The sequence below is a fragment of the Novosphingobium sp. genome (assembly GCF_039595395.1).
Lineage (GTDB): Bacteria > Pseudomonadota > Alphaproteobacteria > Sphingomonadales > Sphingomonadaceae > Novosphingobium.
The window spans coordinates 505,734-563,404 of sequence record NZ_JBCNLP010000001.1 but is presented as its reverse complement, the minus strand read 5'-3'; the positions used below and the strand labels follow the sequence as shown (position 1 = coordinate 563,404).

The window sequence follows — 57,671 nt, the reverse complement described above, 5'->3', positions numbered from 1 at the left end:
CTGGCGATAGGTGGCGGTGGATTCATCCCACTTGGCCCGCGCCGTGGCGATGCCCGCCTTGATCCGCCCGCCGGTGAACAGCGGCAGGCTGATCGAGGGGCCCAGCGCCCAGAACAGATTCGGCGCCGACCCCAAACCCGACAGCACCGTCGAATTGGTGCCGCCCCCGCCCATCAGGCTGATCTGCGGGAAGGCCGCCGCGCGGGCCTGACCGATGCCCTCATTGGCCGCGAACATGCGACGCTCGGCAGCGGCAATGTCGGGGCGGCGCTGCAGCAGGGTGGAGGGCAGGCCAACGTCGGCGCTCAGCGCGCTGAGCGGGGTGATGTTGGCGGCCAGCGTCAGCTCCGATGCGGTGGAGCCGACCAGCGTGGCGATGGCATGCTCGACCTTGGCGCGGGCGGCCTGCACATCGGCAAGCTGGGCCTGAGCATCCGCAAGCTGGGCGCCCGACTGGCCGGTCTCGATGCCGGTGGCGATGCCGCCCTTGAAGCGGTGCTGGGTGACGTCATCGGCCTGCTGATAAGCGGCCACGGTGTGAGTCAGCAGATCGGCCTCGCGGTCCAGCCCACGCAGGGTGATGTAATAGGCGGCCAGATCAGCCTGAAGGCTCAGGCGGACGGCGGCGACATCATCCTCGCTGGCCAGCGCATTGGCCCGGCCCGCCGCGACCTGCGCGCGCACCCGGCCCCACAGATCCAGCTCATAGCTGGCCGTGCCGCCCAGCGTGTTGTTGCCATAGATGTTTTCCTGACCGGTGGTGTTGCGCAGCGGACGGTCCTGCGACTGGCGATTGTAGGTCAGGTTGCTGTTGGCATTGAGCTGCGGAAACAGGTCCGCACGGGCCCCGCGCAGCGCAGCGGACGCCTGATCGCGCCGGGCGAGAGCGGCGGCCAGCGTCGGGCTGTCCTTTTCGATGCGGCCTTCCAGCTCGTTGAGCACGGGATCGCCGAAACCTTCCCACCAGTGACCGGCCTGCGCCGTGGTGGAGGGCGTCGCCATGCTCCATGGCCCGCCCTCGCGGAAGGCGGGGGGATTGGGGGCGACGGGCGGGTGATAGGCAGGCACCTGCGAACAGGCGCCCAGCGACGTGGCCGCCAGCAGGGCCAGCCCGGTCAGCAGGCGCTTAGCCATGGCTGCCCCCGATCTCCACCTTCTGGCCATCGGCGATGGAATCGGCCGGATCGTTGATGATCTTCATGTCGGGCGACAGGCCCGAGGTGATCTGCACCGTGGCGCCCATGTCGCGGCCCACCGTCACCGGGATCAGGCGGACATGACCGTCAGGCGTCACCGTACCCACGCGGGTTCCGCCGCCACGCAGCACCAGCGCGCTGGAGGGCACGGTCACCAGACCCACCGGCACCGGCAGGTTGAAGCTGACCTGAGCGTAACCGCCGGTCTTGAGCAGATGCTGCGGATTGTCGATTTCAAGCTGCACCTGAAGCGCGCCGCTCTGCTGGCTGATGGCATTGGCCTGCGCCAGCACGGTGGCATGCATCACCTGCCCCGGCGCTTCGGGCACGGTCAGGCCGGCGGTGAGGCCCGCATGGATCTGCGCCGAATATTGCTGAGGCACATTCACATAGATGCGCATGCGGTGTTCGTCGGCCACGGCGAACATCGGCTGCGGGTTGGTGGTGCCGGGGCCCACCAGATCGCCGATGTCCGACTGACGCAGCGTGACCACGCCCGCGAAAGGCGCCCGCACCGTGGCATAGGACTTCATCGCCAGCAGGCGGCCCAGATTGGCCTGAGCCTCGGCCACGGTGGCCGTGGCGGTGGCGGCACCCGCGTTCTTTTCGTCGGCCTCCTGATGCGAGACCGAGTTGGAGGTCAGCAGATCGTTCCAGCGCGCGGCGGTCGACTTGGCCAGCGAGGCCTGCGCCTTGGTGCGCTGCAGGGTGGCGCGGGCCTGAATGATCTGCTGGTCGAGTTCGGGCGTGTCGATATAGCCGAGCGGTGTGCCCGAACCGACCATCGCGCCGATATCCTTGTCCCACGACCGCACATAGCCGGAGACGCGGGGGAAGATGCGCGCCGAGGTCCAAGCCTGCATCGTGCCGGGCAGCACGAGCTGGGTGGAGCTGCCCGCCTTGCCCGGCGCGACCAGATGGACCGTGGGCACCGATTGCGCATCGGCGAAGCTCTGGGCACTGACATCGGCGTGATTGCGGCTGACCAGCCCCCAGGCCACCACCAGCACGGCCACGCCGCCTGCGATCAGCCCGATCTTGGCCAGACCCCGAGGCGGGGCCACATGGCCGGAGAGCAGGGCATCGGATTCATTGTGTTCAGACATGTGCGGGCTCCGCGGCTTCATGGGCGGCAAGGGAGGTGGAGGTGTCGGCAGGCTGCGAGGAACCGGCCTTCATGTGACGATGCACGATGGCTGAACACCACGGGGACGAAGAACAGCGTGGCGAGGGTGGCGAAGACCAGGCCGCCGATCACGGCGCGGCCCAGCGGCGCGTTCTGCTCGCCGCCGTCGCCCAGGCCGAGCGCCATCGGCGCCATGCCGATGATCATCGCCAGCGCCGTCATCAGCACCGGGCGGAAGCGCGTGAAGCCGGCCTCCAGCGCGGCCGTCCAGCGCGTCGCCGGTGCTCGGCCAGGCGTTCGCGCGCGAAGCTGACCACCAGGATCGAGTTGGCGGTGGCCACGCCCATGCACAGGATCGCGCCGGTCAGCGCCGGCACCGACAATGGGGTGCCCGTGGCGAACAGCATCCAGACGATGCCGGCCAGCGCGGCCGGCAGCGCCGAGACGATCACCGCCGGGATCGGCCCAGGACTGGAAGTTCACCACGATCAGCAGGTAGATCAGCACGATCGCACCCGCCAGGCCCAGGAGCAGGCCGGCGAAGGCGCGCGTTCATGGTCTGCACCTGGCCGCGCAGCGCCACGGTCGAGCCCTTGGGCAGGTCCTTCTGCGGTGGCCTTCAGGATCTGGTCGATGTCGGCGGCCACGGCGCCCAGGTCGCGGCCCTGCGTGGTGGCGTAGATGTCGATCGCGGGGCGGATCGAATAGTGGGTGATCAGCGCCGAGGTCAGGCCGCGATGGATGTTGCTGACGTTGTTCAGCGTCTGGAAGGTGCCGACACCGGTGACGGACACATTGTGCAGCGCCGAGATCGAGTCATTGGCATATTGCGGCGTCTGCACCACGATCGGGTAGGACACGCCGTTCTTGGGGTTGAGCCAGAAGGTCGGGGCCACCTGGGAGCTACCCGCAAGGTTCACCGACCAGCGAGTTGGTCACGTCCTGCTCGGTGATGCCGAGCTGGTTGGCCTGGGTGCGGTCGACCTCGACCTTGAACTCGGGATAGTTGCTGGGCTGCTGGAGGCGCGCGTCGGCGATGCCGCCGATATGCTTCATGCGCGCGGCGACCTCATTGGCATAGGTTTCGTTGGCCACATTGTCCTTGCCCGAAACCACCACGTCGATCGGGGCGGGGGCGCCGAAGTTCAGGATCTGGCTGACGATGTCGGCCGGCAGGAAGGCGAAGCTGGTGCCGGGGAAGGCGCGCGGCAGCACCTCGCGCAGCTTGCGCACGTAGCCGGCGGTGGGCGCGTGGTCCTCCTTCAGCGAGATCAGGATGTCGCCGTCCTGCGAGCCGATCGGCCGCCGTTGTTCGAATAGGTCAGGTTGATGCCCGACACGGTCATGCCGATGTTGTCGACCACCGAGGCGGTCTGCTCTGCGGGCACGGTGTGGCGGATGCGCTGCTCGATATGGTCGAACAGGGCGGCGGTCTCCTCCACGCGCGTGCCGACCGGCGCGCGGACGTGCATGCGAGATCTGGCCCGAATCCACCGTGGGGAAGAAGTTGCGGCCCAGGAACGGCACCAGCGCGAAGCTGACCAGAACCACGCTCATGAAGCCGATCACGAAGGGCTTGCGGCGCGCCAGCGCCAGGGTCAGCAGGATGCCGATATAGACCCGGCGAACGCTCTCGAAACGCTTTTCAAAGCCATGCTGGAAGCGGCGGAACGGGTTGCGCGTCTCGGGCTCACCGGCGGTGGCGTCATGGGCGGCCATGTGCTCGGTGGTGTGCGGCCCGGCATGGGCGCGCAGCAGCCAGTTGCCCATGGTCGGCACCAGCGTGCGGCTGAGCACGAAGCTGGCGATCATCGCGAAGATCACCGCCTTGGCCATCGGCACGAACAGGAAGCGCGCCACGCCGTCGAGGAAGAACATCGGCACGAACACGATGCAGATGCACAGCAGCGAGACGAAGGCCGGCAGCACGATCTGCCGGGCGCCGTCCATGATCGCGTCCTGCACCTGTCCTTGCCGTGCTCGAGGTGCCAGTTGATGTTCTCGATGGTCACCGTGGCGTCGTCGACCAGGATGCCGACCGCCAGCGCCAGGCCGCCCAGCGTCATGATGTTGAGGGTCTCGCCCGTCGGCGAGCAGGCCGCAGACGGCCGCCAGAATGGCCAGCGGGATCGAGGCGGCGATGATCAGGGTCGAGCGCCAGGAGCCCAGGAACAGCAGGATCATCAGCGAGGTGAGCGCCGCGGCGATCACGCCCTCGCGCGCCACGCCCGAGATCGCGGCGCCCTTCACGAAGAGCGACTGGTCGGACAGCAGGTCGATGTTCACGCCATCGGGCAGCGAGGGCTTGAGCTGCGTCAGCATCGCCTTGGTGCCGTCGACGATGTCGAGGGTGGAGGCCGAGCCGTTCTTCAGCATGGTCATCAGCACCGAGCGCTGGCCGTCCACGCGCACTTTGTTCTGCTGCGGGGGCGAGCCGTCGCGCACGTGGGCCACGTCGCGCATCGTCACGGTCGCGCCATCCACCGTCTTGATCGGCAGGTCGTTCAGCGCGTCGATGGCTTCGGGCGCATTGTTCAGATTGACGTTGTACTCATAGGTACCGATGCGCGCCGTGCCGGCCGGGATGATCTGGTTCTGCGAGGCCAGCGCCGCGCCCACATCGGCGGGCGAGAGATGGCGGGCCTGCAGCGCCTGCGGGTCGAGGTCGATCTGGATCTGACGCACACGGCCACCATAGGGCGACGGCAAGGCCGCACCCTGCACCGTCGCCAGCGAGGAGCGGATGGTGTTCTGGCCAAGATCGAACAGCTGCTGCTCCGACAGAACGCCCGAAGACAGCGCGATCTGCAGGATCGGCACGGTCGAGGCGTTGTAGTTCAGGATCAGCGGCGGGGTGGTGCCCGCCGGCATCTGCTTCAGCACCGTCTGCGAGGTCGAGGTGACCTGCGCGGTGGCGGTGCGGATGTCGACGCCCGGCTGGAAGAAGATCTTCACCACGCCGATGCCGTTGTACGAGGAGCTTTCCATATGCTCGATGTCATTGACCGTGGCGGTCAACTGACGCTCGTAATTGTAGATGATACGGCCCGACATGTCCTTGGGGGACAGGCCATTGTAGGTCCACACGGCGGCGATCACCGGCACCTTGATGTCGGGGAAGATGTCGGTCGGGGTCTTGATCCAGGCGATGGATCCGAACAGCACGATCAGGATGGCCATCACCACGAAGGTCAGCGGCCTGAGCAATGCGATCTTGACGAGTTGCAGCATGAAAGGCGCTCTCTCGTTGAAACAGCAAGGGCGACGCGCCGGGCCCGGAGATTGGGGGGGACAGACCCGACGCGCCTAGGGGATGCTGGTGCTCTGCGCCCTTGTGCAGGTGCGAACAACTTAATTAAATTTAAGCTGGGGTGCCGCTGGTGGGCGGTGGTTCGAAGGGGTGGGAAAGCAAGGAATTAAGGGAAAAGCAGGGGGGCGTTACGCCCCCTGCACCCCCATTACGTCTCCCGACGCTGGCGGTGTGTTGGGGGAGAGGTTGCGCCCCGGCGCAAGCGGGAGTGCCGCAGGCAGGAAATGTTGCGCATTGTCGCGGGAAGCCTGCCTGCGGCGCTCTGGATTGTGCAGGTGGAGCGTTCGCGCGCCTCATTTCGGCGCCACTGCCTTCTCGTCGGAAGACGTTATGGGAGCGCGAGGGCCCGGAGCATTTCTCTTGAGAAATGCGACCAACTAAGACTCCATCCTCGCTTTTCTCCTTTTATCCTTTAACGCAACCGCCGCGCCACAATCCGCGCCACCAGCCCCGGCCCCGCATCATCGAGCGAAAACTCGAAACCGTGAAGCTGGACGATCGCCACAACCAGACTCAACCCCAACCCGGAGCCGGGCGCCATCGCCGCTCCTGCCCCCCGCTCGAACCGGCGCTGCACGCGCTCGCGCTCGCCTTCGGGGATACCGGCACCCGAGTCGCGCACTTCGATCGCCACCGCATCGGGCAAGGCCCGCAGCGCCATGGTGACAGTGGAGTTCTCCGGCGCGAATTTGATGGCATTCTCGACCAGATTGCTGATCGCCTCGAACAGCAGCCTTTCATCGGCGCGGATCACCAGACCGCCGGTGGCGGCCACCGACAATGTGATCCCCCGCTCCTCGGCCAGCGGATCGTAAAGCTCGGCCACACCGGACAGCACATCGAGCGGATCGAGGCTGGTGAAAGCGGCGTGGCGGCGCGAGGCCTCGATCTCGGAAATGCGCAGCAGGGCGCGGAAGCGGGCCAGAGTCATGTCCAGCTCCCCCATGGCGCCATAGATCGAGCCGCGCAGTTCGGCGTCATCGGCGATGGTGGCATGCTGGGCCAGCCGGTCGAGCCGGGCGCGCAGATGCGTAAGCGGCGTGCGCATATCATGGGCGATGGCGTCGGTGGCGCCTTTCACCTGCCCCATCAGCCGCTCGATCTCCTCGACCATGCCGTTGATGATGGTGCCGATCACATCGATCTCGTCGCGGCGCGAGGTTTCGGGCAGGCGGTGGCGCAAATCGCCCTGGGCGATGGCCGCGGCCATCACCTGCATGTCGCGCACCCGCCGCATCGGCCCGATGCTGAGCGAGACACCCACCACCAGCGCGGCCAGAATCGTGGCCAGACCGGACAGGCCCATGATGAGCAAAACCCGCTCATGCAGGTCGCGCAACGGGGAGATGTCGCGCGCCACCACCACCACATCGCCCGAAGGCAGACGCGCGGCCAGCAGGCGCAGCGGCAGGCCGGGAGGACCGCCATCGCCGCGTTCGAAAGGCTTGCCCAGCGGAAAGGGCGCGGCGACCTGCACATTGCCGACCACCCGTTGCCCATGGGCATCATACAGCGCTATGAATTCCAGACCGCTGGCCCAGGCATCGATGGCGCGGCGGGTCATCACCGCCTCGCGCCCGCGCGGGGTGTGCAGGATGCCGTCCATGCGGGTGGTGAGGAACTGGTCGGTGCGCCAGAACAGCTGCTGGGCGGTCAGCACATAGGTCAGGCCGAGCAGGCCGATCACCGCCACCACAAAGACCGCGCAAAGCCCCGCCGTCAGACGGAAGGCCGTGGTGTGGCGCAGATCGGCCAGGCGCAGGCCGAGCAGGGTTTCGGTCAGGGGCGGCATGCGGTTTTTCGGCAAGGCCTATTCGACCTCAAGGCGATAACCCTCGCCCTTGATGGTCTGGATCGGCGAAGGAAAACCGGGCCGCTCCAGCTTCTTGCGCAGTTTGGCGATATGCACATTGATGAGATTGTCGCTCGCCTCGAAAAACCGGCCCCAAACCTGCTCGAAAATCACCTGACGCGCAACCGGGCGACCGGCATGGCGGGCCAGGAATTCCAGCAGGCGGAACTCGGTCTGGAGCAGCGAGACCGGCTCGCCGCCGACCCAGACCTGGCGCTTGACCAGATCGATCTCGACCTGCCCGGCGCGCAGGAAACCATCCTCGGGATATTCGCGGTTGCGGCGCAGCAAAACCTCGACCCGCATGGTCAGTTCGCTGACGGCAAAGGGCTTGGCGAGATAATCGTCACCGCCCGCGCGCAGGCCCGCGACGCGCTCATCGACATCGCCCAAAGCGGAGAGCATCAACACCGGCGTCTGCAGGCGACGCGCGCGCAAACGGGCGACCAGCCCCAGACCATCGAGGCCGGGCAGCATGCGATCGAGTGTGATGGCGTCGAAACGTTCGGCTTCCAGCCGGGCCAGCGCCACGCGGCCATCGTCCACGCAAGACACGTCATGCCCCTGCCCCGTCAGGGCAGAGGCGATAATCTCCGCAGTTTCAGCATCGTCCTCGACGACCAAGATGCGGGCCATGCCGCTCTCCTAAAATTCTGGGTGCAGGCCCCTTGCCGGAGGTGGCCGTCCCGTCTCACACGCATCGGGGGGGTGAATGCGTGGGCGGAACGGCCGTTCCGGCTATCCTCTCCGCCTGCCGCTTTCGCGCATCGGCGCGCGGCGCTCAAGTGAATAGAATTTCACCTGAGACGAATGGTGAGCGGACACGCGCCACCAGCGGCTGCCCCGGCCTTCACGGTCGCCGTGCGATCATCCTGATTTAATGCTTGATGATGAAGGGAATTTTTACCGTTCCGCGCACCTGAACAGCCTCGCCATTGCGCATGATCGGGGCCCAGCGCCATTTGCGCACAGCCTCCAGCGCGGCCTTGTCCAGGCGGGCGAAACCGCTGCTGCTCGCCACGGAAATCTCCGCGACGCGGCCATCGGTGCCCAGCAACAGGCTGAGCGCCACCGTGCCCTCTTCCTTGGCCCGGCGCGATTCCATCGGATAGGAGGGCGGGGTGAAGGAGAGCATCTTGGCCGACAGATCGCCGCCCTCGGCCGGAGCCGCAGGCTTGGCCGGCGCGGCGGGCGGAGCCGGGGGCGCGGGCGGCGCCTGCACCGCCACCGGCGCGGGAGCGGGCGGCGCGGGCGAGAGCGCCACCGGCGTCGGCACGGGCTGCTGCTCCACCACGGGCTGAGGCGCCGGAACAGGGGTGGTGGGCAGTTCGACCTTCTCGACCTCGGGCTTGGGCTGCTGCTTGGGCGGCGCGGGCGGATCGAGCTTCAGGTCCAGCGCCATGACGCGATGGTGGCGGTGATGGTGCTCATGCACATTCATCCACACCAGCGTCGAGAACAGCAGGCCGACCGCAGCGAGGGCCACCACGGCGGCCGAAGCCTGACGCTTCGCCCCGCCCTGCCCATAGGTGGAGGCGTAGGCATAGACCGGGGGGGCATAGACCGGCTCGGGCGCCGCCGCCGGGACCAGTCGCGGCCCCGCCAGCGCGCTGTTCCGCTTGGGAAGCGCGAAATCCTCCGGCGCGAAACGCGCGAGTGCGGAATTGTCTGTCAGCATGACTGCCCCTGACGTGATGACGTGCCCGAACGGATGATGCGGACGCGCTGCGTGCCACCCGGACTCGTGCCCAAACCGGGTTATTGAGAGTCAGTATCAAGATCAATCGCGCGCGTAAAGGCCAAAACCGCGCTGGGGCGGCATGCGAAAAGCCGGTCCCTGTTTTTTCGCAGGCTGCTCTAATCCGCCAGCATCCGTGCCAGCGCGGGGCTGATCGCCTCGCACCAGCTTTCGCCGTCCCGCGTGATCCAGCGCACCGCCAGATCGCGGCCTGTTGCCAGCGCCATGCCCGCCTCGACATCCAGCACGCTGAAAGCGCTGGCCCAGCCATCGGCGATCATCGCGCTGTCATGCAGCACGCTGCAGGCGACCACGCCCGAGCGCGCGGGGCGGCCCAATCGGGGATCGAGATTGTGAGGCCCGCGCACATAGCTGCCCGAGGTCGCCACGGCCAAACCGTGCAGCGCCACCCGCAGCCCCGGTAACCCGGCGCCCGGCGGCGCCTCCAGATCGACCCACCATGGCTGGCCATCGGGCCGCAGCCCGCGCCCGACCAGTTCGCCCCCCACCTCAACCAGCAGATGCACCACGCCCAGCCGCGCCAGATCGCCCGCCAGCGCATCCGCCGCATAGCCCTTGGCAATGCCGGACAGATCGAGCGACAGCCCGCCCGGCTGACGCAACCGTCCTGTCGCGGGCTCAAAGGCCAGCAGGCGCCAGTCGGAGGGGGTTTGCGCTTGTGCGATCTGCTTGTCGTCGGGCGCCTGCGCCACGGGTCCGGGCGGTCCAAAACCCCAGAGATCGACCAGCCGGCCCACGGCGGGGCTGAAAGCGCCATCACTGGCCTCGGCGATCGTCAGGGCAGCCTGCATCACCCGCGCGAAATCATGCGGCAGCGCCTGCCAGAGTCCCGCCCGCGCCCGGTTGAAGCGGCACAGGTCGCTGGCGGGCTCCCAATGGCTCATCTGCGCCACCAGCGCCTCAAGCCGCGCCGCGATGACGCCCCCGATATGCTCTGCGGTCAGGCCATCGGGCAGCACGGCATGCAGATGCCATGTCGTGCCCATCGTGGGCCCCGACAGGCGGGTGACCGGCAGGCCGGCAACGCAGGAGCGCACCGCCTGCGGATCGATGCGATCCGGCAGGGCAATGCGGGGAAAGACCTCCTGCGTGGCAGCCAGACCTGCCGGTCGGTCCATCAAGGCGCCATCACCTCGACCGTGCCGGTGTAGCTCAGGCGGCGCTCGGTGGCGCGGGGCGTGGCGGGGTGGTTGTCGGTGGTGCTGGTGGTGAACCAGAACAGGCCGGGCTGAGGCCACTTGATCGTCGCCACGCCATCCTTGTCGGTCACGGCTTCAAAACCGCCCTCGGCATCGCGATAGCGCTTGCCGCCGGGGATCACCGTCAGCTTGAGGCCCACGGCGGGCTTGCCGTCGAGCAGGAAGCGGAATTTGGCGGGCTGGTCCTGCACCAGATCGTCAGGATGAGTGATCGGCGCAAATTCCAGACCCTTGCCGGTGGGCTTGAAGAAGGTCTCGGTCGGCTTGCCGCGCGTGACGAACACCTCGTTGCGGCTGACGGCCTCGGTCAGCTTGAGGTCGGTGGCGTCGGCGGGAATGGCCGAGAGTTCGACCGTCTCGATGTTGGGGCGCCCGCCCTCACCACCGGGGCCGCCGGGACCACGCCCTTCACCTGCCGGACGCGGCGCACCGCCTGGCATTGCGCCGGGGGGCGGACCGCCACGGCCACGACCGACACGCTTCTCGACGCCATTGACCTTGAAGCTGCCCATCACATTGGTGCTCTCGGTGCCGATGCGCCAGGTGCCTTCCTGCGTGAGATGCACGTCGAAGGTCGAGCGGTAACGCGCCGTCACCCCATGCTCGACCGTGCCTGCCGAGCCATCGGGCGCGGTGACCTTGATCTGGGCAAGCTGCATCGGGAAATGGTCGGCGAAGAACAGATCGTTGGAAATGGCCGCATCGAAGCTGGCCCAGGGATCCTCACCCGAGAAATTGGTGGCGGCGGGCACGATCCAGGCGCGATGCGCCGAAGCAGCGGTGGGCAGAGCCAATGTGGCGGCGGTCGCCAGCAGGGCCAAATTCAGGAAGCGCATGCGTGTATCCCCCTTTTGAAATGAGTGTCGGATGATGGGCAGGATCAAGGCAGCGTGACGCTGACCGCGCCCAGCTCGCCATGGCCCTCGGCCTTGCCGCCCTGCTTGGGCAGGGTCACCGGCACGCTGACCAGTTCACGCCCGCCCGTCTCACGCGCGGCCTCGACCTTGAGCGTATAGGCGCCGGGCTTCAAATCGCCGGGCAACGGAATCGCGTAATGGCCCGGCGCGCGGGTCGCGCCGCTGATCGCGGCGGGCGGCGTCGTCGCATTGCGGCCCGCCACGCGCCACCAGCCGCGCAGATCGCTCAGCCATTTGGTGCCCGGCTCGCCGCGGTGCTTGGCATCGTACCAGACGGCCACGGTGCGCGGTTCGCCGCCACCGGTCGGCTCCAGCCAGATGGCCACGTAAGGACGATGGTATTCGGCCACCGTGAGATGCGGAATGTCGATGTTGACCGTCCCGGCCATGGCCGAGGCCGGAAGGCCGGCCAGCACCGTGCCAGCAAGAGAAAGCGAGCGATGACGCATGTGAAACCCCTTCACGGAACCAGAAAATGGATGAGCAGGATCGGAATCAGCAGCCCCAGCCCGACGATCGGCCAGGTGGCGGGGCGATTTTTGCTATGGAGTTGCAACAGCAACAAGCCCGTCAGTGTAAAAATCACGCAGGCGATGGCGAACAGATCGATGAACCATCCCCAGCCACCCCCGGCGTTGCGGCCCTTGTGCAGGTCGTTCGCCAGCGAGATCCAGCCGCGATCGGTCATTTCCGAGGCGATGGCGCCATTGCTGGGGTCCACCGTCACCCAGCCGTCGCCACCGGGACGCGGCATGTTGACGGTGATCGTGTCGCTGGCCCATTCCGCCGGGCGACCTGCCACATCGACGCCGGTCTGCTGTTTGACCTGAGCGGCCACATCGGCAGGCAGCGGCGCATCGGCCTTGGCGGGGGCGGAGAGTTCCTTCAGCATGGCCACGGGCAGCTTTCCGCTGCGGGCCACCACCTTGGGCTCGGCATGGATGGCGCCCGCATGGTTGAGCGTGATGCCGGTGATGGCGAAAAACAGCATGCCGATCAGCGACAGCGCCGCGCTGATCCAGTGCCAGCTATGCAACTGTTTCAGCCAGAACTGCTTGGCCTTCCGGCGTTTCGCCTGATGTTCCTTCTCGGCAGGGCTGAGCGCCTGCCGGTGTGTCGCGACCCTTTTCATCCCCGCCCCTGTTGCGTTCCCCATTACTGGCCCCATTGCCGGGCTAGCGCGCGCAAGGGTTCCTCCTCGCGCGCGGCCAGCCACTCGGCCATCTGATCCCGGAACCGTGCATGCCCCCCGGCATGGGCGGTCTCCAGCCATGTCAGCGCTTCCTCCATTTGCCCGGCTTCGATCAGCATACGGGCATGGTTGAAAGCACCGCGAAAATCGCCGCCCTCCGCCGCGCGGGCGAAGTGATAAGCCGCCAGCAAGTCGTTCTGCGGCGTCGCCCAGCCATCCTCATGAAAGATGCCCACCATATTGGTCGATTTGGCATGGCCCTGCGCCGAGGCCTGACGGAACAGCTCGAAAGCCTGCGCCTTGTCCTCCGCCACGCCGCGCCCAAGGCTGAGCATGGTGGCCAGATTGTAGAGCCCCCAGTCCAGCCCCTGATCGGCTGCCGCGCGGAACCACGCCACCGCCTGCGCCGGGTCTTCGGCCACGCCCAGGCCCTGGTCGAAGCAACGGCCGACCATGTTCATCGCCATGGACAGCCCGGCCTGCGCCGCCTGATGGAACCAGTGCAGCGCGGCGCGCGGGTCTGCCGCCACGCCGCGCCCGTCGAGCAGAAACTGGCCATAATAAAGCTGCGCCAGCGCCATGCCGCCACGCGCGGCCTGCTCCAGCGCCTGAGCCGCGCCTTCGGGCGGGCCGGTGAGCAGCGCGCGCCATTCCTCGGTACTCCAGTTGGGGAGCGCCCCGGCTTCGGGCTGGCTATCCGCGGGCGTGACAGTCACGCGATCAGGGCTTCACGCCAAGCGTGGCGAGCAGGTTGGCCGAAACGGAGAAGATGGTGGTCGGCACAAGATTCCCTGTCGCAATGGACACTCACTGGACCGGCGCTATTGCAAATGAGTTGCAGATGGTCAACGGCGCTGTTTGTCGCATTTCGTAACGTCGCGGATGCACAACACCGCCCCCGAACCGAAGTTCGAGGGCGGTGCGGAATGGCCGGGATGAAGAAAACCGGGCCCTAGCTGCGCTTGACGAAATCATCCGCCGCGCCGCGCGGCAGGCGCAGCATGTCCACCACGCCCATCAACGTCACCAGCGCCACCAGCAGAAAGGCGAAGCGATACTCCGCCCCCGGCGCCTGCCAGCCCAGATGCTGCGCCAGCCCATGGCCGACCCGCACACCCAGCGCGCCCAGGGTGATACCGGCCGCCATGGTGAGCTGGCTCAGCGTGTTGGACAGGCCATTGGCATGGCTCATCTGCGGGCGCGGCACATCGGCGAAGGTCATGCTGTTGATCGAGGTGAACTGCATCGAACGCGCGCAGCCCCCCGCCGCCAGCAGCGCCACCGCGACAGGCACCGCCGTATGCGGCTGGAGCAGCGAGCAGGCGCCGATCAGCAAGGCGCTCAACACGCCATTGACGATCAGCACATTGCGCATGCCGAAGCGGCGCAGGATCGGCGTCGTCACCGTCTTGATACCCAGATTGCCCGCGAAGACCGCCAGCACCAGCAGACCGGAATGAAAGGCGTCATAGCCAAAGCCGATCTGGAACATCAGCGGCAGCAGGAAAGGCACCGCGCCGATCGACATGCGCATCAGCGCCCCGCCCCGCTGCGAGGCGCGGAAGGTCTGGATCGACCACGGCTCCAGACCCAGCATCGGCGAGGCCGCGCGGCGGAAATGGCCCAGCGTCGCCACGCCAAGCCCCAGCCCCAGCACGATCAGCCCCGCGCCCGCGATATCGGGCTGCACCGTCATCCGGTCGAAGCCCAGCAGCAGCGCGAAGGTCGCCGCGCCGCACAGCGCGAAGCCGGGCCAGTCGAAAGGGCGAGCTTCCTCGCCCTTATCGTCTGGCACCAGCGCAAGGCAGGCGACCAGCGCCAGCACCCCGATCGGCAGATTGAGCCAGAAAATCCACTGCCAGCCCAAATGGGTCGTGATCAGCCCGCCCAGCGGCGGCCCCAGCACCGGCGCGATCAGCGCGGGCCAGACCAGCGAGGCCATCGCCTCCATCAGCTTGTCGCGCGGGGTGTGATGCATCACCACCAGCCGCCCGACCGGCACCATCATCGCTCCGGCCACACCCTGAAGGATGCGCAGGGCGACAAAGCTGTGAACCCCCTGAGCGCTGCCGCACAGCAGCGAGGCCAGGGTAAACAGCACGATCGCCGCCGCCAGAATCGCCCGCGCCCCGAAGCGGTCCGCCACCCAGCCACTGGCCGGGATGAAGACGCCGACCGCCAGCATATAGGCGCTGACCCCCAGCTCCAGCGCCATGGGCGCCTCGCCAAAGCTGCGTGCAATCGAAGGGAGCGCGGTGACGATGATCGACCCGTCGAGGATCTCCATGAACATCGCGCCGGTGACCAGCAGCATCACCCAGCGCAGCCGCGTGGGCGTCATGGCCTGATGGAGGCCCCCGCCACCTGTTGCCTCAACCGAAGTTTTCATGCGCGCCCGGCTCACCCTTCAACCAGTAACCGGCCGCCCGCATCCATGCGGCGGGGTGGCCACGCTCCTCCAGCACATGCGCGCGCAGGGCCTTGGCCACGCCCGCTTCGGCCGCGATCCACACATAGCCCTCACCCTGCGGCCATGCCAAGCCGCGCAAGGCGGTCAGCAGGCGGGTTTCATCATCGCCCTCACCGGGGTCGCGGGTCAGCCATTGCGCGGTCCAGGCGGTCTGCGTGTCGATGGCCTGAGCCTCGGCCTGACTGTCGACCAACACGATGCTGGTGACCGGCACGCCCGCGCGCAAGCCTTCCAGACGGCGCCCGATCGAGGGCAAACCCGTTTCGTCGGCGATCAGCAGATACCAGTCGAAATCGTCAGGCACGACCTGAGAACCGCGCGGCCCGCCAATGTCGAGCTGCGTGCCGACCTGCGCCGTCTTCGCCCAATTGGCCGCCGGGCCATGGTCGTGCAGGGCGAAGTCGATGGTCAGGCTCTGCGTGGAATTGTCGAAGGCGCGGGGGGTGAAGTCGCGCATCAGCTTTTCGCCATTCTCCGCGTCGAAGAACAGCTTGATATGGTCATCCACACCCGCGCTGTTGAAATCGGACAGGTCCGGCGCGGTGAAGACAAAACGGCGCATCCTTGGCGACAGGTCGGTGATGCTTGTGACGGTGATCGTGCGGCGGCGCACTTCATGGCGCAGGCGCTCGATCTGATGGCGAGGGGGCTGGGTGGACATGGAACGAACTCCAGTGACTGAGCGGGCATCGGCACCCGCATATGTGTTGATCTCGATGGGCTCAGGCGGAGATGGGCGCGTTGCGAGTGAAAATCAAGATATATCTTGTAGCAGTTTTTAGAAAAGTAAGATGCGAGGGCCATCGCCCTCGCGCTCCCTTTAATGGCTGCGTTGCGTGCCAGGTTCAGCCTTGCGCCCAGTTTGCCGCGCCGCAGGCTTTCGAAACGAGAGCGAGGCTCCACCGTTCCATGTTCTCACTGCCTGCGGCGCCGTGCGTCACACAGGTGGAGAGGCAGGGCGCACCATTTCGGCGCCACCACCCTATCGTCGGAAGACGTCATGGGAGCGCGAGGGGGTAACCCCCTCGCACTTATTCTTTTTAAAACTTACCCAAGTGCCCCATTGAAAGCGATCTCCGCCACCGGCAGCCGGGGGCTGGGCGCCTCACGCGCGGCCAGCGCCTCGGGCAGGGTCGAGGGGTCCCCGCGACGACCGATGGCCACGGCGACCTCGACCTTATAGCGCTCCCCGGCCCCGGTGATCTCTCCGGCGCGGGCGGCATCGAAGCCGGCCATGGCGTGAGTCGCGAGCCCAAGACGAGTCGCCTGCAGCGCAAGGTAACCCCATGCCGCGCCCGCATCGAAGCTGTTCGTGCCAGCGGGCTTGTACTCGGTGGAGCCGGGCGCAGCGATCAGCGTGTCGGAGAGGATGAACACCAGCGCGGCGGCGTTGGAGGCCCAGGTGGCGTTGAAGGGCAGCAGGGCCGAGACGTAATCGTCCCAATGCGCGTCGCCCTTCACCGCCCAGCCAAAGCGCCAGGGCTGATAGTTGTAGGCCGAAGGGGCCCAGCGCGCGGCCTCGAACAGGGGCTTCAGGTCGGCCTCGGTCAGGGTCGAGCCGTCGAAGGCGCGGGGTGACCAGCGGGCCAGGAAATATTCGTCGATGGGATGGTCGGCAATACGGGGAGCGGTCATCGATAGCCTTTCTCGTGAAGGATTACGGTGGTGTCTGCGCAGGGAAGCTAGCCCATCGCCGAGGCAAGCGCGACGGGGCCGCCAAAAAAGAATTGCTTTCAGACCCACTATCTCTACTGATTTGATGGAGTATATGGGATCGTCATAGATCAGCCGCCTTCACAACAGGGTTTACCATAAGATGCCGGTCAATCTGCCCACCAATCTGCTCCGCAGTTTCGTCGCCATCGTCGATGCCGGTTCGATGCTCAGCGCATCGCACAAGGTCTTTGTGACGCAATCGGCGCTCAGCCTGCAGATCAAGCGGCTGGAGGAACTGCTGCGGCAGAACCTGTTCCTGCGCGAGGGGCGACGCCTGTCGCTGACCCCGGCGGGCGAGCTGATGCTGGATTACGCCCGCAAGGTGCTGGTGCTGCATGACGAGGCGGTGGCGACGATCAGCGCGGGCCATTTCGCCAGCCCGACGCGCATCGGCGTGGCGCAGGATTTCGCCGAGACGCTGCTGACCGGGCTGCTCTCGCAATTTGCCGACCATCATCCGGGCACGCAGATCTATTCGCGCGTGGCCGACACGCAGGATCTGCTGGTGCAGTTGGAGCGCGGCCAGATCGACATCGTGCTGGGCTTTGCCCAGGCCGCCGACGAGCGCGCAATCGCGCATACGGCCATGGCCTGGTACGGCAATGCCGATCTGCTGGAGCAGCCGGTGCTGCCGCTGGCGGTGCTGGAGGCGCCCTGCCGCTTTCGCGATGCGGCGCTGCGCGCGCTGGAGAAGGCGGGCATTCCCTATCGCATCGCGGTGGAAACGCCGCATCTCACCGCCCTGCGTACAGCGGTGGAGGCCGGGCTGGGCATCACCTGCCGCACGCAATTGTTCCTGACCGAGCCGCCGTTGCAGGCCGGGCCGATGCAGAAGCGGGTGCTGCCCGCCCTGCCCCGCCTGTCCTGCATTCTGCAGACCGCGCCGCGGCTGGATATCGCCACCGGGCAACTGGCGCGGCTGGCGCATCAGGCGATGGTGGCGTTGTAATCAGCGCTCCGCTTGCAGGCGTGCCACCAGCGCCTGCGCGGCCTCGCTGACCTCATCCCAGGTCTGGGCGAAATCCTCGGGGCCGCCGTAATAGGGGTCGGCCACCGACTGCCCCTCCTGCCCCGGCACCAGATCGAGCAGCAGGCCCAGATGCGCCGTCGCTCCGGCGGGACGCAATTTTTGCAGATCGTCCAGATTGTTACGATCAAGCGCGAAGATATGGCTGAAGCGGGTGAAATCCTCGCGGCTGACCTGACGCGCGCGATAGGCGCTGATGTCGATCCCCTGCTCCAGCGCCTGAGCGCAGGCGCGCGGGTCGGGCGCATGGCCCTTGTGCCAGCCGCCGGTTCCCGCTGAATCCACCATGACATTGAGCCCCGCCTCTTGCGCCGCCTGCCGAAAGGCAGCCTCGGCCAGCGGAGAGCGACAGATGTTGCCAAGACAGACGAACAGGATCGATGGTTGCTGCATACCCTCGGGCATAGGCGAGCCCATGCCGCCTGTCATGCCCCGGATCCGAGAGAAAGGCCGGCTCCGAGCCAGGCGGGGCTCCGCGTCCATGCGCCAGCCACGAAGTCCCGCCCTTTGCCGATTCGCCCTGCCGCCTGCATCGGCCGAGCAGGGTCCTTAGTATCTCAATTTCGCAAGTAGACAATCACCCCGCGACCAAAAGACCGCCCTATTCGACGGATGGAGTAAGCCGCCGTAAACCCACGAAATCCGCCACACAGACGCGGATTTGACACATGACTTTCAGCTCATCGCACAAGAGGCTAGGGTTGAATTGATGACCCAGCCTGCCCCGCTCCAGCCCTCACCCGAATCGGCCCAGCCCGGCCCCAGCCCGGTGATGGAGCGCCATCCCGACATCGCCCGGCTGATCCGCCTGTTCTATGGCCGGGCGCGCGAGGATGCGCTGATCGGCCCGGTGTTCGAGCAGGCGGTGCACGACTGGGAGGCCCATCTGCGCGCCCTCACCGCTTTCTGGGCAGCGCAGTTGCGCGGGCGCGGCACCTATCGCGGGCAGCCTGTCGCCGCCCATATCGCGCTGGCGCAGCGAATCGCCCCCGGCATGTTCGAGCGCTGGCTCACCCTCTGGCGCCAGACCGCGCGGGAGGTGATGACCGAGGACGACGCCGCCCTGCTGATCGAAAAAGCCGAACGCATCGCCGGCGTGCTCTCCAGCGCGGTTGCGGACAGGCGGGCAGAGAGCCCGACATGAACGGGCTGCTCTACGCCTTTATCGCCTGCTTTCTGGCGGGCTGCGGCGCGCGCGATCAGGTGCTGGTCGCCGCCCTGACCGACCGCCTCGGGCCGCGCCTCTCGCTGCTGGCCATCGCCTGCTTCACCGGAGGGCTGACCTGCGCTCTGGCGGCCTGGGCGGCGGACGATCTGGCAGGCGTGATGAACCACCGCAGCCGGCTTTTGTTGGCCAGCTTCGCGCTGGCGGCGGCGGGCGTTGAATCGCTGCTGGTCTCGCCGGGGCGCCGGGCCAAGGAGCCCACGCGCTCGCTCTTTGCCGCGCTGCTGGTGCTGGCGATCAGCCAGATCGTCGATGCCTCGCGCTTTATCGTGCTGGCCATCGCGCTGCTCCATGTGCCGCTGTCCGCCGCGCTGGGGGGCATGCTGGGTGGCGGGGCAGCGATTGCCATCGGCTGGTTCGGCGCCGGTCCCTTGCTGGCGGCCAGCACCACGCTGAAACTGGCGCGGCGCCTTGCCGGAGCGATCCTGCTGCTGGCGGGGATCGTGCTGGCATGGACGACATTGGGCGAGCTTTGAGTCTGTTTGAAAATCCGGCGGAAGAGCCGGATTTTGCGGCACCAGCCCTCTCCCCCGCCCGGCCACCCATAGAATACTGCCGTTGGGTGGCCGGGCGGGGGAGAGGGCTGGTGCCGCGCTGACCATGCGCAAAGCGCATGGTCCAAACCGACTCTCTGATCGGAAATACCGATCAGTCTCGCCACGCTTGCAACCTTAACCAAGCCCGCGCAATAAACTACACAGCTTCAAGCACATGCCATTCCCCCCGCAGGAGAGCACCATGACGAACAATGCCACCGCCGCCCTGGTCGACAGCCTGAACGGCCTGCTGGCCGACCTCTTCACGCTCTATGTGAAGACGAAGAATTTCCATTGGCATGTGCGTGGCCCCCACTTCCGCGACCTGCACCTGCTGTTCGACGCGCAGGCCGCCGAAATCTTCGCCCTGACCGACATCATCGGCGAGCGCGTGCGCAAGAACGGCGCCCCCACGCTGACCGGCATTGGCGCCATCGCCGACAAGGCCAGCCTGAAGGACGAGCCCCGCGCCGATCTCGCCCCCGAGGAGATGGTCGCCCAGCTTCGTGACGACAACGCCAAGCTGGTCGAGGTGATCCGCGCCGTGAAGGCCGCCGCCACCGCCGCGGGCGACAACGCCACCGAAGGCGCCGCCGACGACTGGACCGACCAGGCCCAGCAGCGCCACTGGTTCCTGGCCGAAACGCTGGCCTGATCCGCAAGATGTCCGGCGGGTGCCGTTGCGTACCCGCCGGATTTTGCGCGATCTTAACCCCTGCCGCCTAAACCCCGGCGCCATGACCAAGCTGCTTCCCGCCGCCGCCCCCCTCGCCTTGGCCGCGCTGGCCATGCTGGCCACCAGCCCCGCCACCGCCCAGCAGAACTACATCCAGGGCGCCAAGCCCTATCTGCTGGTCGAAACCGGCGAACGCTTCGACCGGCTGCAAAGCGCCATCTTCGCCATCGGCAAGGGCAAGGGCACCATCCGCATCGATCCGGGCCGCTGGGACGATTGCGGCGTGCAGGTCGAGGGCGACGTCACCTTCGAGGCCGCCATCCCCGGCAAGACCCGCTGGGCCGGGCCCCGAGTCTGCGAGGGCAAGGCCGCGCTGGTGCTGCGCGGGCGCTCCTCCCGCGTGACCGGCTTCATCTTCGAGAACTTCCACAGCGGCGACGGCAATGCCTCGGGCATCCGCCTCGAACACGGCAACCTCACCGCCGAGCAGAACTGGTTCCGCAACAGCGACGAGGGCATCCTCACCTCCGACCAGCCCGGTGGCACGATCTCCATCGACCGCTCGACCTTCACGCACCTTGGCCGCTGCGGCGGCTATGCCTCCTGCGCACACTCGATCTACATCGGCGGATACAATCAGGTCATCGTCACCCACTCTCGCTTCGAGGCGGGCGACGGCGGGCATTATCTCAAAGTGCGCGCCGCCCGTGTGACGATCACCGGCAACAGCTTCGACGACACCGCCGGGCGCGCGACCAACTATATGATCGACCTGCCCGAGGGCGCGACCGGGCGTATCGCTGGCAACTGGTTCGTGCAGGGCTCGCATAAGGAAAACGGCGGCGTGCTGATCGCTGTCGCCGCCGAGCATCGCGCGCAATCGTCCGCCGGGCTGACCATTGAAGCCAATACGGCGAAGCTGTCGCCCGGTTCGCCCGCCGGGCCCGCCTTCGTGGCGAACTGGTCGCGGGATCAGGTGATCGTTGGAGGGAATCAGTTGGGGCCGGGGATTGTGAAATACGTCCAGAGGTGAAGGGGTTTAAGAAGGGAAGATGCGAGGGCCATCGCCCTCGCGCTCCCTTTAATGTCTGCGTGGCGCCACAGGTTCGGCGTTGAGCACAGCTTGCCGCGCCGCAGGCCTTCAATCCATGATTCGACTGCCTGCGGCGCTTTAGGTCGCACAGGTGGAAAGGCAGGGCGCAACAATTCGGCGCCACTGCCCTTGCGTCGGAAGACGTCATGGGAGCGCGAGGGGGTAACCCCCTCGCATCTTCTCTACCTTGACCCTACTTCAACAAATGCCCCGACCGATCCCGCTTGGTCGCGAGATACCGCTCATTATGCGGATTCGCGGGCAGTTCGTGAGGCACGCGCTCGATCACCGGCACGCCCACTCCCGTCAGCGCTTCCACCTTGGCGGGATTGTTCGTCATCAGGCGGATGCCCTTCACCCCCAGCAGCGCCAGCATGCGCGCCGCCACCGGGAAGTCCCGCGCCTCGTTGGGCAGGCCCAGGCGGTTGTTCGCATCCACAGTATCGAAGCCCTGATCCTGCAGGCGATAGGCGCGCAGCTTGTTGATCAGGCCGATACCGCGCCCCTCCTGCCGCATATAGAGCAGCACGCCCCAACCGCCCTTGCCGGCCTCATCCGCCATGGCCGCCAACGCGGCGTCAAGCTGCGGCCCGCAATCGCATTTCAGACTGCCGAGGACATCGCCGGTCAGGCATTCGGAATGGAGACGCACCAGCGGCGCGCGGTCGCCGCTCTGCTTGCCGATCACCAGCGCGACATGCTCGCGCAGATCGTTGATGCTGCGGAAGGCGACGATCTCGGCCTGGTCGCAGGCCGAGACGGGCAGGCGCGCCCGGCTGGCGATGGCGAGATGATCGGTGTTCTTCCAGTCGGCCAGATCCTCGGCCTCGACGCTCTGGGCCTCGCCCGCGCCCGTGGGGTCGATCAGGAAGGCGGGGAGGATGCCCGCGATGCGTGCCAGTTCATTGGCGGCGCGGGCGACGGCCACATCGGGGATCGGCTCGGCGCGGAAGGGGCCCTTGAGCGGAAAGTCGAGATCCAACGACGGGTCGGCAATGGCGCGGGCGGTGGCCAGATCGAAAGGCTCGGCGGCGCGGATCACCACGGGGGCCTCGGGCTCGGCGGCGTCGCGCTGGTTGGCGAGGCGCAGCGAAACCGCCCGTGCCGCACTGATCAGCATGCGCTCGGCGCGCAGGTCGGGGCCGAAGCCGGTCTCGGCGGGGATCAGCACCCACGCGCCGATGCGAATCGCCCAGCCGTGGCGCAGCGCATCGACGGCCAGCGCCACGCGCCGCGCCGGGCTGCTCACAGATCGAACTCGGTGATGAGCGGCACGTGATCCGAGCATTTCTCCCAGTCGCGCGCGTCCTCGATGATGCGGTGGCCGGTCGCCTTGGCCGCGACCGAGGGCGAGGCCCACATATGGTCGAGGCGGCGGCCGCGATCGTTCTCGCGCCAGTCCTTGGCACGGTAGGACCACCAAGAGTAATAGCGCGCCGGGGCAGGCACCAGCTGGCGGCCCAGATCGACCCAGTCATGCGCCGCCTGGAAGCGGGCCAGCGTCTCAACCTCGATGGGGGTGTGGCTGACGACTTTCAGCAGCGCCTTGTGGCTCCACACATCCGATTCGAGCGGGGCGATGTTGAAATCGCCGACGATCAGCGTGGGCTCGGCCACGGCGCCCGCCCAGCCGATCATGCGTTCGAGGAAGTCCAGCTTCTGGCCGAATTTGGGGTTGATCGTGCGGTCGGGCTCGTCGCCGCCGGCCGGGATATAGACGTTCTCGATCACCAGACCGGAATCCTTCAGGCGCACGCCGACGTGGCGCGCCTCGCCGTTCGCCTGCCAGTCGTGGCGGTCCACCTCCTCGAAGGGGATGCGGCTGACGGTGGCGACGCCGTGATAGCCCTTCTGCCCATGCACCGCGTGATAGGGATAGCCCGCCGCGGTGAAGGCGTCATAGGGGAAGAGCTCGGCTATCGTCTTGATTTCCTGAAGGCACAGCACATCGGGTGCTTCATCCTTCAGAAAGCGTTCGACCAGCGGCATGCGGAGCCGCACCGAATTGATGTTCCAGGTGGCAACGGTGATCATGCGCGCCATGTAAGGGCATGGCGCCCGCCTGACCAGAGCGACTGGCGCATCACGCTCATGAAAAAACAAAAGTAGCGGGCAACGAAAAACCCTCGTCCCGGGGGCATGGGGACGAGGGTTCGTGTCTGCGTTCGTCACGCATATCAGGCGGTCTGTCTTGGGGCAGCGGGCAACAGGGGGGAAACCCGCCTTGTCATTCCGTCCTGACAAGAGTTGTTCTAGGGTAGTTTGCCTGTCTGCCAAGTGAACGAAGCTGGCAGGATTGTCGCAGATTGTCATAAAGCTGCGGCAAACCGCGACCGGTTTGACATGAAAAAACCCCGCCCTGGCGATGGCCGGAGCGGGGTTTTGTATGAAATCAAGGGATTAACTTTATTTGTGAGGCCGCGCCCTTGTATCAGTGTAGCGGAAGTAATCTTCGGGCGGATTCACATTGTACTGCTGGCCCGAGAGCGCGATTCGCGTCTGGCGATTCTGCGCGTCACGCGTGGTCCATGATTCGAGCTCCATCCCGCCCGGCGCACTGCCCTTGCGGCGAAACACCAGCGTCATGGTGCCAAATTCGGGGTGAGCCTTGTCCTTGGCCTCGATGGCGATGGCGCCGGGATCATTGGTCGGCACCTGCCGCGCGAATCGGGCGACATCCTTGTTGGGATCGAGCAGCGCGCCCAGCGGGCTGTTGTTGATCGGCCAGCGCTGGGTCTGGTTGACCTCCTTGTCGATCATGAACAGGGCGTGCCCGTCGGACAGGATCGTCATCGGATAGCCGGGCTGATACTGGAAGCGGATCTTGCCGGGGCGCTTGAGGTAGAGCGTGCCGCGCACGCTGCCGCCGTTCGAATCGCTCTGCACGAAATCGGCCTTGAGCGCGGCGATCGCGCGCAGCGCCGCCACGGCCTCCGCCACCTGGGCATTGCCGGGCTGCGGGGCGTCTGCCGCCATGGCGGGAACGCCAGCCGCAGTCACCATGGCTACAGGAGCCACGACACCACGCAAAAAGGCCGCCAACCCCATGGGCAGCAGCCTCTTCGCGAATGCCCCTCCAAACGGGTTGGTCGGGGCGCTCAGGTTCGAAACCTGTCTTTCATTCATCCGGGTCATGTCCTGCGCTGTGTCAGCGCAGGCTTGAACCCGCGCTGAATTACTTGATCTTGGCTTCCTTGAACTCGACATGCTTGCGCACGACGGGGTCATACTTCTTGAACACGAACTTCTCGGTCGTGTTCCGGGGGTTCTTCTTCGTCACATAGAAGAAGCCGGTGTCGGCGGTCGAGACCAGACGGATCTTGACGGTTGCGGGCTTTGCCATGGCGCTTTCCTAAATTCCCTGCCTGACTGCCCCACCGCCACGGCCTTGCCGCCATGCCAATGTACAGTCTGTAAAAATCAGCAAAAGCGGCAGGCACAGGCCCACCGCCCTTCAAGGCTGTGCCCCTTGGCTTAGCCGCGTGACAGAGTCAAGCGCGAAGAGCCAAAGCGCTGCAATCGGACATTCAGTCTGCCCCCTCAGTCCGGGAGGCCGCGCGAACGCCCCCAGCCGCGCACCGGGCCATCGCCGATCCGGCCGACGACATGGGCGCCGATCACCAGCGCCAGAGCGCCCAGCGCCGCCGCGCCAAGGGAAAGCAGGCTAAGGCCCGTGAGCAGGCCCTCACTGTCCAGCGCGCCCGCCAGAACGGCGCCCAAAGCGCCCAGCGCCGCGTGAAGCAGCACACCACCAGTACGGAATACGAGACCAGCCAGAGCGCCCAACACGGCGCCTGCCAGCAGCATGACAAGAAGGGTCATCGCAGCACCTCCAACAGCCCCCTGTCATTCAACAGGATAGGCCAATCGGAGTTCCGCGCCAAGAGGCCTCTGACGCGCCGGAATCGCATCCCGGCGCGAATCGGGGCCTTTACGAAAGCCTGCGCGAATCAGGCGTGACTGAGCCAGAAGATGGCAACCGCGCCCAGAATGATGCGATAGATCGCAAAAGGCAGGAAGCCCGAGCGGCTGACATAGCCCACAAAGGGCTTCAGCACCGCCAGCGCCACCACGAAGGACACCACCGAGCCGATGGCGATCTGGGTGAAGCCCACTTCAGCCACGCCGCTGGAAAGCTCATGACGGTGGTCGAAGAGCTGCTTGGCGGTGGCACCGAACATGGTGGGAATCGCCAGGAAGAAGCTGAACTCGGCCGCCGTGCGGCGCTCGACGCCCATCGACAGCGCGCCCATGATCGTCGCGCCCGAACGGCTGACGCCCGGCACCATCGCAAGACACTGCATGAAGCCCACCGCCAGCGACTTGGTCCAGGGCAGATCGGCCAGCCCCATCGGCTTGCCCTGCCTGACCAGCTTCTCGATCACGATGATCGCGAGGCCACCGACCAGCAGCGCCCAGGCGATGACGATCGGCGTTTCCAGCAGCGCATCGATCTTCTTTTTCAGCAGCACGCCCAGAATCGCCGAGGGGATAAAGGCGACCAGAATGTTGCGGACAAAGCGGATGGCCCCCGCCTCACCGCGCAGCAGGCCCTGCACCACCGCCCAGATCGTGCGCCAATAAACCACCACAACCGCCAGAATCGCGGGCAACTGGATGACGATGTTGAACACCTCCCAGGGGCGTTCGTCGTAGCCGAAGAATTTGGTGGCCAGCACCAGGTGCCCGGTCGAGGAGACCGGCAGGAATTCGGTCAATCCCTCGACAATGCCGAGCAGGATGGCGGTGGTCGTCAACGACATGGAGCAGCTTTCCTATGGGGGAGAGGAAGACAGGGAGCAAATGGGCCTGCGCCCCGAATCACCGTTACAGTTCAACGGAAAGCGCGTTCTCGTCAAATTGCAAAGCTGCAAGGCGAGCATAGAGTCCGCCCGCCCGCGCCAGCTCGTCATGGCGGCCCACCTCGACGATGCGGCCGCCCTCCATCACCACGATGCGGTCGGCCGCGCGCACGGTGGAGAGGCGATGCGCGATCACCAGCGTGGTTCGGCTGGCCATCAGCCGATCGAGCGCATCCTGCACCAGCCGCTCGCTCTCGGCATCCAGCGCGCTGGTGGCCTCGTCGAGCAGCAGGATCGGCGCCTCGCGCAGCAGGGCGCGGGCGATGGCGATGCGCTGGCGCTGGCCGCCCGACAGGCGCGCGCCGCCCTCGCCCAGGAAGGTGTCGAGGCCTTCGGGCAGATCGCGCAGGAAGCTCTCGGCATTGGCGGCGGCGGCGGCATCCCAGATCTGGGCATCGCTGGCGTGCCAATTGCCATAGCGCAGATTGTCACGCGCGCTGGCGGCGAAGAGTGTGCCCTCCTGAGGCACCAAAGCGATGCGGCGGCGGATGTCGGCAGGGTCGGCGCGGTCAGCGGCACGCCATCCAGCTTGATCGCACCGGTCGCCGGGTCATAGAAGCGCTCGGCGAGTTGGAAGATGGTGGACTTGCCCGCGCCCGAGGGGCCGACGATGGCCACCGTCTCGCCCGGCTCCACCTTCAGGGTGAAATCGTTGAGCGCGGTGTATTCGGGCCGCGTGGGGTAACGGAAAGTCACGCCCTCGAAGCTGATCGCGCCCCGCGCCGGTTCGGGCAGCACGATGGGCCGCGCCGGCGCCGCAATCGCGGGCTTTTCCTGCAACAGTTCGGAGAGACGGCTGGCGGCACCCGCCGCGCGCACCAGATCGCCGTAAACCTCGGACAGGGCACCAAAGGCCCCCGCCACCACGCCGCCGGTCAGCACGAAGGCGGCGATGGTGCCGCCGGTGATCTCATGGCGGGCCACGCCCACGGCGCCGCGCCACATCAGCAGGTTGAGCGCGCCCATCACCAGGAAGATCACCACGCTGGTCATGGTGGCGCGGATCGCAATGCGGCGCTTGGCGGTCTCGAAGGTGCGCTCCACCGTGGCGGAGAAACGGTCGGATTCGAGCTTTTCCTGATTGAAGGCCTGAACGATGCGCGTCGCCCCCAGCACTTCGGAAACCAGCCCGCCGATCTCGGCCACCCGGTCCTGACTGGAGCGCGAGGCGCCGCGCAGCCGCCGTCCGAACAGGGTGATGGGCGCCACCACGCAGACGATGCCCAGCACCAGCCACAGCGTCAGCCGGGGCGCCAGCAGGAACAGGAACAGAATGCCCCCCGTGCCGGTGATCAGATTGCGCAGCGCCATCGATGCGGTGGAGCCCACCGCCTGCTCGATCAGCGTGGTGTCGGAGGTGAGGCGGCTGGAAATCTCGCGCGGGGAGTTTTCCTCGAAGAAGCTGGGAGGCAGGCGCAGCAGGTTCCGCTGCACGGCGATGCGGATATCGGCGACCACCCGCTCGGCCAGCCAGCTCACATTGTAGAAACGCAGCGCCGTGGCCAGCGCCAGCACCAGCACCACGCCCATCAGCCCCTCGAACCAGATGGCGATGTCCTCGGGCTGCTTGCCCGGCGCGAAGGCCCGGTCGATGATCAGGCGGAACATCATCGGCACGCCAAGCGTTGCCGCCGAAGAGGTGACGAGCGCGAAAAGCGCCATGCTCACCCGCCCCGGATAGGCCGCGGCCGCCCGCCAGATCATGCGTAAAGCGCCCAGTTTGCGGGCGTCACGCGCGCTCTGCGAGGCCGGAACGTCGGGTTCGACCCCGGAAACGGCATCACTGGCGCTAAGCGCGGTGTCGGCGGCTGGAGCGGGCGCGTCGATGGTCATGGCCCGAGCCCCTAAAACATTTCCGGGGCCGATGGAATGGCGCGCGATCAAACAGGGCCAAGGAATGCGCCGTTAATTTTACGCGCGATCGCGTAAAATCGTTCGGCGCGACACCTTTGTGCATTGCAACATGGCGCAATCGGTCCCACATCTCATGTCAAGCGGCAGCAAGACCGCCCGCCGGATCGCCCTGGCCGGCATGCAGGAAAGTGCCAATGCTTTATAATATTTATGAAATGCAGCGCAGCTTGCTGTCGGGCGCCAGTGCCTGGGCCTCGGTGATGGCCGAAACTGTCACGAATCCCTCCATCGGCCCCTCGCTTCTGGGCATGGGCCCGGTGATCGCCAGCGCGCTGGACGTCTTCGCCCATGCCGCCATGCCGCGCGGCAAGCCCACCTTCGACATCGAGACGATCACCGTCGACGGCAAGGAGCATCCGGTCGTCGAAGCCATCGTGCAGCACCGCCCCTTCGGCAATCTGCTGCGCTTCACCCATGACGGCCTGCCGGAGGACGCCCCGCGCCTGCTGATCGTCGCGCCGATGAGCGGGCACTATGCCACGCTGCTGCGCGGCACGGTGGCGCGCATGATGGAACGCTCGGTGGTCTACATCACCGACTGGGCCGATGCGAAGATGGTGCCCGGTGAGGCCGGCAGCTTCGACCTCGACGATTACATCGACTATCTGATCGGTTATCTCGAACATATCGGCCCCGGCGCGCATATGCTGGCGGTCTGCCAGCCCAGCGTGCCCGCGCTGGCCGCCACGGCGGTGATGGGCGCCAACAAGCATCCCGCCCGCCCCCGCACGCTGACCCTGATGGGCGGCCCGATCGACACGCGCGAGGCGCCCACCAGCGTCAATGACGTCGCCACCGACCGTCCCCTCGCCTGGTTCCAGAACGCGGTGATCGCCACCGTGCCGCTGCATTACCCCGGCGCGGGCCGCAAGGTTTACCCCGGCTTCCTGCAGCTCGCGGGCTTCATCTCGATGAACCTGCAGACCCATCTGATGAGCCACTGGCAGATGTTCCGCCACCTGGTCGATGGCGACGGCGAAGGCGCCAACAGCTCCAAGGCCTTCTATGAGGAATACCGCAGCGTCTGCGACATGACGGCGGAATTCTACCTCCAGACCATCGAGCATGTGTTCCAGAAGCATTCGCTGCCCAAGGGCGAGTTCGTCCATCGCGGCGAGCGCATCGATCTGGGCGCGATCACCGACACCGCCCTGCTGGCCGTGGAAGGCGAGCGCGACGATATCTCGGGCATCGGCCAGACGCGTGCCTCGCTCAAGCTGACGCCGGGCCTTGCCGAGAGCCAGAAGCGCTATCTGCTGGTGGAGAAGGTCGGCCATTACGGCATCTTCAACGGCTCGAAATGGCGCACCATCATCGCCCCGGTGGTGGAAGGCTGGATGAAGACCCATGGCGGCGAACCCGCCAGCGCATCAGCGCCGGCTTCGGCCACCGCTCCGCGCAGCCGGATCAAGGCGGTCAAGTAAAAGGGATCACCGGGCGGGGCGCGAGGAAAACCGCGCTTCGCCCGTTCCCTTACTGCCCGTCCGAACCGCCGCCCCCGCGCCGGGTGAAGTCGAAGCGGATGCTCACCCACTCACCCACCTGCGGCTTGCCGTTCACGCGCGGCGGCCATACCAGGAACTGCCACGCCGCCTGACGCAGACCTCGCGCCAGACCAGAGCCGCGCGGGCTTTCCTCCAGCTCCTGACAGTCCTCGACATGGTAATGGTCGATGGTGCGGCAGGCGATCACCGCATAGGCGCCAAAGGGCCGCTCGCCCTTCAGATAGGGGCCCATCTCGGCATCGGTCGGCTCGCGATACCAGCGCGCCGGATAGAGATGCACCCCGCCCGGACCATTGCCCGCGCCCTGACCCCCGCCCGAACCGCCACCACCGCCATTGCCCCCGCCGCCATTGCTGGCCACCTTGGGCATCTTGCCGATGTCGGAGGAGGCCATCTCCTCGTGGCTCATATGGATGAAGCCGGGCGTCACCGGCGCAGGTGGAGGCGGCGGGACATTCTCCTCGGGCTTCTGCAAGGGCGCTGGCGGGCGCTGCGCCACAGGCGTGTTATGCGCGACCTCGGTCTTCTGCGGCGCCTGCGGAGTCTTCTTCTGCTCCTGATCCTGCGACAGGCTCAGCGAAACCAGATGCCCCTGGCCCGGCCCCGAACCCGGCCCCACCACGCCCAGCTCCAGCAGAACCAGCGCAAACAGCAGCAAAATCGCCAGCGATAGCAGCGCCGACACGGTGCGATCACGCAAGCGGCGTTGTCCGGCAAAAGAGACGGGCAGGCTAATCGGTCGAACCTTTCATGGCCGCCTGATGTGGAGCAAGGGCGGCGCGGGAATCGGGGCGCATGGGGCATAGAGCCTGCTTCCCCCAGTGGAAAGCGTAAGATGTACGGTTGATTTACCGAACAAGGTTGAGCGGGCGGGATTCAAGGGGGAAGGAATCAATGCGAGGGTGTTACACCCTCGCGCTCCCTTTAATGTCTGCGTGGCGCATCGGGTTCGGCCTTGCGCCCGGTTTGCCGCGCCGCAGGCAGGAATTGAGGAATTGAATGCTTGCGGCGCCTTAGTTGGCGCAGGTGGAGAGGTGGGGCGCAGCATTTCGGCTCCCCTGTCCTATCGTCGGAAGACGTCATGGGAGCGCGAGGGGGTAACCCCCTCGCATCTTCTTATTCCTCTACCTCCAAAAGCGCAGCCACCCCCTGCCCCCCGCCGACACACATCGTCACCACGGCGTGACGCACCCCGCGCCGCCGCCCCTCGATCAGCGCATGCATCACCAGCCGCGCCCCGGTCATGCCATAGGGGTGCCCCAGAGCCAGCGCCCCGCCATTCACATTGAGCCGCTCTTCGGGGATGCCGAGCGCATCGCGGCAGAGGATCGCCTGCACGGCGAAGGCCTCGTTCAGCTCCCACAGACCGATGTCGTCCATGGTCAACCCGTGGCGCTCCAGCAGGCGGGGAACGGCAGCGATGGGGCCCAGCACCATGTCTTCGGGCGCTGTGCCCACTGACACCATGCCCTTGAAACGCCCCAGCGGCACCAATCCGTGCGCGCGGGCGGCGGTGGCGCTCATCATCACCACGGCGGCGGCGCCATCGGAAAGCGGGCTGGAATTGCCCGCCGTCAGCGCATCGGTGCCGGCCGCCGGGCTGAGCCGGGCCAGAGCGCCGAGCGACGTGCCGGGGCGGACGCCCTCGTCGCGCTCGATCAGGCGACCATCGGGCAGGCGGACGGGCACGATCTCGGCATCGAAGGCGCCGGCCTCCCGAGCGGCGGCGGCCTTGCGGTGCGAGGCGAGCGCATAGGCGTCCATTGCCGCGCGGGTGACATCGTGGCGGGCGGCGACGGTCTGGGCGGTGTCGATCATCATCATGCCCGCGCCGGGGTGCGTGGCCAGCAGGGCGGGATCGGGGTCGTAGCGGAAGGCGCCGGTCTGGATCTGGCTGATCGAGTCCTGTCCGCCCGCCACCAGCACCTGCGCGTCTCCGGCGCGGATGGTGCGCGCGGCGATGGCGATGGCGGCGAGGCCCGAGGCGCATTGGCGGTCGATGCTCATGCCCGGCACGCTGTGAGGCAGACCCGCGCGCAGGGCGGCAAGGCGCCCAAGGTTGGGGCACTGCCCGCCCTGAAGCATGGCCGCGCCCCAGATCACATCCTCGATTGCCTCGCCGGGGACGCCCGCGCGCTCGACGGCGGCGGCGATGGCATGGGCGCCCAGCGTGACGGGGTGGATCGCGGCCAGACCGCCGCGAAATGCACGGCCAATCGGCGTGCGCGCGACCGCGACGATGACGGCATCTTCGTTAAGGGCAGACATGGTGGCCGCGCTGTGGGCCTGCCTGCCGCGCTTGGCAAGAGGCTGGAACCTAGCCCGCGCGCAGCGAAGCCGCCTGCATCCGCATGCCCGGCGCCCCGGCAGGCGCAGGATGGCGCCGGTCATTCACCTGCCTCACCAGCGCGATCTGCAGGCCGATCAGCATATAGACGAAGGGCTGGAAGGCGATGCCCACAAAGGCCGCGCCCAGCAGATAGGTGATATGCCCCTGCTGCAGGGCGACGGCCATGCCGTAATCCTTGCGGTCGCCCGGATCGGTGGATTTCCTCAGCCGCCGCTGCACGCCCTCAAGCTGCAGGATGCCGCTGATCTGCAGGGTCAGCCACAGGATCAGGCCGGGCCAGCCCTGTTCGCCCAGCATCTCGAAATAGGAGGAGTGGAAGGCGCGGCCCTGATCCTTGGTCTGGGTCGATTGCACGGTGGTCACCCCGCCGCCGCCCGCCGAGGTGTCCTGCGTGTTGATCACCAGCTTGTTGGCGCGATAGACCTCGAAACCGCCGCCGAAGGGATGATCGGCGGCATAGCCCAGAGTCCAGGCCCAGACGGCCAGACGGGTGGCCGCCGATTCGTCGGCCTTGTTGTTCTCGATGGTGTTCATGCGCGCGGTGAAGCTGTGCGGCAGGAAGGGAATGGCGATCACCGCCGCCACCGCCATCAGCCCGATGTAGAGCATGCGGTTCTTGGCCGAGCGCAGCATCAGGATCGCCAGCAGGCCCGCGCACATCAGCCCGGTACGCGCCTCGGTGCCGACGGGGATCAGCAGGGCCGCGAAGGAGAGCCCCAGCGCGAAAAGCCGCGTGCGCCATTCGGGCGGAAAGACCGTGCTTTCCTTCGCCAGCCACAGCGCCAGTGGGATCAGCGAGACCGCCACGCAGGAGAGGATCGAGCCTTCATACAGCCCGGTGTTGTCGTTGATGAACAGCTTCAGCTCGCCATAGCCGCCGCCGCCGCCCAGCGTTTTCAGCCCGCCATCGATGATGATTGCTCCGGCGGAAAGCACCATCACCAGCGCGGCGGCCTCCAGCCTCAGGCGGGTGGTCAGCGTCAGCGGCAGGAAGATGGCGAAGACCAGCGCCTTCCACACCCAGTCCCACTTGCCCGCCGCCGCATCGGGGAAATCGGCGGTCTGGGTGCTGATGCCGCAATAGATCAGCAGCATCAGCATCAGGACCTGACGGAAGGAGAAGCGGACGTTCTGCTTGTCATCGAACATCGCCCAGCCCACCAGGGCCAGCACAAAGGCCACCAGCGAGATGGGAATGGCGGCAAGCTGCGCGAAGGGCATCTTCTGCGGCGCCAGAATATCGACCCACAGATAGAACAGTACCCAGATGAAGGGCCGCCGCAGCCCCATGGCGATGAGGTACAGCGCGAAAAGCGCCAGCAGCAGGTTAAACATGCCGGTTCCCCCGGCCCAGCCCCGGCAGGCGCATCACCCCGACCCGGTTGCGCTCGCCCTCTGCCCGAGGCGGGGCACCCGGCAGCGACGACGGGGTACCCGGCAACGATGGCGTGGCGGAAGGCGATTCGGCCTCCGCCTTGCGCTGCGGTTCGCGGTCCAGATCGGCGCGCGAGAGCAGGCGGATGATGGCGATCACCAGCAGCAGATGCGTGATGCCGATGGCCAGATCATCGATCAAAGGCTGAGATCCTGCTGCGCACTTGCCCGTGCCATCGGGCGACACTCCCAGCGCCATGGCGCCACTTTGCTCCGGATGCCTAGCAGATGAGCGGTTGACGGAGCGTTAAGCCTTCGCATTTTAGAGATCGCAACCATGACCCGCGTGCTCCACATCCTCGACCACTCGCTGCCGATGCACAGCGGCTACACCTTTCGCACGCGCGCGATCCTGACCGCGCAAAAGGCGCTGGGGCTGGAGGTGCGCGGCATCACCGGCCTGCGTCATACACTGGACGGGCCCGATACCGAAGAGGCCGAGGGGCTGACCTTCCACCGCACACGCGGCGAGGCCAAGGGCCCGGCAGGCCTGCGCGAATGGCGTGAAGTCGGCCTGCTGGCCGATGCCATCGTCGAACTGGCGCGGGCATGGCGGCCCGATGTGCTGCATGCCCATTCCCCGGCGCTCTGCGGGCTGGCCGGGCTGCGCGCCGCCAAAAGGCTGGGTATTCCACTGGTTTACGAGATTCGCGCCTTCTGGGAAGACGCCGCCGTGGGCAATGGCACCGGGCGCGAGGGCAATCTGCGCTACAACCTCACCCGCAAGCTGGAGGATTATGTCGTCGGCCGCGCCGATGCCGTTGTGACGATCTGCGAGGGGCTGAAGCAGGATCTGGTTGCACGCGGCAATGCGCCGGAACGCATCACGATCATGCCCAATGGCGTCGATCTGACGCTGTTCGGCGATCCGCCCGCGCGCGACGAGAATTTCGCCCGCGATCTGGGGCTGGGCAGCGGGCCAGTCATCGGCTTTATCGGCAGTTTCTACGATTATGAGGGGCTCGACGATCTGATCGATGCCATGCCGGTGCTGATCGGGCATCACCCCGACGCCCGCCTGCTGATGGTGGGCGGCGGCCCCCGCGCGGAAGCCCTGCGCGCTCAGGCCGAGGCCAGCCCGGCGGCGCCGGCGATTCGCTTTGTCGGCCGCGTGCCACATCAGGAGGTGGAGCGTTATTACGCGCTCTGCGACATCATGGCCTATCCGCGCAAAAAAAGCCGACTCACCGATCTGGTCACGCCCCTGAAACCGCTGGAGGCCATGGCGCAGGGCAAGCTGGTCGCGGCCAGCGATGTGGGCGGCCATCGCGAGCTAATCGCGGATGGCGAAACCGGTACGCTTTTCCCGCCCGACGACCCGAAAGCCTGCGGCGAGGCACTGGCCGGGCTGCTTTCGGACCGCTCCAACTGGGACCATCGTCGTGTCGCCGGGCGCAATCATGTTGCGCAGCGCCACGATTGGCACCACAATGTTTCTCGTTATCTCGGTGTTTACCAACTCTTGATAGATCCGGGCAACAATAGCACCCATGCAAGTGGCCCTCAGGGGCTGCAGACGGCATGATGGCTCAATGATGGCATAGCGCGATGGACGGGACACAGGCTTTGGCAGATCAGGCTTTTCTTGGTGGCAGAAAACCCCAGCCCCTGACCGGACACCCGGCCTTCACCCCCTTTGTCGTCGCGTGGTTCGCCGCACTTTTCGGCCTGTCGTCGCTGGCGATTCGCGGCTCGCTGCTGGAAAGCTGGGTGATGGCCGCCCGCCTCGACCTGATCGTGCCCGCCGCCGCCCCGCCCTTGGGGATGACCGCAAGGCTGCTGGTGGCGCTGGGCTTTGCCGTTCTGGGCAGCGGCATCGGCTGGCTGGCCGCGCGCATCCTGCGCCCGGCACGCCATGACGGCGACGGCGGCTTCCAGTTGCGTTCGCGCGACCGCCATCCCGACCATCCCGCCCGCCCGCCGATCAGCGCTCATGCCGAGCTGGGCGACGAGGGGCTGGGCCGCGCCGATGCGCCGCGCTCCTACGAAGAGCCGCAGCGCGAGCCTTATCCGATCGAGACCTTCCGCTCGGCCTATGCCGAGGTTCCGGCGCTGGCCGAGCCCATTCAGCCGCAGGCCTTTGCCGTCGAACTGCCGCCCGCCACGCCCTTCACCGACGAGCCTTTCCTCGAGGATATGCCCTCGGCGGCGCCGGCTTTCGCAGAAGCACCCGCCATCGCGGCGCCAGCCATCGAGATGCCCGCCTTCGCTCCGGCGATGGCCACCGGTCACACCGCCGCCGTGCCCGATTTCGTGTCGCCGCTGGCGCTGCCCGCCGTTCCGGCGCTGGCCGAGCCCGCGCCCTATGCACCCGGCGCCATCGCCTATCCGCCGCCGCCGCCCGCCGGTCCGATCAGCGAGGCTCCCTTCTCGCCCTATCCTGCTCCGGCCTGGGACGAAGCCCATGGGCTGAGCGAGGCGCAGGAGCATGAGGCCCTGTCCGACATTCCCGTCATCACCCCCTTCCCGCTGATGGCCGTGCCCACCGTGCATGCGCCGCATGAGGCCGAGGATGATGCCGCGCAGGAAGCGTGGCAGAGCCTGCCCCCGCTGGTCAGCGACAGCGATCTGGAGCAGCAGGCCCAAGCCGCGCGCGACCAACAAGCCGCCCGCGACCAGCAGACCGCGCGCGAACAGGCCAACAAGCGCCATGATGCCGAACGGCTGCACACGCATCTCGCCTCGGTCACGCCGATCCGCCCGCCGCTGCATCTGGCGACCCCGGACGACCTGCCCGCCCGCGCGCCCGAGCCCGCCGAGCTGGAAGCAGCCGTCGAGGATGAACCTGCCACAATGATCGGCGCCACGCCGGTGCATCCGCGCGCCCATGCCGAGGAACGCATCGGCCAGGCCGCGCTCGACGATCTGAGCCATGTCGAGTTGATCGAGCGCCTGGCCCTGGCCATGCGCAAGCATGAGGGTCAGGCCGAGGCTCACGACGAATCGCCGGTTCCGCTGCCGCTGCGCAATGCGGCCGCTCAAGGGCGGGCGCTGGCGGCTCAGGCCGATGATATGGCAGGCACGCAGGCCAGCCTGCGCTCGGCGCTGGCCGCGCTGCGCGAAGTTAAATAATTACGCGCACAGCACCGATTACGCCACTTTCTGCACAAGCCTTACAGGCACGAATTGCTATTCCTTACAACTCTGGCCGGAAATGTGCCCCGGATGGGGCCTTTCCCGGTTGCCAAATGCCCCTGCAATCGGCATGGGGCAAATTGCGCATTTCGGGCCGTAACGGGCGGCCGCGATTCGCGCTCCAAACAGAGTTAGGCTAGGATATCGCCGTGGGAATCGGCGGTGTCCCATGTTGCAGGAAAGATAATCGATGGGTTTTCCAGAGCCCCAGGGCCTCTACGATCCGAAGAACGAGCACGACGCGTGCGGTGTTGGTTTTGTTGCGCATATTAAAGGCGCCAAAAGCCACGAGATCATTACCCAGGCCCTGGAGATTCTGAAAAACATTGACCATCGCGGCGCCGTCGGTGCCGACCCGCTGCTGGGCGACGGCGCGGGCATCCTGATCCAGCTTCCCGACGCGCTGCTGCGCGACTGGGCGACCGGCGCTGGCCTCACCCTGCCCAAGCCCGGCGACTATGCCGTGGCCATGTGCTTCCTCCCTCAGGATGAGGCGAGCCAGAAGTTCATCGTTGAAACCTTCGAGAAGTTCATCGCCAAGGAAGGTCAGCATCTGATCGGCTGGCGCGATGTGCCGGTCACGATGGACGGTCTGGGCAAGGCCGTGCTCGATTCGATGCCGGTGATCCGCCAGTGCATCGTGGGCCGCGGCGAGAACTGCGCCGATCAGGACGCCTTCGAGCGCAAGATCCTGGCGATCCGCAAGCAGACCCAGAACCCGCTGGCGGCGCTGGCCGAAAAGCACGGTCTGCCCGGCCTGACCGAGCTGTACATGCCCAGCTTCTCGACCCGTACCATCGTGTACAAGGGTCTGCTGCTGGCCACGCAGGTCGGTTCCTTCTACAACGACCTGGTCAACCCGCTCTGCGTTTCGGCGCTGGGTCTGGTGCACCAGCGTTTCTCGACCAACACCTTCCCCAGCTGGAAGCTGGCGCATCCCTTCCGCTTCATTGCGCATAACGGCGAAATCAACACCGTGCGCGGCAATGTGAACTGGATGAACGCCCGCCGCCGCATCATGGAATCCGAGCTGCTGGGCCCGGATCTCGACAAGATGTGGCCGATCATCCCGCACAACCAGTCGGACACGGCCTGCCTCGACAATGCGCTCGAGCTGCTGCTGGCCGGTGGCTATAGCTTGGTGCATGCGATGATGATGCTGATCCCGGAAGCCTGGGCCGGCAATCCGCTGATGGATGCGCAGCGCCGCGCCTTCTACGAATATCACGCCGCGCTGATGGAACCCTGGGACGGCCCCGCCGCCGTGGCCTTCACCGATGGCCGCCAGATCGGCGCCACGCTGGACCGCAACGGTCTGCGCCCCGCGCGCTTCATCGTCACCAAGGACGATGTGGTGGTGATGGCCTCGGAAAGCGGCGTGCTGCCGATCCCCGAGGAGAGCATCCTGCGCAAGTGGCGCCTCCAGCCCGGCCGCATGCTGCTGATCGACTTCGAGGAAGGCCGCATCATCGAGGATGAGGAGATCAAGGCCCGCCTCACCAGCGAGGAGCCCTATCAGGAGTGGCTCGATCAGGCGCAGTACAAGCTGAAGGATCTGGAAGTCGTCGAGCCTGAACTGGCCGCGCTGCCGACGGAATCCACCAGCCTGCTCGATCGCCAGCAGGCCTTCGGCTACACGCAGGAAGACGTCTCGCGCTTCCTCGAGCCGATGGCTGTGGTTGCTGACGATCCGATCGGCTCGATGGGCACCGACACGCCGATCGCGGTGCTGTCGCGCAAGTCGCGCCTGCTGTTCGATTATTTCAAGCAGAACTTCGCTCAGGTCACCAACCCGCCGATCGACCCGATCCGCGAGGAGCTGGTGATGAGCCTTGTATCGATGATCGGTCCGCGCCCCAACCTGCTGGGCCGCGAGGCGGGCACGCACAAGCGTCTGGAAATCGATCAGCCGATCCTGACCAACGACGACATCGCCAAGATCCGCAGCGTGGAAGCCGCCCTCGACGGCGCCTTCCGCACCGCCACGATCGACACCACCTGGGACGCCAAGGCTGGCGCTGCCGGTCTGGAGCAGGCGATCAAGGAAATGTGCTGGGCCGCCACCGAGGCGGTGCTGGCCGACAAGAACATCCTGATCCTGTCGGACCGCGCCCAGAACACCGACCGCATCGCCATGCCCTCGCTGCTGGCGACGGCGGCGATCCATCACCACCTCGTCCGTCAGGGTCTGCGCATGCAGGTTGGTCTGGTGGTCGAGACGGGTGAGGCCCGCGAAGTGCATCACTTCTGCGCTCTGGCCGGTTTCGGCGCCGAGGCGATCAACCCCTATGTGGCCTTCGAGACCCTCGAGGATATCCGCATCCGCAAGGAGCTGCCGCTGACCACCTATGAGGTTCAGAAGAACTTCATCAAGGCGATCGGCAAGGGCATTCTGAAGGTGATGTCCAAGATGGGCATCAGCACCTATCAGTCCTACTGCGGCGCGCAGATCTTCGACGCCATCGGCCTGTCGAGCGCCTTCATCGCCAAGTACTTCACCGGCACCGCCACCACCATCGAGGGCGTGGGCCTGCTCGAAGTGGCCGAGGAAACCGTGCGCCGCCACGCCGTGGCCTATGGCGACAACCCGATCTACAAGCATATGCTCGATGTGGGCGGCATGTATCAGTATCGCCTGCGCGGCGAGGACCATGCCTGGACGCCGGAGAATGTCGCCAGCCTGCAGCATGCGGTGCGCGGCAACACGCCTGAAAAGTATCGCGAATTTGCGGATTCGATCAACGATCAGGCGCAGCGCAACCTCACCATCCGTGGGCTGATCGATCTGAAGCCCGGCGACAAGGCTGTGCCTCTCGATGAGGTCGAGCCCGCCAGCGAGATCGTGAAGCGCTTTGCCACCGGCGCGATGAGCTATGGCTCGATCAGTTGGGAATCGCACACCACGCTGGCCATCGCCATGAACCGCATCGGCGCCAAGTCGAACACCGGTGAAGGCGGCGAGGACCCCGCGCGCTTCAAGCCGCTGCCCAATGGCGACACGATGCGTTCGGCGATCAAGCAGGTGGCCTCGGGCCGCTTTGGCGTGACGACCGACTATCTGGTCAATGCCGATGACATCCAGATCAAGATGGCTCAGGGCGCCAAGCCCGGTGAGGGCGGCCAGCTTCCGGGCCAGAAGATCGACAAGACCATCGGCAAGACCCGCCACTCGACGCCGGGCGTGACGCTGATCTCGCCGCCGCCGCATCACGACATCTATTCGATCGAGGACATCGCTCAGCTGATCCACGATCTCAAGAACGTGAACCAGCGCGCCCGTGTTTCGGTCAAGCTGGTGTCGGAAGTGGGCGTGGGCACCGTGGCCGCGGGCGTCTCCAAGGCGCGCGCCGACCATGTGACGATCTCGGGTTACGAGGGCGGCACGGGTGCTTCGCCGCTCACCTCGCTGACGCATGCCGGTTCGCCGTGGGAGATCGGTCTGGCCGAAACCCAGCAGACGCTGCTGCTCAACAATCTGCGTTCGCGCATCTGCGTGCAGGTCGATGGTGGCCTGCGCACCGGTCGCGACGTGGCGGTGGGTGCGCTGCTGGGCGCTGACGAGTTCGGTTTCGCGACGGCTCCGCTGATCGCGGCAGGCTGCATCATGATGCGCAAGTGCCATCTCAACACCTGCCCGGTGGGCGTTGCCACGCAGGACCCCGTCCTGCGCGCCCGCTTCACCGGCCAGCCCGAGCATGTGATCAACTACTTCTTCTTCGTCGCCGAAGAGCTGCGCGCGATCATGGCCGAAATGGGCTTCCGCACCGTCGCCGAGATGGTGGGCCGCGTCGATCGCCTCGATATGAAGAAGGCGATCAACCACTGGAAGGCGCAGGGCATCGATCTGGGCAAGCTGCTCCATCAGGTGCCGCTGGGTGACAGCCCCTCGCTGGGCTGGACCGGCACGCAGGACCACGGTCTTGAGGCGGCGCTGGACAATGAGCTGATCTCGGCCAGCGCCGATGCGCTGATCGAGGGCAAGCCGGTGCGGCTGGAGCGCAATGTCATCAACGTCAACCGCACGGTCGGCGCGATGCTCTCGGGCGAGGTGGCCAAGCGTTACGGCCATGCCGGTCTGCCGGACAACACCATCCACGTCAGCCTGAAGGGCGTGGCCGGGCAGAGCTTCGCGGCCTTCCTGGCGCATGGCATCACGCTCGATCTGGTGGGCGATGCCAATGACTATGTCGGCAAGGGCCTCTCGGGCGGCCGCGTGATCGTGCGCCAGCCGGCGCATGTGAAGCGCGATCCCACCCAGAACATCATCGTGGGCAACACGGTGATGTATGGCGCGATCTCCGGCGAGGCCTTCTTCAACGGCGTGGCGGGCGAACGCTTTGCCGTGCGCAACTCGGGCGCCATCGCGGTGGTCGAGGGCACGGGTGACCATGGCTGCGAATACATGACCGGCGGCGTTGTGGTTGTGCTGGGCAAGACCGGGCGCAACTTCGCGGCAGGCATGTCGGGCGGTATCGCCTATGTCTATGACGAGGAGGGCAATTTCGCCGATCTCGCCAACAAGGCACAGGTCGATCTGCTGCCGGTCAAGCTTGGGCGTGACGAGGACGAAGGTGCCGGTCGCCCCGGTCAGCGCACCGTCAGCGTCAACGATCTGGGCATGGGCGACATGCTCTACCATGACGCGGATCGCCTGCGCATCCTGCTGGAACGTCATCACCTGCACACGGGCAGCCAGCGCGCTCGTGACCTGCTCGACGACTTCGACAATGCTGTCAGCAAGTTCGTCAAGGTCATGCCGCGCGATTACGCCGGTGCATTGAAGCAGATGGAAGCCGAGCGCCTCGCCGCCGCCTCCGTCGCCGCCGAATAAGGGTTAGAATACAATGGGCAAGGAAACCGGCTTTCTCGAGCTTGACCGTCAGGACCGCACCTATGCGGACCCGAAGGAGCGTATCAGCCACTATAAGGAATTCGTGATTCCGCATAACGAGGGCGCGCTGAAGGCGCAGGCCTCGCGTTGCATGAATTGCGGCATTCCCTATTGCCACAACGGCTGTCCGGTGAACAACATCATCCCGGACTGGAACCACCTGACCTATGAGGGCAATTGGCAGGGTGCGCTCGAAACGCTGCACTCGACCAACAATTTCCCCGAGTTCACCGGCCGCATCTGCCCCGCCCCGTGCGAGGCGGCCTGCACGCTGAACATCGTGGACCAGCCCGTCACCATCAAGTCGATCGAATGCGCGATCGTCGACAAGGGCTGGGATGAGGGCTGGATCACGCCCCAGGTGCCCGCCAAGAAGACCGGCAAGTCGGTCGCGGTGGTGGGCAGCGGCCCGGCGGGTCTGGCCGCCGCCCAGCAGTTGGCGCGTGCGGGCCATTCGGTGACGGTGTTCGAGAAGAACGACCGCGTCGGCGGGCTGCTGCGTTACGGCATCCCCGACTTCAAGATGGAAAAGCACCTCATCAACCGCCGCATGGTGCAGATGGAGGCCGAAGGCATCTCCTTCCGCACCAGCGTGGAAGTGGGCGTGACCATCTCGGTGGCCAGCTTGAAGGAAAACTTCGACGCCATCGTGCTGGCGGGCGGCGCGGAAGATCCGCGCCCGCTGACCATCCCCGGTTTCGAACTGCAGGGCGTGCGTTTCGCCATGGAGTTCCTGACCCAGCAGAACAAGCGCAACGCGGGCGACGATGAAATCCGCGCCGCGCCGCGCGGCTCGCTGGTGGCCACCGGCAAGCATGTGGTGGTGATCGGCGGCGGTGATACCGGCAGCGACTGCGTGGGCACCTCGAACCGTCAGGGTGCGCTCTCGGTCACCCAGCTCGAGATCATGCCCAAGCCGCCCGAGAAGGAAGACAAGGCGCTGAGCTGGCCGAACTGGCCGTTGAAGCTGCGCACGTCCTCCAGCCATGAGGAAGGCGTGGAGCGTGACTTCGCCGTGCTGACCAAGCGCTGCGTGGGTGAGAACGGCACGCTGACCGGTCTGGAATGCGTCCGCGTCGAGTGGGTCAATGGCCAGATGCAGGAAATCCCCGGCAGCGAGTTCACGCTCAAGGCCGATCTGATCTTCCTCGCCATGGGCTTTGTCGGCCCGCGCAAGGCGGGTCTGCTCGATCAGGCTGGCGTGAAGCTGGACCCGCGCGGCAATGTCTCGGCCAACACCTTCGACTATCGCACCAGCGACGAGAAGATCTTCGCTTGCGGCGATATGCGTCGTGGCCAGTCGCTGGTCGTCTGGGCTATCCGTGAGGGCCGTCAGGCCGCCCGCGCGGTGGATGAGGCGCTGATGGGCGTGAGCGAACTGCCGCGCTGATCAAGCCGGGGCATGGCCCGCTGCGGCGGGCTGTGCACCTTTGACATAGAAAAGCCCCCACCGCCTTGGCGCGGTGAGGGCTTTTTCTTTGGGCTGTTGGCGGGGCGGCGATGCCCCGCCCACGTCGTCAGTCCGAACCGAACAAATCGCGGGTGAAGACCTTGGCCTCCACATCCTTGATCGCCGGGGACATGCGGTTGGCGACGATCACATCGCTGCCCTGCTTGAAAGCTTCCAGATCGCGCAGCACTTCCGAACCATAGAACTCTGCATCGGCCAGCTCGGGCTCATAGATCACGACCTTGATGCCCTTGGCCTTGATCCGCTTCATGATCCCCTGGATCGAGGACTGGCGGAAATTGTCCGAGCCCGCCTTCATCACCAGACGGAAGATGCCGACCGTGCGGGGCTTACGCGCGATGATCTGGTCGGCCAGGAAATCCTTGCGGGTGCGGTTGGCGTCGACGATCGCGCGGATGAGGTTCTGCGGCACATCGGAATAGTTGGCCAGCAACTGCTTGGTGTCCTTGGGCAGGCAATAGCCGCCGTAACCGAAGCTGGGGTTGTTGTAATGGCTGCCGATGCGCGGATCGAGGCCCACGCCATCGATGATCTGGCGCGTGTCCATGCCGCCGGCGATGGCATAGCTGTCCAGCTCGTTGAAGAAAGCGACGCGCATGGCCAGATAGGTGTTGGCGAAAAGCTTGATCGCCTCGGCCTCATTGGGGTCGGTGTAGAGGATCTCGACATCCTTCTTCACCGCGCCTTCCAGCAGCAGCCCGGCAAAGGTCTCGGCCCGCTCCGAACGCTCGCCCACGATGATGCGCGAGGGGTGGAGGTTGTCGTAGAGCGCCTTGCCCTCGCGCAGGAATTCGGGGCTGAAGATGACGTTCGGCGTGCCCAGACGCTGGCGCACATCCTCGATAAAGCCCACGGGGATCGTCGATTTGACCACCACCGTCGCCGCGCTGCCCGCAGCGATCACCGTGCGGATCACCGATTCCACCGAGGAGGTGTCGAACTTGTTGGTGTCGACATCGTAATTGGTCGGCGTGGCGACGATCACGAAATCGGCCCCGGCCAGCGCCGCCTGCGCATCGAGCGTGGCGGTGAGGTTCAGCTCCCGCGTTGCCAGAAACTCTTCCAGCTCGGCATCGACGATGGGCGACTTGCGCGCGTTGAGCATCTCGACCCGCTCGGCCCAGACGTCGACGGCGGCCACCTCATGGTTCTGCGCCAGCAGCACCGCATTGGAAAGACCGACGTAACCGAGCCCGAAAACAGCAATTTTCATCCAGAGCTACTCTCTAAAATCGTGGCCAGAACATGAAGAATCAGGATGCGCGTAAGGCGCAAGGCATGTTTGACTGTCGCCTGCGGGAAGACGCCCCGGAGACCTATGTGTAAACAACTATTCCGCCTGCGCGTGGCCCCGTCAACGGATTTATGCTGCAATTGCACATCGCTTTAACGCCCGCAGGCCACGGCGTGCCCGAGCCGGCAAAGTCTAAGGGCGCAATGTTACGATTGGACATGGCGGCGCGGGATTTCAGGGGCCATTCCGCCCATGAAATCAATGCGCTTCGCTCACGTCTTTAATGCGCTTCGCTCACCTTCGAAACGGTCGCCAGCTTCTTGCCGCCCAGCAGACAGGCCAGAAAATAGGCGTCGCCAGCATAGCGCGGCAGCAACCGTCCCGGTTCGGAGAGCAGGCGGTGCAGCCATTCCATGCCGATCTGCCCCAGCCAGGCCGGAGCCCGGCTCTTGAGCCCCGCCGTGAAGTCCAGCGCGGCACCAACGCAGAAGATATGCGCGGGCGGCAGCTCGGGCAGATGGCGCGCCACCCAGCGTTCGGACTTGGGCGCCCCCACCCCCATAAAGAGATGGGTCGGGCGGTGTTCGCGGATCGTCGAAAGCAGGGACTGGCTGTAAACCCCATCCTTTTCAAAGCCGAAGGGCGGGCTGATCACCCCGATGTCCCCCGCCGCAAAGCCGCGATCGACCAGCTTGCGCACCAGCCTTTCGCCGGTGTTGGTCGAGCTGGCGACGAAAAAGGGGCGGTCCCGGCCGGGCACCAGCCGCTCCATCAGCACGGCGAACAGGTCCGCGCCGGTCACCAGCGGCAGTTGCTCGCCATAGCGGATGCGCGAGACCATCTGCATCGGGCGGCTGTCCATGGTGATGACCGAGGCCTTGCCATAGGCCTGGCGAAAGTCCCCGTCGGACTGCAGCACCCGCAAATGATTGAGATTGCAGGTCACGTATAGTTTCTGGCTGTTAACCGTCTTCAGCGCCGAATCAACGATCTCGTTCAGGTCGCGGCGATCGAAACGGATACCCATCGTGTCCTGGAGGCGATCAGCATCGGCTTTGTCTGCAAATTTGACGATCATAGAACTTCCAGCCTTTGCCAATTGGACGCATGTCATTTGAACCGACGCCACTTGGACGAATGTTGATTTACCCCTTCCCCGCACGATCTTACACTATCGTGAAAAATCGTTCATTTCCATGACCAATATCTTTCCGGATGTCTGCAAGCCCGGCTTGCATCCGACAGCAAGCTATGTAAAATTCCGGATAACATCGTCTCGCTTATCTTACATGACTTAACACCACACGTCTCGCAGCGCCACTCCATGCGTCGTCCCTGATGCCCGGTCCGGCGCGATCAACTTCGATCTTGATTGTGCAACTGCGAAGAGGTTTTATGGCGGTGCAACGTGCGGGGGCACAGGCCTCGGTTATCGCTCACATTATCACGCGCATGAAACGCTCATATTCACGTCGACACGGCAGGCAGCCTTCAGGAGGGCAGTAAGGTGACGCGCAAACAGGCCATCACAGCGGAGGGACAGGCGTGACGTCCCAACCGACCCCCAATGCGACCATTGCCGTCGATCTGGTTCTGGCGACCCGCCCCAAGGCCTCGACCGGGATCGAGCGCTATGCGCTCAACCTGTTCGAGGCGCTGGGCAGCATCGCGCCCGACACCATCGGCTTTGTCGATGATGCCTCCAGCCTGCCGCAAGCGCCCAATCTGATCCGGGTGAAGGGCGGCTTCAAGGGCTGGCTGAGCCTGCCCACCACCCCCGCCTTCCGCCAGCACAAGATCGGCACGCTGCTGTGCCCGGCCTTTCCGCCCAGCCCGCTGGTGGTGGCCTCGAAGCTGCCGGTGGCGCGCATCATCCATGACGATTTCCCCTGGACGCGCGGCCATGCGATGAATCTGCGCGGCCGCATGCTGTTCCGCCATTTCGAGGGGCTGGCCGCCCCGCGCTATGCCAGCATCTTCGCGCCGACCGATCTGATGGCGCAGAGCCTCACGCAGATCCTGCGCCGCGATGTCGGCACCATCGGCAATGCGCCGGGCATCGATCTGAGCAAGGCCCCGCCGCAGGCGACGCGCAAGCCGCAGGTGGTCGCGGTGGGCACCATCGAGCCGCGCAAGAATTACGAGGCGCTGGTCGCCGCCCAGCGCCATCTGCCTCAGGACTGGAGCGTCGCGGTGGTGGGCCGCAATGGCTGGGGCCCGATTGCCGAGGCCTGGGACGGCCATGTCGCCGCTGCTCAGGGGCGCCTGGCGTGGCACGGCCATGCCTCGGACGAGACGCTGCTGGGGCTCTACCGCGAATCTTCCTGCTTCGTCAGCATGTCGCTGGCCGAGGGCTTCAACATGCCGCTGGTCGAGGCGGGCAGCCTTGGCCTGCCCGTGGTCTGCAGCGACATCGAGATCCATCGCAGCGTGGCGCCGCCATGGGCCCGCTTCGTGCCGCTCTCCATCGCGCCGGAGGAACTGGCGCGCATTGTCACCGAAACGGCCCAGACCCCGCCCGATGCGGCGGCGGTCGAAACCTATCGCAACACCTTCAGCTGGGGCAGCATTGCCCGCAACATCAAGAACAGGATCGCCCCGTGAACCCACGTCTTATTCTTGTCTGGCATGAGGCCGGAAACCGGCTGTATCACGACCGCTTTCGCGAGCTGGCCAAGGTGTTCGACCTGACCGTGGTAGGGCCGGAGATTTTCGCCGGCGTCGATTACCGCCCAAGCGCCCGCGCCGATCTCGGCTTCGACCTGAAGCTGTTTCCCAGCCGGGCCAGCGGCCATTGGCTGTCCTATTTCAGCCCGGCGATGATGCGCTACATCCGCGCCAATCCGCCCGAAGTGCTCTATGTGCATGAGGAGCCGCATTCGGTGACGGCCTTCTGGGCCTCACTGCTCAAGCGCAAGAGCACGCTGGTGCTGGAGAGCAGCGCGATCAATCTGAAGGGCAATTTCGGCGGGGCCAATCTGCTCGAACGGCTGGTCTATGCCCGCGTCGACAAGATCTTCCCCAAGAACACCGAGGTGGCGGGCGTGCTGACGCAGCGCGGCGCGTCCAAGGCGAAGATTCTGGCGCCGCTGGGCAATGGCGTCTCGCTGCAATCCTTCAGCCCGACCCCCAAGGCCGAGGCGCGCGAGCAGCTTGCCGCCACCTTCCCCGAGGTGCGGCGCGCGGTCGATGGCCGCCTGCTGGTGGGCTTTGCCGGGCGCATCTGGCGCCCCAAGGGGCTGGAAACGCTGGCGCAGGCCGCGCGCGATGCCGATGTGGCGTTGATGCTCTGCGGCCCGGTCAGCGATGCCGATGTGGCTGAAGCCGTGCAGGAGTTCGGCGGCGTGCTGCTGCCCGCGCTCAACAAGGAGCAACTGCCGATCTTCTATTCGGCGCTCGACCTGTTCGTGCTGCCCAGCCAGATCACCCCCTTCTGGCGCGAGCAGTTCGGCCGCGTCTGCGCCGAGGCGGTGTTCTGCGGCACGCCGGCCATCGGGTCCAACGTAGGCGGCATACCCAGCGTGGTGGGCGATTCGGCGATCTTCGAGCCCGCCGATGTGACGCAACTGGCCGACAAGATCACCTCGCTGAAAACCGCCGAGGCCCGCGCCGATCTGCTGGCCGAGCAGACGCGGCATATCGAGGACAATTTCTCGTGGCGCTCGATCGCCGCGCGGATTTACCGCGAGGTCGCGGGCAATGGCAGCAAGTCGGGCTCGACCAGCCTGCCTTTCGTGCCGGTTGAAGCCACGCTGTAAAGGCGCGGCGCCAGCCCACTCCCCCGCCCGGTTACCCAACGGCAAGTATCCTCTGGGTGGCCGGGCGGGAGAGTGGGCTGGCGCCGCAAAATCCGGCTCTTTCGCCGGATTTTCAAACAGCTTCTCAGATATCCTTCGTCACGCCGACGAAGAAGCCCCGGCGCGCGCCCCATTGCGGCGCGCCCACGCCCACGCCTGCCCCGTCGCGGATCTGATAGGCATGGTCGCCCACATTGATGATGTCGAAGCGCAGCTCCACACCGGGCCGCTCGATGCGATAACTGGCTGACAGATTGACCTGCGCATAGGCAGGCAGATGCGCTCCATTGGGGATCACCGAACCATCCGCCGCAGACCCTTGCGTGCGCAGGCCCGAACCATAGATCAGGCTCGTGCCCAGCTTCAGCCCCTTCATGCCCCCCTGCTTGAAGGCATAGTTGACGCCCGCCGAGCCGGTGTAGGTCTGGTCGTGATCGAGATAGATGTAGTGATTGGCGATATAGGCCAGTTCCTGCGCGCTGAAGTTGAACTGGCTGGAGCTGATGCCCTTGCCCTGCGCCTTGGCCATGGCGATGTTGCCATAGATCGACCACGGACCATGATTGTAGCTGGCGTTGAACTCCACGCCCCGGATGCGGCCCTTGGCGTAGTTGAAGGGCGTCTGGATGATCGGCGCGCCGAATTGGCCCTCATCGATCAGATTGGTCGAGAGGCGGTAATAGGCATCGACGCCCAGACTGAAACCGCCCTTGATCTTCTGCTCGAAGCCAATGTCGAAATAATTCTGACGCTCGGCATAAGGCGTGGTGTCAAGCGTGTTGCCCGCCGCCGCGCTGGTGCCCGCCAGCTTGCCCAGATTCGCGCCGCCCACCAGCTCGAAGGGGGGCGGCGAGAAATAGCGGGCATAGCCCAGATGGATCGCGGTGCGCGCGGCAGGCTCCCACACCATGTTCACGCGCGGCGAGAACTGGCTCTCGGTGCGATAGGCGGCATAGCGGTCGAAGCGGCCACCATAGTTGAGCGTTACCCCCTCGCCCAGCTTCCACTCATCCTGCAGATAGGCGCTGGTGGTCCAGGCGTTGCTGGCGCTGTCGTCGAGGATATCGATGGGCTGGCCGGTCTGCGCGCCGCTGTCATCCAACGGGAAAGCGTAAGTGCCGGTGCGGCTGATGGCGTGATCATGCTGCACATAGAAGCCGAAGCGGATCGTATGGGCATGGCTGACCCGCCACACGCCATCCATCTGGCCCGAGAGCGCCAGATCGTTCTTATAGGCATTCTGCGCTGTGCCGTTGAACAGCAGTTCGCCGGTGACATCGGGGCGATAGATCAGCTCCGAATAGCGCGCCGAGACCGAGGTCTGCAGCGTCAGCGCGCCCGTGTGGCGCAGCCAGGCAAGCTGGCCGAAGCCGGTGCGCTCCAACTGCTGCTCGTTCAGATTGTCCGAGAGGTAATCGCTCTGCCCGCCCACGCTGTAACCCGGCCCGGTCTGCGCGGCGGAGAGCCCGCGCGGATTGGGGATCTGGAAATGCTGATTGGCAAAGCCGCCCAGAAAGCTGATGCGATTGTCCGGGTCGACGATATGGTCGACATAGGCAAAACCTTGCGCCTGATCGGTCTTGTCATGCAGCGGGGTGGAGCTGCCGTCGACGCTCTCGATCCCCAGATTGTTATGCTTGAAATCGCCCGAGACGAAGTAATTGGTGTCGCCCGATGAGCCCCCATAGTCGAAGCTGGGGTTGATCGAGCCATGGCTGCCGCCATAGAGCGAGACCTGCCCGCCCTTGGCGAACAGCCCGCTCTTGGTGGTGATGTCCATGATGCCCGCGGTGCGCAGGCCATATTGCGCGGGCAGCGCGCCAGTCAGCAGCGCGAAATGGTCGATCAGCCGGGGGCTCAGCGTCTGGCCGAAAACCGCGAGGCCCTCGGGCAGGATCGTGCCGTTGATGCGATATTGCAGATTGGCGTGATCGTCGCGCACATGGAACTGGCCGCCGCCATCCTGCGAGACGCCGGGGATCTGCAGCAGGATCTGGTTGAACTGCTGATTGGCGCCGCCCGGCAGCGCCTTGATCGCATCCTGACTGACGGCGTAGGAATCGGCGCCAAGGCTGGGCTGGATGCTGGCGCGTGCCTCGTCCAGACGGCGGGCGGTGACCACGATGGTGTGTTCGGGCTGGGCCTGCGTGGCAGGCGCCGACGGACCGGAGGATGGGCTCGGGGACTGGCTCTGGGCCAGCGCCACGCCGGGCGCCATAACGGGCAGGGCGGTCAGGGCAACACAGGAAAGCAACAGGGGGCGCAAGCAATCATCCTTCACGGCGGGGGCCGAACCATGCTCATGCCTTAAATGTCATGAGATAAAATCACCATCCGTCATTCCTCTGCCCCCAAAGGACTCGACGCATGGCGATCACGGCCATCGTGGATCCCCGCAATAGGATATAAAATCACCATAAAAAAGAGGGCGCCTGAAAAAGCGCCCTCCCGATGCGTATCGAGGTTGAAACGGGATCAGGCCGCGGTCTGCTCCTCCTCCTTCTTCTCCAGCATGGCCTCGCCCTTTTCCGAGAGCAGCATGCCAATCAGCGCCGCCATGGGATTGGCGCCCGCGCCCAGCGCGCCGCCCTCGCCACTGGTGGCGCCGGTCTGGATCTGGATCCGGGGCACGATATCCACGCCCGACTTCTCCAGCGCCTCGGCCAACCGTTCGACCACCTGACGGGTGAGCTGATAGCGCGCACCGCCCGAAGCCTCGGCCTGGCGGGCAATGGTTTCGGCGGTGGCCAGACCGGTCTTGGTGATGCGCTCTGCGTCGGCGGCGGCCAGGGCGATCATCTTGGCGGCCTCGCCCTCACCGATCATGCGCACACGGTCGGCCTCGGCGCGGGCCTGCATGCGGGTCTGCTCGGCGGCCTGAGTCGCCATGCGCAGGCTCGCCTTGCCCTCATTCTCGCGCACGATGATCGAGAGCTCAGACTGGGTGATCGAGGTCTGCTGATCAGCCCTCGCCTGCGCCTCGCGCAGCGCCTTTTCGCTTTCGGCGGCGATGCGCTGCTTTTCATAGGTGGTCACGCGTTCCTCGGCGACCTGACGTTCGCGAAGCTGCTGCAAGACCTTCTCGATCTGGTCGTTGCCTCCGGTGGCGCGCGGCGTGCCGATCAGCACCTCCTGCAGCTCCAGATTGTAGCCGAGGAATTTGGCGCGCATCTCCTCGCTGGCCTGAAGCTGGATGTCGCTGCGTTCCTGCAGCAGCTCGATCAGCGTCTTCTTCTGGGCGATGTTCTTGAAATAGGCCGAGACCATCGGGTCCAGCGTCTGCTCGACCAGCTTCTTGATGTCGCCGAAGCGCTGCACCACCAGCGGTGCCTTGCGATAGTCGATATGCACCACCACCGAGAGCGGCAGATTGGGCTCGAAGGCATCGCGGGTGATCAGCGAGACTTCCGACAGATTCTCGTCGAACTTGTGCTGCCCGGTGATGTCGCTCTGCCACTTGAGGATGAAGTTGGTGGTGGGCACGATCAGAATCTTGCCCGCATAGGTGTTGAAGGCATATTTGCCGGGCAGCAGCGGGTCGCTCCACACGCCGCGCGATCCGCGCGCCACCAGCTCGCCATGGCGGTAATCCTCGCCCGAGGTGTCGCCCGTATCGGCGCCGGTGTAGCTGATCACCACGCCGACATGGCCGACCTCGATGATGGTCTTGCCGACCAGCTCCACTGTGGCAAACAGGCGGTTGATGAAATAGCTGCCCTCCACCAGCACCTGCAACTGGCGACCGCGACGGCCACCGGCCACGATGAACTTCTCCGGGTCCTGGAAGGAGTTATGGAAGCTGGCCGACTGCTTCTGATCGGTGCCCACTTCGGGCGCGATGATGTGGTCGGCGGTCAGTGCCGGGCCGTCATGCACCGTCACGATGCCGATCTGATCGGAAGCGTCGCGGATCACCACCGCCTCGAAGCCGTTACGCCCGGCGATCAGATTCTGCATCTGGTCGAACAGCGGGCCGTCCTCGTAATTGAGCAGCAGGCCGTGAATGCGCTCCTTCGTGATGATCACGAATTGCGCGGTGTTGATGGCATAGGTGCCCTCACGCAGGATGGTGCGCTGCGGCCCCTTCTGCCCGCCATGCGTCAAGAAAGCGCGCACATCGAGGAAATCGGCGGTCGCGGCATTGCTGGCCAGCGTCTGGGTTGGGCCCAGCGGCGCGCCGTCTCGCGCGAAGATATAGCCGATCTGGCCCTGCGGAATGGTGACCAGCGACTGGCTGTGAATGCGGTACTGGAACGGGAAGAAGAAGTGGAAACCGCCGCGCAGCACATCGGGCTGATACCCCGCCTCGCCCTCCAGCGCGATCAGCCCCGCGCTGACCGAACCGGCCTGGCTCCACAGCTTTTCGACCACGGCAACACGGTTGTTGCCCACATAGCGCACCATGCGCGACACAAGAAAAAGCACAAACACAAACAAGCCTAGCCCGGCGGAAGCGCCGAGCGTGATGACGTTTTGCATGGGGGATGACATCCTGTGGTGTCTTTTTGAAAGCCGGTCAAGGTTGAGCGGCCCTCTCCATTTACGACTGTTCAAATAGCGATTCCAGTAAAATCGGAGTCTCTACTTTGGTCGTATTTCAGGTTATCTTATATCTTATCTTCACCGTAACGCGCCTCGACATAGGCAGCCATGACCAGCGCCTTGTCCTGAGCCTGCACAGCCCGGTCGCGCGCCTGCTGCTCCAGCGCGGCGGCGATGCGGGTGAGCGCGGTGACGGTGCGGGCCGAAGTGTCGTGGTCTGCGGAGGCCTCCAGCGCCGCCCGCCCTGCCTCAACCATGGCCGCCAGATCGCGCAGCAGGGCGCGCACTTCGGCAGAGGCCGGATCGGGGCGCAAATTGGCGATCCGGTCGAGCACCGCATCGCCCTCCGGCCCGAAAGCCGAGCGCCCGCGCGCCAGAGCCTGACGCAGATGTTGCGCAGCCTGCGTTTCGGCCTGATCCTCGGGATTTGCCGGTTGCGCAGTCCAGCGGTCGGTCAGCGCCGCCAGCAGAGTCGCGCTGAGGCTCGCTCCAGTGTAGACGCCCAGGAACCACAGGCTCATGTGCGGTACATGGGTCAGCCAGCCGTCCAGTCCGGCTGCGCGATGAGTCCAGCCATCAACCGCCAGTGCCAGCAGATAGGCCGGCACCACCATATGCACCGCTCCGCCGCCCACCAGCTTCCACAGCGGTATTTTTCGGCGTTGCGCGGTCATGGGGTGGGTTTTAGCACCGGGATTTCAAAGGGGAAAGAAAGACAATGCGAGGGGGTTACCCCCTCGCGCTCCCATAACGTCTTCCGACGAAAGGGTGGTGGCGCCGCATCCTTGCGCTCCGCCTCTCCACCTGCGCAAGGCTGAGCGCCGCAGGCAGGGAAGGCTATGGGCGGGGCATGCTGATGAAAGCCTGCGGCGCGGCGACCTCACGCAAGGCCGAACCCGATGCGCGACGCAGACATAAATGGGAGCGCGAGGGTGTAACACCCTCGCATTTCCCCTTCTTCCCCCTTCGAACCACCCCCTGTGACCTTATCGCAACGCAGCAAAGCCACACTGCGACACCCGCGCCACAACTCAACTCACCGTATTTTTCCCGAGCCGATGAACCGTTGTTCAAACACGATGACTGCCCGGCGCGGGGGCTGTCCCGCTCGGCGCAAACCGCTAACAACACTGCATCGCCGGGGTCGGTGGTTAATGAGGGATTTCGGCGTGCTGCGTAACTTCTTTGGTGCAATCAAGAACTTGCGCAACATTGCCATGGTTATCAGCGGTGCAGCAGCCCTGACTGCGGCCCTTCCCGCCCAAGCTCATACGCAGTGTGCCCCTTATGCCCGCGAGATTTCGGGCATTGAACTGCACGGCGATGCCAAGGACTGGTGGGCTCAGGCCAACGGCCTCTATGCTCGCGGCACGACCCCCCGCGAAGGTTCGGTTCTGGCTTTCCGCGCCACCCACTCGATGCGTTCTGGCCATGTCGCCACCGTCACCAAGATCGTCGATGCCCGCCACGTCGTGCTTGACCACGCCAACTGGTCGCGCCCCGGCATGATCGAGCATGCCGCTCTGGCCGAAGACGTCTCCGCCAATGGCGACTGGAGCGAAGTGCGCGTGTGGTACGCCCCGATCCACGCTCTGGGTCTGCGCGCCACCCCCGCTTTCGGCTTCATCTACAACAGCGCCCCCAAGGACGAGAGCGTCCGCCTCGCCATGCGCGACTGATTGGGGCGCGGCTGATCTTCGATCAACCGAGCTGATATCCCCGTCTGCTTTTGCTTCATCCATAATTGAGCACCGTCATGGCTTGATGCTGGCGGATGGCGGCCTATGGTCGTCTCACCCTTGATTACGGATCAATGATGATTTCGTTCCCCCAAATCAGCCGACTGGTTCTTGCCGCCGCCCTCGCATCGGCGACCTGCGCCGCTCATGCCGCCCAGCCCGCGCATGAGCCGGAGCACCCGCATGAGGTCGAAAGCTTCGCCCCGCCCGCCGAAATGGGCACGGTCGCGCTGACCTTCGACGATCTGCCCGGCCTCAGCCTCACGGCCGATCAGCCCTATGTCGATTACATCAACATGATGATCCTCCGCGGGCTGAAGAAGCATCACTTCCCGGCCATCGGCTTCGTCAACGAAAGCAAGCTGGACCGCCCGACGCGCGATCAGCAGGTTAACAATCTGAAGCGCTGGCTCAATGCGGGCATGGATCTGGGCAACCACACCTACAGCCATGAATCGCCCAACGATCTGGGTGCCGAGCGCTACACCGCCGACATCGCCAAGGGCGAGCCGGTGACCAAGGGCCTGCTGGCCCAGCACGGCAAGACCATGCGCTATTTCCGCCATCCCTATCTGGAGACCGGCTCGCCCGGCCCGGTGAAGGATGCCATCGACAGTTGGCTGGCGACGCATGGCTACATCATCGCTCCGGTCACCATCGATGCCGATGACTGGGAGTTCGCGCAGGTCTATGACGATGCCATCTATCGCCATGACGAGCCGCGCCGCCTGCAGGTGCAGCGCGAATATCTCGCCTATACCGAGCGGACGATCGGCTGGTACCAGCGCGCCGCCCATGCGGTGTTCGGGCGGCAGATCGCCTATGTGATGCTGCTGCATGATACGCGCCTCAACGCCGACAGTTTCGAGGCTCTGGCGCAGATCCTGCAGCGCCGCCGCCTGAAGCCCGTCACGCTGGAACAGGCGCTGAAAGATCCGGCCTATCGCACCCGCGATCCCTACACCGGCAAGGACGGTATCGACTGGGTCGAGCGCTGGTCCGACGAGTTGCACAAGACCATGCCCTGGTCGACATGGCAGGATCCGCCCAAGCGGATCGAGGACGAATATGAAAAGACCGAGCACGATCGGCACTGATGGCTGAACAGCCGGAGCGGCCTGCCTGATTGACAGGCAGCCAGTCCTCACGCAATCTTGTTTCATCGCCGAAGTATTTCCTTCCGGCATCGCAGCGCTGGCGCTCACCGCCTTTCTAGCTGGAGACATGATTTGCCCCATAGTTTCAGGCTCCTTGCCTCTGTCGCTTTGTTCACGCTTTCCGCGCCAGTGATGGCGCAATCCACGCCGCCCGCCGCGCCCGCCACCACCGGCTGGGGCGTGGACATCTCCGCGCGCGATCTCTCGGTGAAGCCGGGTGACGATTTCGACGCCTATGCCAATGGCACCTGGAAGAAGACCCACACCATCCCCGCCGACCGCCCCTCGACCGGCACCTTCTACGATCTGAGCGAGACGGTGCAGGCGCAGGTGCGCGACATCATCACCGCCGCCCCCAAAGACGGGCAGATCGGCGCGCTCTACAACAGCTTCATGGATGAGGCGCGGCTTGAACAGGTCGGCATCAAGCCGCTTCAGGCCGATCTGGCGCAGGTGCGCGCCCTGCCGGACAAAAGCGCCTTTGCCCGTTTCATGGGCCTCACCCAGGCCCGTTTCGGCATCACGCTGATCGGCTCCTATGTGGGGCCGGACACCGCCAATGCCGATCTCAACGTGCTCTATCTCGACCAGTCGGGGCTGGGCCTGCCCGATCGCGACTATTACCTGAACGACCAGTTCAAGCCCCAGCGCGAGGCCTATCGCGCCTATATCCAGCGCGTGCTGACCGCCATCGGGCAGCCCGATCCGGCGGGTGCCACCGCCACGATCATGGCGTTCGAGACCGAGATCGCCAAGATCCACTGGGATCAGGCCGCCGAGCGCGACGTGCCGCGCACCAACAACCCGATGTCGAGCGCGCAGCTCGCTGCCTATGCGCCGGGGCTGGACTGGAAGGCGTGGTTCGACGGCATCGGTGTCGGCCCGCAGCAGCGCATGATCGTCGGCCCCAACACCGCGATCAAGGCGCTGGCGAAGCTCTATGCCGAAACCCCGCTGGCCACGCTCAAGCTGTGGCAAGCCTTCCATGTTGCCGAGCAGGCCTCGCCCTATCTCAACAAGGCGATGGTCGACAGCCGCTTCGATTATGTGAAGACGCTGGCCGGGGTGAGCGAGAACCGCCCCCGCTGGAAGCGCGGCATCGATCTGGTCAACGGATCGCTGGGCGAGTTGGTGGGGCAAGCCTATGTCGCCCGCCACTTCACCCCCGATGCCAAGGCCAAGATGGAGGTGCTGGTCGCCAATCTGAAGACCGCCATGGCCCATCGCATCGAGACCAACAGCTGGATGAGCCCGCCCACCAAACAGGCGGCACTGACCAAGCTGTCCAAGATGGATGTGATGGTCGGCTATCCCGACTTCTGGCGCAACTATGGCGGGCTGACGGTCAAGGCCGACGATCTTTACGGCAATGTCCAGCGCGCCACCGCCTTTAACCAGGCCTATGCCATGGAGGATCTGGGCAAGCCGGTGAACCGCAAGAAATGGGGCATGACGCCTCAGACGGTGAACGCCTACAATGGCGGCGGCGAGAACAAGATCGTCTTCCCCGCGGGCATCCTGCAGCCGCCCTTCTTCGATCCCAAGGCCGACGATTCGGTCAATTACGGCAGCATCGGCGCGATCATCGGGCATGAGATCAGCCATGGCTTCGACGATCAGGGCCGCCGCATCGACGACACCGGCGCGGTGCGCGACTGGTGGACCGCCGAGGACGGCAAGCGCTTCGAGGCCGAGGCCAAGGTCTTCGGCGAGGAGTATGGCCGCTTCGAGGCCGCGCCCGGCGCCTTCATCAAGCCCGATGTGACGATGGGCGAGAACATCGCCGATTTCGCGGGGGTGCAGGTTGCGCTCGATGCCTATCACACCGCGCTGGGGGGCAAGGCAGCCCCGGTGCTCGACGGACTGACGGGCGACCAGCGCTTCTTCCTGGCCTATGCCCAGAACTGGCGCGCGCTGCAGCGTGAGGATGCGCTGCGCAATCAGGTCGCGGTCGATCCGCACAGCCCGTCGCGCTTCCGCATTCTGGGGCCGCTGCCCAATGTCGATGGCTGGTACAAGGCCTGGGACGTGAAGCCCGGCGACAAGATGTACATCGCGCCCGAGAAGCGCGCGAAGATCTGGTAAGAGTCTGTTTGAAAATCCGGCGAAAGAGCCGGATTTTGCGGCACCAGCCCGCTCCCCCGCCCGGCCACCCAGAGGATACCACCGTTGGGTAACCGGGCGGGAGAGTGGGCCGGTGCCGCTCTGACAATGTGCGAAGGCACATTGTCCAAACAAACACTTAAACCTTCAGCCCCGTCAGCCATTCGCGGATCATCGCCTGACCGGCCGCCACCGCGCCGGGACCATGCGCGCTGTGGGCCGCGCGCAGATCGGCTTCGGTGC

General features: G+C 65.7%; 45 protein-coding genes and 2 pseudogenes (2 of these 47 cut by a window edge). 15 read left to right on the top strand and 32 right to left on the bottom strand.

Features of this window, described 5'->3' with window-relative positions:
- The 14 genes and pseudogenes from ABDW49_RS02675 to ABDW49_RS02610 all read right to left on the bottom strand — a co-directional run.
- A protein-coding gene (locus tag ABDW49_RS02675) for an efflux transporter outer membrane subunit (RefSeq protein WP_343609531.1) crosses the window boundary here: on the bottom strand, positions 1-1,134 show its 5' portion. 282 nt of this gene lie to the left of the window's left edge; the window shows 1,134 of its 1,416 coding nt (coding positions 1-1,134); it begins with the start codon at positions 1,132-1,134; its stop codon lies off the left edge, out of view.
- Positions 1,127-2,302 carry an efflux RND transporter periplasmic adaptor subunit gene (locus ABDW49_RS02670; RefSeq protein ID WP_343609529.1) on the bottom strand — a complete coding sequence of 392 codons (1,176 nt, stop codon included), beginning with the start codon at positions 2,300-2,302 and terminating at the stop codon, positions 1,127-1,129. Before ABDW49_RS02670 ends, ABDW49_RS02675 begins: the two co-directional genes overlap by 8 nt.
- Positions 2,295-5,553: pseudogene (locus ABDW49_RS02665) on the bottom strand (efflux RND transporter permease subunit). Before ABDW49_RS02665 ends, ABDW49_RS02670 begins: the two are co-directional and overlap by 8 nt.
- Before the next feature lie 491 nt (positions 5,554-6,044).
- Positions 6,045-7,424: an ATP-binding protein gene (locus tag ABDW49_RS02660; protein ID WP_343609527.1), complete on the bottom strand. Its 1,380-nt coding sequence runs from the start codon at positions 7,422-7,424 to the stop codon at positions 6,045-6,047.
- Positions 7,425-7,442: 18 nt separating this feature from the next.
- Positions 7,443-8,120 carry a response regulator transcription factor gene (locus ABDW49_RS02655; protein WP_343609525.1) on the bottom strand — a complete coding sequence of 226 codons (678 nt, stop codon included), beginning with the start codon at positions 8,118-8,120 and terminating at the stop codon, positions 7,443-7,445.
- A gap of 241 nt (positions 8,121-8,361) precedes the next feature.
- Positions 8,362-9,162, bottom strand: coding sequence for an energy transducer TonB (locus tag ABDW49_RS02650; RefSeq protein ID WP_343609523.1), 801 nt, complete (start codon positions 9,160-9,162; stop codon positions 8,362-8,364).
- A gap of 179 nt (positions 9,163-9,341) precedes the next feature.
- Positions 9,342-10,361, bottom strand: a complete 1,020-nt coding sequence (locus tag ABDW49_RS02645) for an FAD:protein FMN transferase (protein ID WP_343609521.1) — start codon at positions 10,359-10,361, stop codon at positions 9,342-9,344.
- The gene (locus tag ABDW49_RS02640; protein WP_343609519.1) at positions 10,361-11,278 is read right to left on the bottom strand and encodes a DUF4198 domain-containing protein; all 918 of its coding nucleotides are present in this window, start codon (positions 11,276-11,278) and stop codon (positions 10,361-10,363) included. The genes ABDW49_RS02645 and ABDW49_RS02640 overlap by 1 nt, the downstream gene beginning before the upstream one ends.
- A 44-nt stretch (positions 11,279-11,322) precedes the next feature.
- Positions 11,323-11,808: a DUF2271 domain-containing protein gene (locus tag ABDW49_RS02635; protein ID WP_343609518.1), complete on the bottom strand. Its 486-nt coding sequence runs from the start codon at positions 11,806-11,808 to the stop codon at positions 11,323-11,325.
- An 11-nt stretch (positions 11,809-11,819) separates the two neighbouring features.
- On the bottom strand, positions 11,820-12,491 hold the full coding sequence (locus tag ABDW49_RS02630) for a PepSY-associated TM helix domain-containing protein (protein ID WP_343609516.1): 672 nt from the start codon (positions 12,489-12,491) through the stop codon (positions 11,820-11,822).
- Positions 12,492-12,514: 23 nt separating this feature from the next.
- On the bottom strand, positions 12,515-13,267 hold the full coding sequence (locus ABDW49_RS02625) for a tetratricopeptide repeat protein (protein WP_343609514.1): 753 nt from the start codon (positions 13,265-13,267) through the stop codon (positions 12,515-12,517).
- Between the two features lie 236 nt (positions 13,268-13,503).
- A complete protein-coding gene (locus ABDW49_RS02620; RefSeq protein WP_343609512.1) occupies positions 13,504-14,940 on the bottom strand; it encodes an MFS transporter in 1,437 nt (478 codons plus the stop codon).
- The gene (locus ABDW49_RS02615; RefSeq protein ID WP_343609511.1) at positions 14,924-15,682 is read right to left on the bottom strand and encodes a siderophore-interacting protein; all 759 of its coding nucleotides are present in this window, start codon (positions 15,680-15,682) and stop codon (positions 14,924-14,926) included. Before ABDW49_RS02615 ends, ABDW49_RS02620 begins: the two co-directional genes overlap by 17 nt.
- Before the next feature lie 386 nt (positions 15,683-16,068).
- The gene (locus tag ABDW49_RS02610; protein WP_343609510.1) at positions 16,069-16,656 is read right to left on the bottom strand and encodes a nitroreductase family protein; all 588 of its coding nucleotides are present in this window, start codon (positions 16,654-16,656) and stop codon (positions 16,069-16,071) included.
- A gap of 181 nt (positions 16,657-16,837) precedes the next feature.
- Between ABDW49_RS02610 and ABDW49_RS02605 the strand changes: the two genes are divergently transcribed.
- On the top strand, positions 16,838-17,686 hold the full coding sequence (locus ABDW49_RS02605) for a LysR substrate-binding domain-containing protein (protein WP_343609509.1): 849 nt from the start codon (positions 16,838-16,840) through the stop codon (positions 17,684-17,686).
- Here the strand turns inward: ABDW49_RS02605 and ABDW49_RS02600 are convergent, their stop codons facing one another.
- On the bottom strand, positions 17,687-18,157 hold the full coding sequence (locus tag ABDW49_RS02600; protein ID WP_343614097.1) for a low molecular weight protein-tyrosine-phosphatase: 471 nt from the start codon (positions 18,155-18,157) through the stop codon (positions 17,687-17,689).
- A gap of 316 nt (positions 18,158-18,473) precedes the next feature.
- On the opposite strand from ABDW49_RS02600, the gene ABDW49_RS02595 reads away from it, so the two are divergent.
- The 4 genes from ABDW49_RS02595 (at position 18,474) to ABDW49_RS02580 (ending at position 21,234) form a co-directional block, all read left to right on the top strand.
- Positions 18,474-18,908: a group III truncated hemoglobin gene (locus tag ABDW49_RS02595; RefSeq protein WP_343609508.1), complete on the top strand. Its 435-nt coding sequence runs from the start codon at positions 18,474-18,476 to the stop codon at positions 18,906-18,908.
- On the top strand, positions 18,905-19,465 hold the full coding sequence (locus ABDW49_RS02590; protein WP_343609507.1) for a hypothetical protein: 561 nt from the start codon (positions 18,905-18,907) through the stop codon (positions 19,463-19,465). Before ABDW49_RS02595 ends, ABDW49_RS02590 begins: the two co-directional genes overlap by 4 nt.
- Positions 19,466-19,727: 262 nt before the next feature.
- Complete coding sequence (locus ABDW49_RS02585) at positions 19,728-20,180, top strand: DNA starvation/stationary phase protection protein (RefSeq protein WP_343609506.1); 453 nt, start codon at positions 19,728-19,730, stop codon at positions 20,178-20,180.
- Positions 20,181-20,262: 82 nt separating this feature from the next.
- Positions 20,263-21,234 carry a right-handed parallel beta-helix repeat-containing protein gene (locus ABDW49_RS02580; RefSeq protein ID WP_343609505.1) on the top strand — a complete coding sequence of 324 codons (972 nt, stop codon included), beginning with the start codon at positions 20,263-20,265 and terminating at the stop codon, positions 21,232-21,234.
- 253 nt (positions 21,235-21,487) lie between these two features.
- On the opposite strand, the gene ribA is transcribed toward ABDW49_RS02580, so the two are convergent.
- The 7 genes and pseudogenes from ribA to ABDW49_RS02545 form a co-directional block, all read right to left on the bottom strand.
- Positions 21,488-22,582, bottom strand: coding sequence for a GTP cyclohydrolase II (gene ribA, locus ABDW49_RS02575; RefSeq protein WP_343609504.1), 1,095 nt, complete (start codon positions 22,580-22,582; stop codon positions 21,488-21,490).
- A complete protein-coding gene (locus ABDW49_RS02570) occupies positions 22,540-23,328 on the bottom strand; it encodes an exodeoxyribonuclease III (protein ID WP_343609503.1) in 789 nt (262 codons plus the stop codon). Before ABDW49_RS02570 ends, ribA begins: the two co-directional genes overlap by 43 nt.
- Positions 23,329-23,700: 372 nt before the next feature.
- Positions 23,701-24,297, bottom strand: a complete 597-nt coding sequence (locus tag ABDW49_RS02565; protein ID WP_343609502.1) for an outer-membrane lipoprotein carrier protein LolA — start codon at positions 24,295-24,297, stop codon at positions 23,701-23,703.
- Positions 24,298-24,469: 172 nt separating this feature from the next.
- Positions 24,470-24,637 (bottom strand): 50S ribosomal protein L33, encoded by a 168-nt coding sequence (rpmG, locus tag ABDW49_RS02560; protein WP_068089980.1) that lies wholly within the window; start codon positions 24,635-24,637, stop codon positions 24,470-24,472.
- Positions 24,638-24,834: 197 nt separating this feature from the next.
- Positions 24,835-25,116 (bottom strand): hypothetical protein, encoded by a 282-nt coding sequence (locus ABDW49_RS02555; protein WP_343609501.1) that lies wholly within the window; start codon positions 25,114-25,116, stop codon positions 24,835-24,837.
- A 128-nt stretch (positions 25,117-25,244) separates the two neighbouring features.
- Complete coding sequence (locus tag ABDW49_RS02550) at positions 25,245-26,057, bottom strand: undecaprenyl-diphosphate phosphatase (protein WP_343609500.1); 813 nt, start codon at positions 26,055-26,057, stop codon at positions 25,245-25,247.
- 64 nt (positions 26,058-26,121) lie between these two features.
- A pseudogene (locus tag ABDW49_RS02545) lies at positions 26,122-27,860 on the bottom strand (ABC transporter transmembrane domain-containing protein).
- Positions 27,861-28,204: 344 nt separating this feature from the next.
- On the opposite strand from ABDW49_RS02545, the gene phaZ reads away from it, so the two are divergent.
- Complete coding sequence (phaZ, locus tag ABDW49_RS02540; RefSeq protein WP_343609499.1) at positions 28,205-29,494, top strand: polyhydroxyalkanoate depolymerase; 1,290 nt, start codon at positions 28,205-28,207, stop codon at positions 29,492-29,494.
- A 49-nt stretch (positions 29,495-29,543) separates the two neighbouring features.
- On the opposite strand, the gene ABDW49_RS02535 is transcribed toward phaZ, so the two are convergent.
- The 4 genes from ABDW49_RS02535 to ABDW49_RS02520 all read right to left on the bottom strand — a co-directional run bounded on the left by ABDW49_RS02535 (position 29,544) and on the right by ABDW49_RS02520 (position 33,501).
- A complete protein-coding gene (locus ABDW49_RS02535) occupies positions 29,544-30,275 on the bottom strand; it encodes a hypothetical protein (RefSeq protein WP_343609498.1) in 732 nt (243 codons plus the stop codon).
- Positions 30,276-30,691: 416 nt separating this feature from the next.
- The gene (locus ABDW49_RS02530) at positions 30,692-31,843 is read right to left on the bottom strand and encodes a thiolase family protein (protein WP_343609497.1); all 1,152 of its coding nucleotides are present in this window, start codon (positions 31,841-31,843) and stop codon (positions 30,692-30,694) included.
- A 49-nt stretch (positions 31,844-31,892) separates the two neighbouring features.
- Positions 31,893-33,260 (bottom strand): putative O-glycosylation ligase, exosortase A system-associated, encoded by a 1,368-nt coding sequence (locus ABDW49_RS02525; RefSeq protein WP_343609496.1) that lies wholly within the window; start codon positions 33,258-33,260, stop codon positions 31,893-31,895.
- The gene (locus ABDW49_RS02520) at positions 33,253-33,501 is read right to left on the bottom strand and encodes a hypothetical protein (RefSeq protein WP_343609495.1); all 249 of its coding nucleotides are present in this window, start codon (positions 33,499-33,501) and stop codon (positions 33,253-33,255) included. The genes ABDW49_RS02525 and ABDW49_RS02520 overlap by 8 nt, the downstream gene beginning before the upstream one ends.
- Positions 33,502-33,636: 135 nt before the next feature.
- Between ABDW49_RS02520 and ABDW49_RS02515 the strand changes: the two genes are divergently transcribed.
- From ABDW49_RS02515 to ABDW49_RS02500, 4 genes are all read left to right on the top strand, one after another.
- Positions 33,637-34,884, top strand: coding sequence for a TIGR04063 family PEP-CTERM/XrtA system glycosyltransferase (locus ABDW49_RS02515; RefSeq protein WP_343609493.1), 1,248 nt, complete (start codon positions 33,637-33,639; stop codon positions 34,882-34,884).
- Between the two features lie 23 nt (positions 34,885-34,907).
- The gene (locus ABDW49_RS02510; RefSeq protein ID WP_343609491.1) at positions 34,908-36,431 is read left to right on the top strand and encodes a hypothetical protein; all 1,524 of its coding nucleotides are present in this window, start codon (positions 34,908-34,910) and stop codon (positions 36,429-36,431) included.
- Positions 36,432-36,684: 253 nt separating this feature from the next.
- Positions 36,685-41,325 (top strand): glutamate synthase large subunit, encoded by a 4,641-nt coding sequence (gene gltB, locus ABDW49_RS02505; protein ID WP_343609489.1) that lies wholly within the window; start codon positions 36,685-36,687, stop codon positions 41,323-41,325.
- A gap of 13 nt (positions 41,326-41,338) precedes the next feature.
- Positions 41,339-42,775 (top strand): glutamate synthase subunit beta, encoded by a 1,437-nt coding sequence (locus tag ABDW49_RS02500; RefSeq protein ID WP_343609487.1) that lies wholly within the window; start codon positions 41,339-41,341, stop codon positions 42,773-42,775.
- A gap of 127 nt (positions 42,776-42,902) precedes the next feature.
- Here ABDW49_RS02500 and ABDW49_RS02495 read toward each other — a convergent pair whose 3' ends face one another.
- On the bottom strand, positions 42,903-44,069 hold the full coding sequence (locus ABDW49_RS02495) for a nucleotide sugar dehydrogenase (protein WP_343609486.1): 1,167 nt from the start codon (positions 44,067-44,069) through the stop codon (positions 42,903-42,905).
- A 301-nt stretch (positions 44,070-44,370) separates the two neighbouring features.
- Positions 44,371-45,117, bottom strand: coding sequence for a WecB/TagA/CpsF family glycosyltransferase (locus ABDW49_RS02490; protein ID WP_343609485.1), 747 nt, complete (start codon positions 45,115-45,117; stop codon positions 44,371-44,373).
- Between the two features lie 518 nt (positions 45,118-45,635).
- Here ABDW49_RS02490 and ABDW49_RS02485 point away from each other — a divergent pair.
- Positions 45,636-46,694 (top strand): glycosyltransferase, encoded by a 1,059-nt coding sequence (locus tag ABDW49_RS02485; protein ID WP_343609484.1) that lies wholly within the window; start codon positions 45,636-45,638, stop codon positions 46,692-46,694.
- Positions 46,691-47,848, top strand: coding sequence for a glycosyltransferase family 4 protein (locus ABDW49_RS02480; protein WP_343609482.1), 1,158 nt, complete (start codon positions 46,691-46,693; stop codon positions 47,846-47,848). The genes ABDW49_RS02485 and ABDW49_RS02480 overlap by 4 nt, the downstream gene beginning before the upstream one ends.
- Positions 47,849-47,972: 124 nt before the next feature.
- Here ABDW49_RS02480 and ABDW49_RS02475 read toward each other — a convergent pair whose 3' ends face one another.
- From ABDW49_RS02475 to ABDW49_RS02465, 3 genes are all read right to left on the bottom strand, one after another.
- The gene (locus tag ABDW49_RS02475) at positions 47,973-50,105 is read right to left on the bottom strand and encodes a TonB-dependent receptor (protein WP_343614095.1); all 2,133 of its coding nucleotides are present in this window, start codon (positions 50,103-50,105) and stop codon (positions 47,973-47,975) included.
- Positions 50,106-50,362: 257 nt separating this feature from the next.
- On the bottom strand, positions 50,363-52,366 hold the full coding sequence (locus ABDW49_RS02470) for an SPFH domain-containing protein (protein WP_343609480.1): 2,004 nt from the start codon (positions 52,364-52,366) through the stop codon (positions 50,363-50,365).
- Positions 52,367-52,494: 128 nt separating this feature from the next.
- Positions 52,495-53,103: a hypothetical protein gene (locus tag ABDW49_RS02465; RefSeq protein WP_343609478.1), complete on the bottom strand. Its 609-nt coding sequence runs from the start codon at positions 53,101-53,103 to the stop codon at positions 52,495-52,497.
- A gap of 543 nt (positions 53,104-53,646) precedes the next feature.
- Between ABDW49_RS02465 and ABDW49_RS02460 the strand changes: the two genes are divergently transcribed.
- From ABDW49_RS02460 to ABDW49_RS02450, 3 genes are all read left to right on the top strand, one after another.
- Entirely contained in the window at positions 53,647-54,108 is a 462-nt protein-coding gene (locus tag ABDW49_RS02460) for a CHAP domain-containing protein (protein ID WP_343614093.1), read from the top strand.
- A 134-nt stretch (positions 54,109-54,242) separates the two neighbouring features.
- Complete coding sequence (locus ABDW49_RS02455; RefSeq protein WP_343609477.1) at positions 54,243-55,265, top strand: polysaccharide deacetylase family protein; 1,023 nt, start codon at positions 54,243-54,245, stop codon at positions 55,263-55,265.
- A 192-nt stretch (positions 55,266-55,457) separates the two neighbouring features.
- Positions 55,458-57,410: a M13 family metallopeptidase gene (locus tag ABDW49_RS02450; RefSeq protein WP_343609476.1), complete on the top strand. Its 1,953-nt coding sequence runs from the start codon at positions 55,458-55,460 to the stop codon at positions 57,408-57,410.
- Positions 57,411-57,567: 157 nt separating this feature from the next.
- On the opposite strand, the gene ABDW49_RS02445 is transcribed toward ABDW49_RS02450, so the two are convergent.
- Positions 57,568-57,671, bottom strand: partial view of a glutamine amidotransferase gene (locus ABDW49_RS02445; RefSeq protein WP_343609475.1) — the 3' end only. It continues 595 nt past the right edge of the window; only the last 104 of its 699 coding nucleotides appear in the window; its start codon lies beyond the right edge, outside the window; its stop codon occupies positions 57,568-57,570.

Excerpts from the sequence above, each read along its gene's own strand:
- ABDW49_RS02670 (WP_343609529.1), bottom strand. The coding sequence starts at position 2,302 with ATGTCTGAACACAATGAATCCGATGCCCTGCTCTCCGGCCATGTGGCC.
- ABDW49_RS02660 (WP_343609527.1), bottom strand. The coding sequence starts at position 7,424 with ATGCCGCCCCTGACCGAAACCCTGCTCGGCCTGCGCCTGGCCGATCTG.
- ABDW49_RS02655 (WP_343609525.1), bottom strand. The coding sequence starts at position 8,120 with ATGGCCCGCATCTTGGTCGTCGAGGACGATGCTGAAACTGCGGAGATT.
- ABDW49_RS02650 (WP_343609523.1), bottom strand. The coding sequence starts at position 9,162 with ATGCTGACAGACAATTCCGCACTCGCGCGTTTCGCGCCGGAGGATTTC.
- ABDW49_RS02645 (WP_343609521.1), bottom strand. The coding sequence starts at position 10,361 with ATGGACCGACCGGCAGGTCTGGCTGCCACGCAGGAGGTCTTTCCCCGC.
- ABDW49_RS02640 (WP_343609519.1), bottom strand. The coding sequence starts at position 11,278 with ATGCGCTTCCTGAATTTGGCCCTGCTGGCGACCGCCGCCACATTGGCT.
- ABDW49_RS02635 (WP_343609518.1), bottom strand. The coding sequence starts at position 11,808 with ATGCGTCATCGCTCGCTTTCTCTTGCTGGCACGGTGCTGGCCGGCCTT.
- ABDW49_RS02630 (WP_343609516.1), bottom strand. The coding sequence starts at position 12,491 with ATGAAAAGGGTCGCGACACACCGGCAGGCGCTCAGCCCTGCCGAGAAG.
- ABDW49_RS02620 (WP_343609512.1), bottom strand. The coding sequence starts at position 14,940 with ATGAAAACTTCGGTTGAGGCAACAGGTGGCGGGGGCCTCCATCAGGCC.
- ABDW49_RS02615 (WP_343609511.1), bottom strand. The coding sequence starts at position 15,682 with ATGTCCACCCAGCCCCCTCGCCATCAGATCGAGCGCCTGCGCCATGAA.
- ABDW49_RS02610 (WP_343609510.1), bottom strand. The coding sequence starts at position 16,656 with ATGACCGCTCCCCGTATTGCCGACCATCCCATCGACGAATATTTCCTG.
- ABDW49_RS02605 (WP_343609509.1), top strand. The coding sequence starts at position 16,838 with ATGCCGGTCAATCTGCCCACCAATCTGCTCCGCAGTTTCGTCGCCATC.
- ABDW49_RS02600 (WP_343614097.1), bottom strand. The coding sequence starts at position 18,157 with ATGCAGCAACCATCGATCCTGTTCGTCTGTCTTGGCAACATCTGTCGC.
- ABDW49_RS02595 (WP_343609508.1), top strand. The coding sequence starts at position 18,474 with ATGACCCAGCCTGCCCCGCTCCAGCCCTCACCCGAATCGGCCCAGCCC.
- ABDW49_RS02590 (WP_343609507.1), top strand. The coding sequence starts at position 18,905 with ATGAACGGGCTGCTCTACGCCTTTATCGCCTGCTTTCTGGCGGGCTGC.
- ABDW49_RS02585 (WP_343609506.1), top strand. The coding sequence starts at position 19,728 with ATGACGAACAATGCCACCGCCGCCCTGGTCGACAGCCTGAACGGCCTG.
- ABDW49_RS02580 (WP_343609505.1), top strand. The coding sequence starts at position 20,263 with ATGACCAAGCTGCTTCCCGCCGCCGCCCCCCTCGCCTTGGCCGCGCTG.
- ribA (WP_343609504.1), bottom strand. The coding sequence starts at position 22,582 with ATGCTCGGATCACGTGCCGCTCATCACCGAGTTCGATCTGTGAGCAGC.
- ABDW49_RS02570 (WP_343609503.1), bottom strand. The coding sequence starts at position 23,328 with ATGATCACCGTTGCCACCTGGAACATCAATTCGGTGCGGCTCCGCATG.
- ABDW49_RS02565 (WP_343609502.1), bottom strand. The coding sequence starts at position 24,297 with ATGGTGACTGCGGCTGGCGTTCCCGCCATGGCGGCAGACGCCCCGCAG.
- rpmG (WP_068089980.1), bottom strand. The coding sequence starts at position 24,637 with ATGGCAAAGCCCGCAACCGTCAAGATCCGTCTGGTCTCGACCGCCGAC.
- ABDW49_RS02555 (WP_343609501.1), bottom strand. The coding sequence starts at position 25,116 with ATGACCCTTCTTGTCATGCTGCTGGCAGGCGCCGTGTTGGGCGCTCTG.
- ABDW49_RS02550 (WP_343609500.1), bottom strand. The coding sequence starts at position 26,057 with ATGTCGTTGACGACCACCGCCATCCTGCTCGGCATTGTCGAGGGATTG.
- phaZ (WP_343609499.1), top strand. The coding sequence starts at position 28,205 with ATGCTTTATAATATTTATGAAATGCAGCGCAGCTTGCTGTCGGGCGCC.
- ABDW49_RS02530 (WP_343609497.1), bottom strand. The coding sequence starts at position 31,843 with ATGTCTGCCCTTAACGAAGATGCCGTCATCGTCGCGGTCGCGCGCACG.
- ABDW49_RS02525 (WP_343609496.1), bottom strand. The coding sequence starts at position 33,260 with ATGTTTAACCTGCTGCTGGCGCTTTTCGCGCTGTACCTCATCGCCATG.
- ABDW49_RS02515 (WP_343609493.1), top strand. The coding sequence starts at position 33,637 with ATGACCCGCGTGCTCCACATCCTCGACCACTCGCTGCCGATGCACAGC.
- ABDW49_RS02510 (WP_343609491.1), top strand. The coding sequence starts at position 34,908 with ATGGACGGGACACAGGCTTTGGCAGATCAGGCTTTTCTTGGTGGCAGA.
- gltB (WP_343609489.1), top strand. The coding sequence starts at position 36,685 with ATGGGTTTTCCAGAGCCCCAGGGCCTCTACGATCCGAAGAACGAGCAC.
- ABDW49_RS02500 (WP_343609487.1), top strand. The coding sequence starts at position 41,339 with ATGGGCAAGGAAACCGGCTTTCTCGAGCTTGACCGTCAGGACCGCACC.
- ABDW49_RS02495 (WP_343609486.1), bottom strand. The coding sequence starts at position 44,069 with ATGAAAATTGCTGTTTTCGGGCTCGGTTACGTCGGTCTTTCCAATGCG.
- ABDW49_RS02490 (WP_343609485.1), bottom strand. The coding sequence starts at position 45,117 with ATGGGTATCCGTTTCGATCGCCGCGACCTGAACGAGATCGTTGATTCG.
- ABDW49_RS02475 (WP_343614095.1), bottom strand. The coding sequence starts at position 50,105 with ATGGCGCCCGGCGTGGCGCTGGCCCAGAGCCAGTCCCCGAGCCCATCC.
- ABDW49_RS02470 (WP_343609480.1), bottom strand. The coding sequence starts at position 52,366 with ATGCAAAACGTCATCACGCTCGGCGCTTCCGCCGGGCTAGGCTTGTTT.
- ABDW49_RS02465 (WP_343609478.1), bottom strand. The coding sequence starts at position 53,103 with ATGACCGCGCAACGCCGAAAAATACCGCTGTGGAAGCTGGTGGGCGGC.
- ABDW49_RS02460 (WP_343614093.1), top strand. The coding sequence starts at position 53,647 with ATGGTTATCAGCGGTGCAGCAGCCCTGACTGCGGCCCTTCCCGCCCAA.
- ABDW49_RS02455 (WP_343609477.1), top strand. The coding sequence starts at position 54,243 with ATGATGATTTCGTTCCCCCAAATCAGCCGACTGGTTCTTGCCGCCGCC.
- ABDW49_RS02450 (WP_343609476.1), top strand. The coding sequence starts at position 55,458 with ATGGCGCAATCCACGCCGCCCGCCGCGCCCGCCACCACCGGCTGGGGC.